This window comes from Eudoraea sp. (genome assembly GCF_039969275.1).
Taxonomy (GTDB): Bacteria; Bacteroidota; Bacteroidia; order Flavobacteriales; family Flavobacteriaceae; genus Eudoraea.
In genome coordinates this window covers 461,372-519,042 of record NZ_JBDVOC010000010.1, presented here as the reverse complement: position 1 = coordinate 519,042, position 57,671 = coordinate 461,372, and the positions used below count along the sequence as shown (strand labels likewise).

The 57,671-nt window shown below is 38.5% G+C and carries 48 protein-coding genes and 2 tRNA genes (2 of these 50 running past the window's edge); 25 read left to right on the top strand and 25 right to left on the bottom strand.

Going from position 1 to position 57,671, the window contains the following annotated elements; genetic code table 11:
* A protein-coding gene (asnB, locus tag ABJH90_RS10170) for an asparagine synthase B (RefSeq protein ID WP_348138953.1) crosses the window boundary here: on the top strand, positions 1–1,141 show its 3' portion. 527 nt of this gene lie to the left of the window's left edge; 1,141 of the gene's 1,668 nt are visible here — the last part of the coding sequence; the start codon falls outside the window, past its left edge; the stop codon is at positions 1,139–1,141.
* A gap of 157 nt (positions 1,142–1,298) precedes the next feature.
* Here asnB and ABJH90_RS10165 read toward each other — a convergent pair whose 3' ends face one another.
* Positions 1,299–2,756 carry an SLC13 family permease gene (locus tag ABJH90_RS10165; protein WP_348138951.1) on the bottom strand — a complete coding sequence of 486 codons (1,458 nt, stop codon included), beginning with the start codon at positions 2,754–2,756 and terminating at the stop codon, positions 1,299–1,301.
* 226 nt (positions 2,757–2,982) lie between these two features.
* Here ABJH90_RS10165 and gyrB point away from each other — a divergent pair, with 226 nt between their 5' ends.
* Positions 2,983–4,923: a DNA topoisomerase (ATP-hydrolyzing) subunit B gene (gene gyrB, locus ABJH90_RS10160; protein WP_348138949.1), complete on the top strand. Its 1,941-nt coding sequence runs from the start codon at positions 2,983–2,985 to the stop codon at positions 4,921–4,923.
* 168 nt (positions 4,924–5,091) lie between these two features.
* On the opposite strand, the gene ABJH90_RS10155 is transcribed toward gyrB, so the two are convergent.
* Entirely contained in the window at positions 5,092–5,463 is a 372-nt protein-coding gene (locus ABJH90_RS10155; RefSeq protein ID WP_348138947.1) for a hypothetical protein, read from the bottom strand.
* A gap of 255 nt (positions 5,464–5,718) precedes the next feature.
* Here ABJH90_RS10155 and ABJH90_RS10150 point away from each other — a divergent pair, with 255 nt between their 5' ends.
* A complete protein-coding gene (locus ABJH90_RS10150) occupies positions 5,719–6,645 on the top strand; it encodes a malate dehydrogenase (protein ID WP_348138945.1) in 927 nt (308 codons plus the stop codon).
* Between the two features lie 288 nt (positions 6,646–6,933).
* A complete protein-coding gene (secDF, locus tag ABJH90_RS10145) occupies positions 6,934–9,894 on the top strand; it encodes a protein translocase subunit SecDF (RefSeq protein ID WP_348138943.1) in 2,961 nt (986 codons plus the stop codon).
* A gap of 135 nt (positions 9,895–10,029) precedes the next feature.
* Here secDF and ABJH90_RS10140 read toward each other — a convergent pair whose 3' ends face one another.
* The 3 genes from ABJH90_RS10140 to ABJH90_RS10130 form a co-directional block, all read right to left on the bottom strand.
* Positions 10,030–10,221 carry a cold-shock protein gene (locus ABJH90_RS10140; protein WP_019668364.1) on the bottom strand — a complete coding sequence of 64 codons (192 nt, stop codon included), beginning with the start codon at positions 10,219–10,221 and terminating at the stop codon, positions 10,030–10,032.
* 89 nt (positions 10,222–10,310) lie between these two features.
* The gene (locus ABJH90_RS10135; RefSeq protein WP_348138941.1) at positions 10,311–12,317 is read right to left on the bottom strand and encodes a serine hydrolase; all 2,007 of its coding nucleotides are present in this window, start codon (positions 12,315–12,317) and stop codon (positions 10,311–10,313) included.
* Between the two features lie 76 nt (positions 12,318–12,393).
* The gene (locus ABJH90_RS10130) at positions 12,394–13,638 is read right to left on the bottom strand and encodes an ATP-binding cassette domain-containing protein (protein ID WP_348138939.1); all 1,245 of its coding nucleotides are present in this window, start codon (positions 13,636–13,638) and stop codon (positions 12,394–12,396) included.
* A gap of 255 nt (positions 13,639–13,893) precedes the next feature.
* Between ABJH90_RS10130 and ABJH90_RS10125 the strand changes: the two genes are divergently transcribed.
* On the top strand, positions 13,894–14,100 hold the full coding sequence (locus ABJH90_RS10125; RefSeq protein WP_348138937.1) for a DUF2892 domain-containing protein: 207 nt from the start codon (positions 13,894–13,896) through the stop codon (positions 14,098–14,100).
* A gap of 241 nt (positions 14,101–14,341) precedes the next feature.
* Positions 14,342–17,467 carry a cytochrome c biogenesis protein CcsA gene (gene ccsA, locus ABJH90_RS10120; protein WP_348319601.1) on the top strand — a complete coding sequence of 1,042 codons (3,126 nt, stop codon included), beginning with the start codon at positions 14,342–14,344 and terminating at the stop codon, positions 17,465–17,467.
* A gap of 10 nt (positions 17,468–17,477) precedes the next feature.
* Here ccsA and ABJH90_RS10115 read toward each other — a convergent pair whose 3' ends face one another.
* The 12 genes from ABJH90_RS10115 to folE all read right to left on the bottom strand — a co-directional run bounded on the left by ABJH90_RS10115 (position 17,478) and on the right by folE (position 29,841).
* On the bottom strand, positions 17,478–18,281 hold the full coding sequence (locus ABJH90_RS10115) for a hypothetical protein (RefSeq protein ID WP_348138933.1): 804 nt from the start codon (positions 18,279–18,281) through the stop codon (positions 17,478–17,480).
* Positions 18,278–19,876, bottom strand: a complete 1,599-nt coding sequence (locus ABJH90_RS10110; protein ID WP_348138931.1) for a hypothetical protein — start codon at positions 19,874–19,876, stop codon at positions 18,278–18,280. Before ABJH90_RS10110 ends, ABJH90_RS10115 begins: the two co-directional genes overlap by 4 nt.
* A gap of 9 nt (positions 19,877–19,885) precedes the next feature.
* Positions 19,886–21,115: a cytochrome c3 family protein gene (locus ABJH90_RS10105; protein ID WP_348138929.1), complete on the bottom strand. Its 1,230-nt coding sequence runs from the start codon at positions 21,113–21,115 to the stop codon at positions 19,886–19,888.
* On the bottom strand, positions 21,094–22,926 hold the full coding sequence (locus ABJH90_RS10100) for a cytochrome c3 family protein (protein ID WP_348138927.1): 1,833 nt from the start codon (positions 22,924–22,926) through the stop codon (positions 21,094–21,096). The genes ABJH90_RS10105 and ABJH90_RS10100 overlap by 22 nt, the downstream gene beginning before the upstream one ends.
* A 5-nt stretch (positions 22,927–22,931) precedes the next feature.
* Positions 22,932–24,272 (bottom strand): NAD(P)-binding domain-containing protein, encoded by a 1,341-nt coding sequence (locus tag ABJH90_RS10095; RefSeq protein ID WP_348138925.1) that lies wholly within the window; start codon positions 24,270–24,272, stop codon positions 22,932–22,934.
* The gene (locus ABJH90_RS10090) at positions 24,272–25,099 is read right to left on the bottom strand and encodes a hypothetical protein (RefSeq protein WP_348319598.1); all 828 of its coding nucleotides are present in this window, start codon (positions 25,097–25,099) and stop codon (positions 24,272–24,274) included. Before ABJH90_RS10090 ends, ABJH90_RS10095 begins: the two co-directional genes overlap by 1 nt.
* A 79-nt stretch (positions 25,100–25,178) precedes the next feature.
* Complete coding sequence (locus ABJH90_RS10085; protein ID WP_348138921.1) at positions 25,179–25,706, bottom strand: GNAT family N-acetyltransferase; 528 nt, start codon at positions 25,704–25,706, stop codon at positions 25,179–25,181.
* 10 nt (positions 25,707–25,716) lie between these two features.
* Positions 25,717–26,208, bottom strand: a complete 492-nt coding sequence (locus tag ABJH90_RS10080; protein ID WP_348138919.1) for a DUF192 domain-containing protein — start codon at positions 26,206–26,208, stop codon at positions 25,717–25,719.
* A 26-nt stretch (positions 26,209–26,234) separates the two neighbouring features.
* Entirely contained in the window at positions 26,235–27,197 is a 963-nt protein-coding gene (gene lgt, locus ABJH90_RS10075) for a prolipoprotein diacylglyceryl transferase (RefSeq protein WP_348138917.1), read from the bottom strand.
* 141 nt (positions 27,198–27,338) lie between these two features.
* Positions 27,339–27,560 carry a membrane protein insertion efficiency factor YidD gene (yidD, locus tag ABJH90_RS10070; protein WP_348138915.1) on the bottom strand — a complete coding sequence of 74 codons (222 nt, stop codon included), beginning with the start codon at positions 27,558–27,560 and terminating at the stop codon, positions 27,339–27,341.
* Positions 27,561–27,663: 103 nt separating this feature from the next.
* Positions 27,664–29,145 (bottom strand): cysteine--tRNA ligase, encoded by a 1,482-nt coding sequence (gene cysS, locus ABJH90_RS10065; protein WP_348138913.1) that lies wholly within the window; start codon positions 29,143–29,145, stop codon positions 27,664–27,666.
* Between the two features lie 15 nt (positions 29,146–29,160).
* Positions 29,161–29,841, bottom strand: coding sequence for a GTP cyclohydrolase I FolE (gene folE / locus ABJH90_RS10060; protein ID WP_348138911.1), 681 nt, complete (start codon positions 29,839–29,841; stop codon positions 29,161–29,163).
* 137 nt (positions 29,842–29,978) lie between these two features.
* On the opposite strand from folE, the gene ABJH90_RS10055 reads away from it, so the two are divergent.
* Positions 29,979–31,784 carry a T9SS type B sorting domain-containing protein gene (locus tag ABJH90_RS10055; protein WP_348138909.1) on the top strand — a complete coding sequence of 602 codons (1,806 nt, stop codon included), beginning with the start codon at positions 29,979–29,981 and terminating at the stop codon, positions 31,782–31,784.
* 125 nt (positions 31,785–31,909) lie between these two features.
* A complete protein-coding gene (locus ABJH90_RS10050) occupies positions 31,910–33,337 on the top strand; it encodes a T9SS type B sorting domain-containing protein (RefSeq protein ID WP_348138907.1) in 1,428 nt (475 codons plus the stop codon).
* A gap of 46 nt (positions 33,338–33,383) precedes the next feature.
* Here ABJH90_RS10050 and ABJH90_RS10045 read toward each other — a convergent pair whose 3' ends face one another.
* Both ABJH90_RS10045 and ABJH90_RS10040 read right to left on the bottom strand, forming a co-directional pair.
* A complete protein-coding gene (locus ABJH90_RS10045; protein WP_348138905.1) occupies positions 33,384–34,898 on the bottom strand; it encodes an outer membrane protein transport protein in 1,515 nt (504 codons plus the stop codon).
* 33 nt (positions 34,899–34,931) lie between these two features.
* Positions 34,932–36,218 (bottom strand): hypothetical protein, encoded by a 1,287-nt coding sequence (locus ABJH90_RS10040; protein ID WP_348138903.1) that lies wholly within the window; start codon positions 36,216–36,218, stop codon positions 34,932–34,934.
* Positions 36,219–36,347: 129 nt separating this feature from the next.
* On the opposite strand from ABJH90_RS10040, the gene proS reads away from it, so the two are divergent.
* The 4 genes from proS (at position 36,348) to rpsT (ending at position 38,427) form a co-directional block, all read left to right on the top strand.
* Positions 36,348–37,823, top strand: a complete 1,476-nt coding sequence (proS, locus tag ABJH90_RS10035; RefSeq protein ID WP_348138901.1) for a proline--tRNA ligase — start codon at positions 36,348–36,350, stop codon at positions 37,821–37,823.
* 80 nt (positions 37,824–37,903) lie between these two features.
* A tRNA-Glu gene (locus ABJH90_RS10030) sits at positions 37,904–37,975 on the top strand.
* Between the two features lie 89 nt (positions 37,976–38,064).
* Positions 38,065–38,136, top strand: a tRNA-Glu gene (locus tag ABJH90_RS10025).
* Between the two features lie 39 nt (positions 38,137–38,175).
* The gene (gene rpsT / locus ABJH90_RS10020; protein ID WP_348138899.1) at positions 38,176–38,427 is read left to right on the top strand and encodes a 30S ribosomal protein S20; all 252 of its coding nucleotides are present in this window, start codon (positions 38,176–38,178) and stop codon (positions 38,425–38,427) included.
* A 234-nt stretch (positions 38,428–38,661) separates the two neighbouring features.
* Here the strand turns inward: rpsT and ABJH90_RS10015 are convergent, their stop codons facing one another.
* Both ABJH90_RS10015 and rho read right to left on the bottom strand, forming a co-directional pair.
* Positions 38,662–39,264 (bottom strand): short chain dehydrogenase, encoded by a 603-nt coding sequence (locus tag ABJH90_RS10015; RefSeq protein WP_348138897.1) that lies wholly within the window; start codon positions 39,262–39,264, stop codon positions 38,662–38,664.
* 240 nt (positions 39,265–39,504) lie between these two features.
* On the bottom strand, positions 39,505–41,100 hold the full coding sequence (rho, locus tag ABJH90_RS10010; RefSeq protein WP_348138896.1) for a transcription termination factor Rho: 1,596 nt from the start codon (positions 41,098–41,100) through the stop codon (positions 39,505–39,507).
* A gap of 328 nt (positions 41,101–41,428) precedes the next feature.
* Between rho and ABJH90_RS10005 the strand changes: the two genes are divergently transcribed.
* Entirely contained in the window at positions 41,429–41,839 is a 411-nt protein-coding gene (locus tag ABJH90_RS10005) for a DUF4293 domain-containing protein (RefSeq protein ID WP_348138894.1), read from the top strand.
* Between the two features lie 208 nt (positions 41,840–42,047).
* Here the strand turns inward: ABJH90_RS10005 and ABJH90_RS10000 are convergent, their stop codons facing one another.
* On the bottom strand, positions 42,048–42,542 hold the full coding sequence (locus ABJH90_RS10000) for a metallophosphoesterase family protein (protein WP_348138892.1): 495 nt from the start codon (positions 42,540–42,542) through the stop codon (positions 42,048–42,050).
* Positions 42,543–42,695: 153 nt separating this feature from the next.
* Here ABJH90_RS10000 and truA point away from each other — a divergent pair, with 153 nt between their 5' ends.
* Both truA and ABJH90_RS09990 read left to right on the top strand, forming a co-directional pair.
* Positions 42,696–43,448: a tRNA pseudouridine(38-40) synthase TruA gene (truA, locus tag ABJH90_RS09995; RefSeq protein ID WP_348138890.1), complete on the top strand. Its 753-nt coding sequence runs from the start codon at positions 42,696–42,698 to the stop codon at positions 43,446–43,448.
* Positions 43,441–45,207 (top strand): ABC transporter ATP-binding protein, encoded by a 1,767-nt coding sequence (locus ABJH90_RS09990; protein ID WP_348138888.1) that lies wholly within the window; start codon positions 43,441–43,443, stop codon positions 45,205–45,207. The genes truA and ABJH90_RS09990 overlap by 8 nt, the downstream gene beginning before the upstream one ends.
* A gap of 11 nt (positions 45,208–45,218) precedes the next feature.
* Here the strand turns inward: ABJH90_RS09990 and ABJH90_RS09985 are convergent, their stop codons facing one another.
* The 3 genes from ABJH90_RS09985 to folP are packed head-to-tail and all read right to left on the bottom strand — an operon-like array spanning position 45,219 to position 47,668.
* The gene (locus ABJH90_RS09985) at positions 45,219–46,001 is read right to left on the bottom strand and encodes a DUF3667 domain-containing protein (RefSeq protein WP_348138886.1); all 783 of its coding nucleotides are present in this window, start codon (positions 45,999–46,001) and stop codon (positions 45,219–45,221) included.
* Between the two features lie 2 nt (positions 46,002–46,003).
* Complete coding sequence (gene cdaA, locus ABJH90_RS09980; protein WP_348138884.1) at positions 46,004–46,789, bottom strand: diadenylate cyclase CdaA; 786 nt, start codon at positions 46,787–46,789, stop codon at positions 46,004–46,006.
* 45 nt (positions 46,790–46,834) lie between these two features.
* Positions 46,835–47,668: a dihydropteroate synthase gene (gene folP / locus ABJH90_RS09975; RefSeq protein WP_348138882.1), complete on the bottom strand. Its 834-nt coding sequence runs from the start codon at positions 47,666–47,668 to the stop codon at positions 46,835–46,837.
* A gap of 113 nt (positions 47,669–47,781) precedes the next feature.
* On the opposite strand from folP, the gene ABJH90_RS09970 reads away from it, so the two are divergent.
* The 10 genes from ABJH90_RS09970 to ABJH90_RS09925 all read left to right on the top strand — a co-directional run.
* On the top strand, positions 47,782–48,324 hold the full coding sequence (locus ABJH90_RS09970) for a DUF1599 domain-containing protein (protein ID WP_348138880.1): 543 nt from the start codon (positions 47,782–47,784) through the stop codon (positions 48,322–48,324).
* 19 nt (positions 48,325–48,343) lie between these two features.
* On the top strand, positions 48,344–49,441 hold the full coding sequence (locus ABJH90_RS09965) for a BT_3928 family protein (protein WP_348138878.1): 1,098 nt from the start codon (positions 48,344–48,346) through the stop codon (positions 49,439–49,441).
* Between the two features lie 67 nt (positions 49,442–49,508).
* Positions 49,509–50,258 (top strand): triose-phosphate isomerase, encoded by a 750-nt coding sequence (gene tpiA / locus ABJH90_RS09960; protein WP_348138877.1) that lies wholly within the window; start codon positions 49,509–49,511, stop codon positions 50,256–50,258.
* A 6-nt stretch (positions 50,259–50,264) separates the two neighbouring features.
* Positions 50,265–51,098, top strand: a complete 834-nt coding sequence (gene prmA, locus ABJH90_RS09955) for a 50S ribosomal protein L11 methyltransferase (protein WP_348138876.1) — start codon at positions 50,265–50,267, stop codon at positions 51,096–51,098.
* 21 nt (positions 51,099–51,119) lie between these two features.
* Positions 51,120–51,395: an ATP-dependent Clp protease adaptor ClpS gene (locus ABJH90_RS09950; protein WP_348138875.1), complete on the top strand. Its 276-nt coding sequence runs from the start codon at positions 51,120–51,122 to the stop codon at positions 51,393–51,395.
* A 354-nt stretch (positions 51,396–51,749) separates the two neighbouring features.
* The gene (locus ABJH90_RS09945) at positions 51,750–52,076 is read left to right on the top strand and encodes a hypothetical protein (protein ID WP_348138874.1); all 327 of its coding nucleotides are present in this window, start codon (positions 51,750–51,752) and stop codon (positions 52,074–52,076) included.
* Between the two features lie 54 nt (positions 52,077–52,130).
* Positions 52,131–53,672, top strand: coding sequence for a sugar porter family MFS transporter (locus tag ABJH90_RS09940; RefSeq protein WP_348138873.1), 1,542 nt, complete (start codon positions 52,131–52,133; stop codon positions 53,670–53,672).
* An 8-nt stretch (positions 53,673–53,680) separates the two neighbouring features.
* Positions 53,681–55,000, top strand: a complete 1,320-nt coding sequence (locus ABJH90_RS09935) for a glycoside hydrolase family 2 TIM barrel-domain containing protein (RefSeq protein ID WP_348138872.1) — start codon at positions 53,681–53,683, stop codon at positions 54,998–55,000.
* Positions 55,001–55,018: 18 nt separating this feature from the next.
* Positions 55,019–55,456, top strand: coding sequence for a thioesterase family protein (locus ABJH90_RS09930; protein ID WP_348138871.1), 438 nt, complete (start codon positions 55,019–55,021; stop codon positions 55,454–55,456).
* Between the two features lie 109 nt (positions 55,457–55,565).
* Positions 55,566–57,671, top strand: partial view of a hypothetical protein gene (locus ABJH90_RS09925; RefSeq protein ID WP_348138870.1) — the 5' portion only. The gene runs 1,356 nt beyond the window's last position; the window shows 2,106 of its 3,462 coding nt (coding positions 1–2,106); it begins with the start codon at positions 55,566–55,568; the stop codon falls past the right edge of the window.

Genomic DNA, 57,671 nt, shown 5'->3' with positions numbered 1-57,671 from the left:
ACCAGGACATTATTTGCATAGTAGTGACGGGGAACTAAAGAGATGGTATAAAAGGGATTGGATGGATTACGAAGCTGTAAAGGAAAACCAAACAAGTATCGATGAAATAAGGGATGCCCTGGATGCGGCAGTGCACAGGCAATTAATGTCTGATGTGCCTTATGGGGTTCTTCTATCAGGAGGTCTTGATTCTTCCATTACCTCTGCTATAGCCAAAAAGTATTCTCAAAAGCGAATAGAGTCTGATGATGCCAAGGATGCCTGGTGGCCGCAATTGCATTCATTTTCTGTAGGATTAGAAGGATCGCCGGATCTCGCAGCCGCTCAAATAGTAGCAGACCATATAGGCACTATCCACCATGAAATTAAGTTTACTATCCAGGAAGGCCTTGATGCTATTAAGGATGTAATTTATAACCTGGAAACCTATGATATTACTACCATCAGGGCATCAACACCTATGTACCTGATGGCCAGGGTAATAAAATCTATGGGCATTAAAATGGTCCTTTCAGGTGAAGGTGCTGATGAACTATTTGGTGGCTACCTGTATTTTCACAAGGCACCCAGTCCTATGGATTTCCATGAAGAGACTGTTAGGAAATTAAGCAAGTTACATATGTATGATTGCTTAAGGGCAAATAAATCTTTAGCAGCCTGGGGAATTGAAGGCAGGGTTCCTTTTCTGGATAAAGAATTTATAGATGTGGCTATGCGGATTAATCCAAAAGACAAGATGATAAATGGGGAACGAATGGAAAAATGGGTGGTGCGTAAAGCATTTGAATCTGTATTGCCGGAAAGTGTGGCCTGGAGGCAAAAAGAACAATTTTCTGATGGGGTTGGGTATAGCTGGATAGATACATTGAAGGAAGTTGTGAATAAGGAAGTATCTGACGAACAATTGGCTAATGCAAAATTCAGATACCCTATTCAAACTCCTACCACAAAGGAAGAATTTTATTATAGGTCTATATTTGAGGGGCATTTCCCAAGTGATGCTGCTGCATGGTCCGTGCCACAGGAGGCATCGGTAGCCTGTAGTACTAAAATTGCATTGGAGTGGGATGAGGCCTTTAAAAACATGAATGATCCTTCAGGACGTGCTGTTGCCAATGTTCATGATGATGCTTATGAATAGTAAATACTTTATTTCAGAAATACTGAAATTCTGTTCACAAAACCTTCTTTTTTATAAGAAGTAGCTATTGAATTATTAATTAGTCAGAAGGAAGCACCAATATTTTGGGGCTTCTTTTGCATGCTTCATGCCTTCTTCTCATCATGAACTTCTGTAATTACATGATCATTTGGTACAAAGCGGCTATGGCAAAAACACAAGTCGTGATGATAATGGGCCCTAATAATCCAAAGATGGTGCCTCCATACCGGAAGTCTTTTTGTTCGAGTTTGCCCGTACTATATGCAATAGCATTGGGAGGAGTAGATATGGGCAAGTATAAGGCCGCGGAGGCGCTCAAACCGATTACAAAGGGTAAAATAGCTGGATTTTCAAAGGTAAGAATAAGACTTATTGGAATAAGAATTGTTGCCGTGGCTGTATTACTCATGATATTCGACAAGATAACTGTGAGGAAGGCAAAACTAATTACAATCATATAGAAGTTTAAATTGGTTTGATCTAGCTGTTCGATATAATAACTAGCCAGTCCCGTATCCTGAATTGCGAGCCCAAGTGTTAGACCTCCTGCTACAAGCATAAGCGTGTCCCAGGGTAGTTTGCGTACGTCCTCTCCGGAAATAATACCTGTCATGGTCAATAAAATAATAGGCACAAAGGACACCATAGCCGCAGGAATGCCATGTACTTTTTCTGTGAGCCATAAGAGAAGTGTGAGACCCAACACTGAAAGGACCACTTTTTTTTTGATTTTTTCGAAGCGGTATTTGGGGTCATTAGGATCCAAAGTTTCCTTCTTTATATCAATATGCATTTTCTGTTGTTTGGGAATATATTTTTTAGTTAGAGCAAACCAAAACATAAAAGTCAGAATGATGGCGATCGGAAATCCTACAATCATCCATTCCAGGAAACCTACGGGAATTCCGTGATTATTCAATGCTTCCACGGCTATTGCGTTTGGTGGTGAGCCAATTAAAGTACCCATGCCGCCAATTGAAGCAGCACCGGATATTCCGATAAGAATTGCCTTGGCAAAGGGAGAGTCTTTGTCAAGTGTATTTATAAACGGTAGTACAGAAGCTATCATCATGGCCGTGGTAGCTGTATTAGACATGATCATTGAGAATAAGGCGGTAGTAAGCATAAGTCCAAGCAGTATATATTTTGGAGAGGTTCCAAACCTTGAAACGGAAATCCTGAAGACTTCACGGTCTAATTTTGTCTTACTCATTGCTTCAGCAATAAAAAATCCTCCCAACATCAGCCATATGACGCTACTCGACCAGGAATTCACATACTGAATCATGTGGCCCTGGACATTCTCCGGATCAACCTTACCATAATAGTTGGCCATGCCATAGATTAAACCGCCAAAGACAAGCAATCCGACCGCAAAGGGTGGTATGGCCTCTGTAACCCAAAGACCGACTGCCAGGAAAAGTATGAACAGCACAAATAATTGGGCTTCATTGAGCGAGGGTTCATACAAAAAATAGGTAAGAGTTCCTGCGGCTATAATACTTAACAAGAAGTAGATTATTTTACTCTGAATATCTACTACTCTTTGAATTTCAGAAAGAATTTTGATCGAGGCGGTTCTGGAATCGGCCATTTTTTTAATGTAAAGTTTCCGCGCAAAAGTACGCCATTTGCTGACTAAGATAACTAACAAAAGTCATGTTTAATCAATTTTCATAGACTTCCTTAAAGGAAGCATAAATTGTTGTTAAATTGTTGATAACTTAAGGGCTTCGTATATGCACAAACACTATATTCTATAGGGTATTACCTATATTTGTAAGATTGCAAAAAATTAAATAATATACTTAAATTATTGTATGAGCGAAGAAGCTAAGAAAAAAGAATATTCCGCTGACAGTATTCAGGCATTAGAAGGTATTGAGCATGTGCGTATGAGGCCTTCCATGTATATTGGAGATATAGGTGTCCGGGGATTACATCATTTGGTTTATGAAGTGGTGGATAATTCAATTGATGAAGCAATGGGAGGATATTGCGACGCTATTGAAGTCATTATAAACGAAGATAATTCAATAACTACTAAAGATAATGGTCGGGGAATACCAGTTGATATTCACAAGAAAGAAGGTATATCGGCACTTGAAGTGGTAATGACCAAAATTGGAGCAGGGGGTAAATTTGATAAAGATTCTTATAAGGTTTCAGGTGGTTTACACGGCGTAGGTGTTTCTGTTGTAAATGCACTTTCCGATCACTTAAAGGCATCTGTTCACAGAAATGGTAAAGTATGGGAACAGGAATATGAAAGGGGTAAATCACTTTATCCTGTTAAAAGCGTTGGAGAATCCAGTGAAACAGGAACTATAGTAACTTTTCACCCGGATGCCGACATTTTTACACAAACTATAGAATACAGTTACGAAACCCTGTCTAATAGGATGAGGGAACTTTCTTATTTGAATAAAGGAGTGACTATAAGTATTTCAGACAGGCGCCAGAAAGACGAAGAAGGTAATTTTGTATCTGACACATTTTATTCAGATCAGGGGTTAAAAGAATTTGTACGTTTTTTAGATAGCAACAGGGAACCCTTGATTAATGATGTCATCTCTATGGAGGGCGAAAAAAACGGGATTCCGGTTGAGGTGGCTATGATTTATAACAATAGCTATACTGAAAATTTACACTCCTATGTAAACAATATTAATACTCATGAGGGTGGAACACATCTTTCGGGATTCAGGAGGGGGCTTACCACAACTTTAAAGAAATATGCCGATAGTTCCGGGATGTTGGATAAGGTGAAATTTGAGGTTGCCGGGGATGATTTCAGAGAAGGTCTTACGGCGATTATTTCGGTAAAAGTGGGAGAACCTCAGTTTGAGGGACAAACCAAGACAAAACTAGGAAACAGGGAAGTTTCTTCGGCTGTGAGCCAGGCGGTATCAGAGATGCTCACCAATTATCTGGAGGAACATCCTGATGATGCCAAAATTATTGTGCAAAAGGTGATTCTGGCCGCTCAGGCGCGCCATGCAGCTGCTAAGGCACGGGAAATGGTACAACGGAAAACGGTAATGAGTATCGGAGGGTTACCGGGAAAATTGTCTGACTGTTCAGAACAGGATCCAGCTCTATGTGAAGTTTTTCTTGTTGAGGGAGATTCCGCAGGCGGAACTGCAAAACAAGGCCGAGACAGGAATTTTCAGGCAATATTACCTTTACGTGGTAAAATATTGAACGTAGAAAAAGCCATGCAACATAAGGTGTTTGAAAATGAAGAAATAAAAAACATTTACACAGCATTGGGTGTAACTATAGGTACTGAAGAAGACAGTAAAGCCTTGAATCTCGAAAAATTGCGTTATCATAAAGTTGTGATCATGTGTGATGCGGATGTAGATGGAAGTCATATAGAAACATTAATACTAACTTTTTTCTTTCGCTATATGCGAGAACTAATAGAAGGAGGTCATGTTTATATTGCAACTCCCCCTCTTTATCTCGTTAAAAAAGGGAGTAAAAAGCGTTATGCCTGGTCTGATAAGGAGCGAGATGGGATTGTTGAAAGTTTTGGAGGTAGCGCCGCAATTCAACGCTACAAAGGTTTAGGTGAAATGAATGCAGAACAACTTTGGGATACCACTATGAACCCATCGTTCAGGACTTTACGACAGATTACAATTGATAACGCCACCGAATCTGACAGAGTATTCTCTATGTTAATGGGAGACGAAGTTCCTCCAAGAAGGGAATTTATTGAGAAAAATGCTGTTTATGCAAATATTGACGTGTAACTAGTATTAAATGAAAGTAAAAATCCCGATGTGAAAGCTTCGGGATTTTTTTATTGAGATTAAGTTATAAGTTTCGATTTTATTTGCCGGAGCTATTATTCCTTAATTAAAAAAGCAGCCTTTTAAAAAGACTGCTTTTCGTAACTATATGGAAAAAAAATTGGGGAATTACTCTCGTTTTGCCAGGGTTTCACCTTTTACATCCTCCAGCAACATACCTTCCGGAGTTTCTTTCATGCTTACAACATCTTTAATCATGTCTGTTCCCGGATAAGAAATAGTGTATACACCTTTATCCGCTACCCAGCTAAAATCAGTTTTGAAGTCAACCTGAGACCCGTTGTATTTTTGGTACCTTCCTAAATATACGTCGTTGAATATCCATTCCTGGCGAACTGTTTGTTTATTAGTTTCGCTGGTATTAATAACATCCACCCTGTACCAAATACCGATGACCGGATCATTATTTTCTGGGATTCTGGAACAGTTACTGGCTAACACAATAGCAACTATCGCCATAAAGGAGAAAAGCTTTTTCAATTCTAGTAGGTTTTAGATTTGGGATCTATTAGTATTTCTAACGCCAATACTAAAACAGGTATTGTTAAAAATCGATGTAATACATAAGAATTGGAGTTTCTTCGTTGAATTGCATTTTATTTTAACATATTAATAAAACAATGCATAAACAAATCAAAACTTCAAGGGAAAATATATGTTGATAATGGGTTCTTAAATCTGTTAAATTTCTGTAATTTTACCAGTCTTATAAATCACTTTAAAATATAGTATATCATGAAAGTTACAGTAGTTGGAGCGGGTGCAGTTGGTGCTAGTTGTGCCGAGTATATCGCAATTAAAAATTTTGCTTCGGAAGTTGTTTTGCTGGATATTAAAGAAGGTTATGCTGAAGGAAAGGCTATGGACCTTATGCAAACGGCTTCTTTGAACGGTTTTGACACCACCATAACGGGCACTACAGGAGATTATTCAAGAACCGCTGATAGCGATATTGCTGTAATCACGTCGGGGATTCCCAGAAAACCAGGCATGACTCGAGAGGAGCTGATTGGTATAAATGCAGGGATAGTGAAAACTGTGGCTTCAAATCTTTTAGAGCATTCACCAAATGTAACTTTGATTGTGGTAAGTAATCCGATGGATACGATGACCTATTTGGTACATAAGACCACAAATCTTCCCAAGAATAAAATTATTGGTATGGGAGGAGCATTAGATAGTGCAAGATTTAAATATCGTTTGGCTGAGGCTCTTGATGCTCCTATCTCAGATATTGATGGAATGGTAATTGGTGGGCATAGCGATACTGGTATGGTACCGCTTGCCAGTCAGGCTGCAAGAAATAGCGTAAAGGTTTCTGAATTTTTATCGGAGGGCCGCCTTCAACAGGTAGTGGAAGACACAAAAGTGGGTGGTGCTACACTTACTAAACTTCTTGGCACAAGTGCCTGGTATGCTCCTGGTGCCGCAGTTTCAGCATTGGTACAGGCCATTGCCTGTGATCAAAAGAAGATGTTTCCTTGTTCTACTTTCCTTGAAGGGGAATATGGCTTAAACGATATCTGTATTGGTGTTCCTGTATTACTCGGCAAAAACGGAATTGAAGATATTGTAGAGATTTCCCTGAGTGATGCCGAAAAAGCTAAAATGCAGGAGAGCGCTGTAGGGGTTAGAAATACTAATGGTTTGCTGGACGTGTAGTATAAACCATTTTTTGATTTATAAGAAGCATCACTCGTGTGATGCTTCTTTTTTTAGAATGAGTTTAGTCTGTATAAAGATTGTTTCCATTATACCAGGGCTCTGGCAATTTTTAGGAACTGATTGTTTTATAGCTGTAAATTGAAAATATTGCTAAATAAAGCTTTAAGTACAAAGGTCTCAACAGTCCTTTGATCTATACAAATAACATAAATAAATTGTCAGTTCTTAAGGGAAATGATATATTTGCACGCTGTTTACAAATTCCATCAAAAAATCAATTAAACCATGCAGAATAAAGGACTTATAAAGCTATTTGCTTTCTTGTTCGGACTGGTAAGTATCTATCAACTTTCCTACACATTCATTACCGCTAAGGTAGAAAAAGATGCAACATTATTTGCAACATCTGCTGTTTCACCCTCTGAGGAGGATTATGTGGCCAAAAGAGAAGCGGTTGAAGCTTCTTATTTAGATTCCATTGGAGGTAATCCTATTTTGGGATATACCAGTTATGACGATGCAAAGAAAAAGGAACTAAATAAAGGCCTGGATCTTAAAGGGGGTATAAATGTTACGCTTCAGATATCGGTAAAAGATATTCTTAAAGGCCTGGCGGATAATACCAAAAATCCAATCTTTAACAAAGCATTAGCGGATGCCGACGTGGCTTCTAAAGACAGTGACGAAACCTATATTGATCTGTTTTTCGAAGCATTTGATAATATAAAGGGAGATGCTAAATTGGCTTCTCCTGATATTTTTGCAAATAAAGGTCTTAGTGATGAGATCAATTTTCAAATGACAGATAATGAGGTAATGCCTATTATCCGGCGAAAAATTGATGAATCTGTAGTATCGGCCTTCGAAGTATTACGTGAGCGTATTGATGGTTTTGGAGTTACGCAACCCAACATTCAGCGTGAAGGCAATTCCGGAAGGATTTTGGTTGAATTACCGGGAGCAAGAGATATCGCAAGAGCCCAGGACCTTCTGTCAAGTACCGCACAATTGGAGTTTTGGGAAACCTATGAACCAGGAAATCAAAGCCTTATAAACTTCTTTATTCAGGCCAATGACCGCCTTAAAACCCTCGTAGAAGACTCGGAAGAAGATGTAGTTGATAAGGAAGAATCTGAGATAGATTCTTTACTCTCAGACGTAACCCAGGATTCTTTGGATCTGGCCACTGAGAGTAATCCATTATTTGAAAAGTTACAGTTAAACGGACCTGGTTTTGCTGTTGGTATAGCGGCAATAAAAGATACCGCAGAAATAGGATCATACCTTCGTATGCCGGAAGTCAGACGTTTATTAGCTGCAGAAGTACAATTCACAAAATTTTTATGGGAGCGGCCTACTAAGGATTCCGAAGTGGCATCCTTATATGCCTTAAAATCTAACAGGGATAATACCCCTAGAATTAGTGGTGATGTGGTTAGTGATGCCAGGGACCAATTTGACCAGTTTAACAGGCCAGCTGTAGGCATGGACATGAACGTAAAAGGTGCTAAGCTTTGGGAAAAACTAACCAGTGAGGCTAACCTTAATAATACAGGTATAGCAATTGTCCTCGATAATAAAGTATATACTGCGCCAGGGGTTTCTCAGGTAGGAGGAATATCAGGAGGCAGTTCTGAAATTACCGGAACTTTTACAGTAAATGAAACCAAAGATATTGCCAATGTGCTGAGGGCTGGTAAATTACCCGCTTCCGCAGAGATCATTGATTCTTTTGTTGTTGGTCCTTCCCTGGGACAGGAAGCCATAGATAGTGGCTTTATGTCCTTTCTGATTGCTATGGTTTTTGTTTTAATATGGATGATCTTCTATTATGGTAAAGCAGGAATCTTTGCCGATATAGCTTTAACTTTCAACATTGTCCTAATTTTTGGTGTATTATCCAGTTTGGGTGCTGTACTTACATTACCCGGAATTGCCGGTATTGTATTAACTATAGGTATGTCTGTTGATGCTAATGTTCTGATCTTTGAAAGGATTAAGGAGGAATTGGCTAAAGGTAAAGGGAAAGGGCAAGCTATCTCTGATGGTTTTGCAAATGCATTATCATCCATTCTGGATGCAAACGTAACAACAGGCCTTACTGCAATTATATTATTGATTTTTGGTAGTGGCCCTATTAAAGGTTTTGCTACTACCTTAATTATTGGTATTCTAACCTCTTTGTTTACAGCTATTTTTGTTACGAGATTATTGATAGAATGGTATATTTCTGGCAAAGGAAGAACTCTGGATTTTTCAACTCCTCTTACTAAAAATCTGTTTAAGAATTTAAATATCGATTTCTTAAGCAAGCGTAAAATTGCTTATGTTCTTTCAACTATTTTGATAGCTATTGGACTTTTCTCCTTATTTACTCAGGGCTTGGACGAGGGTGTAGATTTTGTTGGAGGTCGTAACTATCAGATTCGTTTTGTAAATCCGGTTAATCCTTCAGAAATAACGAATGAGTTATCCGAAACCTTGGGAAGTGCCAGCGCCAAAACATTTGGCGATGCTAACCAAATTATGGTTACAACCAAGTATAAGGTAGATGTTCAAGGTACAGAAGTGGATGATGAAATATTAGGAATATTATATACCTCACTTCAAAAATACTTACCGGATGGAGCCACATATCAGGATTTTATCCCCGGTGGAACTAATGGAGATATTGGGGTACTTAAGTACCGGAAGGTTGGACCAACAATTGCAGATGATATTAAGAAAAATGCGCTTTGGGCTATTTTTGGATCATTAGCAGTAGTCTTTCTGTATATTTTACTGCGTTTTCGTAAATGGCAGTATTCATTGGGCGCCGTTGCAGCGGTATTCCATGATGTATTGATTGTATTAGGCATCTTCTCGCTAACCAGTAAAATAATGCCTTTTAGCATGGAAATAGATCAGGCGTTTATAGCGGCCATTTTAACGGTTATTGGTTATTCCCTGAATGATACTGTGGTCGTTTTCGACCGTATCAGGGAGATGGTTACCGAACATGGCTGGAAAGGCGGTAAAAATATCAATAAGGCATTAAACAGCACGTTAAGCAGAACACTTAATACCTCCCTTACGACACTTGTTGTACTATTGTCCATTTTTATTTTTGGAGGGGAATCTTTGAGAGGATTTATGTTCGCCATGATAATTGGTGTAATAGTAGGTACCTATTCTTCACTATTTATAGCAACACCAGTGATGTATGATACCAGTCGTCGTGAGATAATGGGAAAGAAGAAGGAATAAGGTTTTTTGAAAATTATATTTTAAGCCGCAGAACTTGTTAATAAGCTTTGCGGCTTTTTTAGTGTTTTTATAGATAAAAAAAAGCCTGTCGTTTAAGACAGGCTTTTTTAAGATAAATTCTTTAAATCTTAAGGATTAAACTACCTCAACATTTACTGCGTTTAAACCTTTAGGGCTTTCTTCTAGATCGTAGCTAACTTTATCTCCCTCTGAAATCTCTTCTGTTAATCCACTTGCATGGACAAAAACGTCTTTGTCTCCTTCATCCGGAGTGATAAATCCAAAACCTTTGGCGTTGTTGAAAAATTTTACTGTACCGTTACTCATGATTATATATTAAATTAGCCGCAAAGGTAGGTTAATATCCTTTAAATTAAGTATATAAGCCAATAATTTTGCGTCCAGTCATCGTTTTTTCACTTTTCTTTAAGAAATAACAGATTCCTAACCCTTCCAGATGATACTTTACAGCCACTTATTTTATCATCTGCATCCCTAATAAATTCAATCCTGTTAAAAAACCATTCACCGCCAGAAAACATATCTTTTTTAAGAGGGTCCAGTGCAATGTCACTATGCCTGCTATGTCTGGCAATCAATTTATCGCCTTCTATCATGAATTCGTATTCTGTAGATAGTTCCTCACTGTAAAATCTCCCGGTAAATAATGATAAATCAACAGACGATTTATCAAATGCTATGATTCTTGGTGCATTCATAATCTGGCCCCCTTGTTCCAGCTTAAAACTTTCTGCTTTTTCATCCTCAGTGGGAATAAACGTAATTTCAGCTTCCACTTCTGCAATTTTAAACTTAGTTTGGGATAAAGCGATTAAGGTTACTTTTTGTTGTCCGGTTGCCTGCGCTAATAATTGACCACTGTTTTCAGTGATGCTTATAATAAATCCTGGTTGTAATTCATAGTCACCCAGATAGGATTTTTTGGTTTTTTGATCTATGGTAATTTTATTATTTCCATTACCTGAGGCTGCCACATCATTCTTTGGCTTTGTTTTTATAAGATCTCTCAAATAAATGTCCGTTATTTTATGCGCCATTGATCCTGATCCAAAAGAAGCATCATTACTGAATACTATCACTGAAAAATTTTGATCGGGAAAACGAGTCAGGTATGACCGGTAACCCGCATCTGCCCCGCCATGTTGTATCTCATTCAATTCTTTATACTTTCCTACAAATTGGCCAAGTGCTCCTCCAATTTTCTTACCATTATTCAGAACTGCAGGCGTATTCATTTCGGTAAACAATTCAGGACTCCCAATTTTTGGCGATGAAAAGTTTAGCGCCCACAGACTTAGATCTTCAACGGTAGTGAATAGACTGGTCGCTCCCACATTAGCATAGCTCAACACACTTTTTTTATAGCCGGTACTGTCTGAATAATAGGAATACGCCCTGTTTTTTACAATTTTTTCATGATCATCGTAAAATAGCGTATTTGCCATACCCAGAGGTTTAAAAATTCGCTCATCTGTAAAAACGGCGAAGGATACACCAGAAACTCTTGCAACCACTTCGGCCAACAAAGTAAATCCGGTATTGCAATACATATATTCCTCACCGGGATCAAAATTAAGCGCCTGTTGTTTACTTATTAATTTAAGTACATGTTCCTTTGTGATAACATCATCGAGCCGCCAACCCGCCATGGCTAATAAATTCCATTGATCCCTTAAACCGCTGGTGTGACTTGCTAAATGCCTCAGAGTAATGGTCTTACCAAAATCCGGGACTTCCGGGATATACTCTCTTATATCATCATCGAGTGTCAATTTTCCTTCACTTTCTAATAATAATATGGAGAAAACCGTAAACTGCTTGGACACAGAGGCAATATGAAATATTGTTGAAGGCACTATTGGTATATCATATTCCAAATTTGACATCCCGTACCCTTTTTTATAGACAATTGTGCCATTTTTGACTACGGCAACCGCTGCTCCAGGTGTTTCCTTGTTGTCCCAGACTGTAAACAATTCATCAACCTGTCCATTTAAGGTAACCGCCCTGGGTTTTATTTTTTCAAGGGATATTTCATATTTACCATTAGGTTGATTCTCATCCAACGGATAAACTTCCACAACATATTCGCCATCAATGGTGGAAGTTAATGTTATGTATTCATATCCGTTTTTACCATTGGGGCTATCAAAGTCCTTAATTTTATTGCCTCTTACATCATAAGTAGTTATTTTTAGATCAACACCTCGTTGCATCAACTTAAAAAAGGCAAACTGATCCTTGGCCATCACTACCTTATATTGATGTGTTTCTTTAGGTAATATTTCGGCAATAATTGGACTTCCTTCACTTAACTCCCCTTTTAGAAATTGTGCATTTAATGATACTGACAGAAAAATAATAAAAAGGGTAACCTTCGATTTAACTACGCAATAATTCATATTTTAATTTTTCTTGTTGAGTTGGTACATATTTAAAACGACTTTACGTCTAATTTGTAACTCGGTTACTTAATTTTTATTTACCCATTACATTACCAACAGATCCCTCAGGGGTCAATTCTAATTGATATACAAAATGTGGTTTTAATTCCGGTTCCTTCCTATGCGAGACAAAAATTATTGTTGTCTGACTTTCTGCCGCCATTTTATTTACAAGGGCAACTACAAGAGCCGCACTTGCATCATCTAAGCCGGCAGTTGGTTCATCCAGGATTAACAGAAGTGGATGTTTAATCATTGCCCTCACGCACATGATAAGTCGTTGTTGGCCCAGACTTAGGTCGTGAAAATAACAGTCTTTTTTGTCTTCCATATCTAATAAAGCCAGCCATTCCCCGGCTACCCTTAGTTGAGCTTGACTGGGCTTCACATACAATCCAATGGAATCTAAAAGTCCTGAAATTAGCATATTTTCCAGGCTGTGATAGCCCCTGAACCGGTCTACCATGGCAGGGGTAAAATAGCCTATATTTTTTTTGATATCCCAAACACTTTCACCACTCCCTTTCTTCGTTCCAAACAGGAATATATCCTGCCCGTAAGCTTTGGGGTTATCACCTGTAATCATGGAAAGAAGTGTTGTTTTACCACTACCATTTTTACCGGCCAGCTCCCAAAATTCTTCGGTTCGGATGTTCCAGTTAATATTTTTGAGAATTGGTTTCTCTTCATAGTGTACGGAGACATTTTTAAATCTAATTAAATAGTCATGAGAATATTTAAACTTAATTAATGGTTGAGGAACAACTCTTTGAAAAGCCTTACTTTTTTTGGGTTCTATTAATGCCAGGTCTTCCAGGATAAACAATTCATTTAATTCCATTCGGCAATAATGAGTAACAAAAGGAAGCAGGTCAGCGGATCTACTGATTAATTGAATTATTATAACGTGATCCGATATGTTAGCAAGAACTGCTTTCAGATGACTTTGCGATTCCCTGTCAAGGTTATCAAACGGGTTGTCTAGCAGTAGAAAGCCGGGTTCTGTTTTCAAAATATAATTTAAAAGTACTTTTTTGCGCTCCCCACTGCTCATAGATAGAAGGCTTTGGGAAGTAGAAGAAGTAAGTAGCTTTAGATCATGCCTTACTTCTTCTTCAATAAAGTTGTCCAGGGCGAGTTTAGAGAATAATGCCCCTTTCAACCCTTTTAATGACTCAAAGCCAACAGGAGGATTAGCTTCTTCCAACAATTGTTTTATAAGGCCTAGTTTATTGGATTGATTATTTATAAAAACAGCAAAGTGTTGTTTTTTGGTCATAATATCCTGAATACGCGTTTTGAACAAATATAGCAGATAGCCATTTAATGTTCGATGACTTCATATTTAATAATTAAATTAAATCAGCTAAAGAATTTTACTTAATATTTTATATATTTAGAATCCCCCTTGATGTTTATTATCTACTATGAGTAAAAAGGCAATAAAGCTAATACAGGCTTGTACAATTTGTTTGGGTTTAATAACAGGGCTGGTTTTCTTCCTGGACTTTATATTTAACTAAAATTAAATACTATGAAAAAGAACATGGGATCTACTGATCGTGTAATACGATTTATTGTTGCGGCAATTTTCTTTGTACTCTATTTTACAGGTACGGTTACTGGGACCTGGGGAATAGTTTTATTAGTAGTAGCAGGCGTATTTATCCTAACTAGTTTAGTTAGCTTTTGTCCGCTATATGCTCCTTTCGGATTAAGTACATGTCCAAAGAAGGACTAGTTTGCATAAATGACTTTTGAAGAATTTAAATTTGGGAATAACTTTGTTGTGACCTCTTAAAATATTAGTGAACTGCATCAAAAAATTAGACTTGGTTCAACGGATCATTATTGTGATTTACGAACTTCAGAAGATTTTAAACTAATTTAATTTTAACCATTCTCTCATACTGTATAAAAAAACCATTCGTTTGATGTTAATGGAAAACTGCTAACTTTGAAAAATATATCATTAAATGAACATGAAATTATTTTTCTCCCAAGTCTTTAAAACATTATCACCTTTCTTCAATACAAGAGCCGCCGGACTGTATTTTCTGCTATTTGCAGGGGCAATTGGAACAGCTACTTTTATTGAAAATGATTTTGGAACTTCCGCGGCACAAAAAGTGGTTTATAAGGCCTGGTGGTTTGAGTTGCTGCTTATTCTGTTTTGTATCACCATCATAGTGAATATCATAAAATTCAGGATGGTGCAACAAAAGAAATGGCCTCTGCTTTTATTTCATTCGGCGATCATAATTATTATTATTGGTGCTGGGGTTACAAGATATCTGGGTTTTGAAGGTATTATGCACATCCGGGAAAACGACAGTGCAAATAGTTTTATTTCTTCCAACCCTTATCTAAAGTTTAAGGTCAATGCGAATAATCAGACTTATGATTTTAATGAGCCGGTTTTGTTTGCTTCATTAGGTAATAATGCCTGGCAGGAATCCTACCTCATTGGCTCAGATTTAATCAATATAAGAGTTAAGGAGTTTATTCCTAATCCAAAAAAGAACTTATCAGAGTCTATTGATGGCATTCCAACTTTGCAACTTGTAATTGGAGGTCTTCGTGGGAGGGAAGAGTATTATATAAGCCTGGGCGAAACGAAACGCATTGGCAATGTGATTTATAATTTTAAAGACACCCCATTTCCCGATGCTTTTAATATTGCGGTTCGAAATGAATCTCTCGTGTTTACAAGCAGTAAAGTACTTACACAAACTGTAATGGCTACCCAGGAAAAGGATACTATTTATCCATCGGATACGGATTCCCCACTCAAATTAAGGGCTTTGTATACAGATGGAGTCAATAGTGTTGTTTTTTCCGATTACAATAAAAAAGGGTCGGTGCAAATTGAATCTGAAGACCCTAAAGTTAAGAATGAAAGCCTAACCGCACTTTTAATGGAGGTCTCAGTTAACGGAGAATCAAAGGATACCTATGTATTTAGTAGCAGGGGAAATGAAGGTAGACCTGAATTACTGGCTTTTGAGGATTTGAAATTGTCCATTTCTTATGGGGCAAAAGAAATTAAGGTCCCTTTTTATATAAAGTTGAACAAGTTTATACTAGACAAATACCCGGGTACCAATAGTGCTTCATCTTATGCCAGTGAAGTTACCCTTGTGGATGAAAAGGAAAATGTAAAAATGGATTATCGAATCTATATGAATAATATCCTGAATTATAAGGGATATCGGTTTTTTCAGTCCTCGTTTGACAAGGATGAGAGAGGTACTTATTTAAGTGTCAACAGCGATTTTTGGGGCACCTTAATATCTTATATTGGATATGCCCTGCTCACTTTGGGTATGCTTCTTACCTTGTTCAGTAAAAAAACAAGATTTCACCAACTCACTCAAAAAATTAAAAAATTACGCGCGAAAGGATTAATAGCTCTACTCCTGATCCTTTTATCTGCCAATACACTAGAGGCTCAATCTAACCCAATAAATACTTATGTTGAGCATGCTGTTAATATTGATCATGCCGATAAGTTCAGTAAACTGGTAGTTCAGGATTTTAAGGGACGAATGAAACCAGTGCACACTCTTTCAAGGGAATTGATGCGAAAATTGGCACGTAAGGAAAGCTTATTTGGCTTAACGGCAGACCAGATATTACTGAGCATGTTTGTAAATAAACAGGAATGGTATGCCGCTGGCGTTATTAAGTTAGGAAAGCATAAGGACATTCATGAAAAACTGGGTGTTCCGGGAGACTACGCTTCCTATGCCGATTTTTTCTCGACTAATGGCAATTATATATTGCAGGAAGAGGTAAGAAGAGTATATGGCCTTGAACCTATTGACAGAGGTGTCTTTGAAAAGGAATTGATAAAAATTGACGAGAGATTGAATATTTTGAGCATGATCTTCTCGGGCACCTTACTCAAAATAATTCCTACCCCTAACGATCCAAGTAATACCTGGGTTGCAAACAGCGGACATGCCCATGTTGAGAATGATGGTCATAACCATTCAGAAATAGCAGACAATTTTTTTAAGAACTATACGAACACCCTGAAGGAAGCTATCAGTACAGGTAATTACTTGCAAGCAGACCGGCTTGTAGAAGAATTAAAAACGTACCAAATTAAAAATGGAGGTTCCATAATGCCTTCAGAATCAAAGATCAATGCTGAAATATTATTAAATCAACTAAATGTCTTTACCCGTTTGGCAATATTTTACATCTTCCTTGGTATAGCTTTATTGTTCTTTTTATTTTACTCGGTTTTCAAACCCAATGCAAGTCTGAAAAAAGTATATCTGGTTTTATTTTCATTAGTAGTTTTTGGTTTTGTATTACACACTATAGGACTTGGTTTGCGTTGGTATGTTTCCGGGAGGGCCCCATGGAGTAATGGCTATGAATCCATGATCTATATTGCCTGGACCTCAACATTGGCCGGGATACTATTTACAAGAAAATCATTTGGTGGCCTAGCGGCAACCATGGTTTTGGCAGCCACAATTCTTTTTGTTTCTACCTTAAGTTTCCTTGATCCTGAGATTACTCCTCTGGTTCCTGTTCTAAAATCGTACTGGCTCACCATTCATGTATCACTGGAAGCAGGTAGTTATGGATTTTTAATGTTAGGGGCAATTATTGGCCTCATTAATCTAATACTAATGATTTTCCTTACGAAATCTAACAAAACAAGAATAAAAAGAATTGTTCAGGAAATGTCGTATATCAGTGAATTAACCTTAATTGGAGGTTTGTTTATGGTAAGTGTTGGCACCTATTTAGGCGGCGTTTGGGCCAATGAGTCCTGGGGCCGGTATTGGGGCTGGGATGCCAAGGAAACCTGGGCGCTGGTCACCATTTTAGTGTATGCCTTTATTTTACACATGCGTCTCATTCCCAAGCTAACGGGGCTCTTTGCTTATAATGTGGCTACCACCTTTGGGCTGGGCTCAGTTATTATGACCTACTATGGTGTAAACTATTATCTGTCGGGGCTGCATTCCTACGCTACCGGAGATCCTGTACCAGTGCCCAATTGGGTTTATATGGTAGTTATATCAATTATTATAATTAGTGCACTCGCATATTATAAAAAGAGGAAATATTCTGTTATTTCTTGATTCCGGATAATTACTGCACCAGAGTGCCATTTTCAAGAATCAGATCATATTTATAACCAGCTCCGAAATCGCGATTAAGACTAACAACAGCGCGGATTGTAATCAGTTTACCCTCCGGAACAAAAGTGTTTGAGGTAATAACCATATCAAAGTCATCTTTACTCCCATCCTGTAGATGAATCCAGTTGCGATCCATGATATTGGGATTTACTTTTACGCATTTACCACTAAGCTGAACAGTATGACCCTCATACTTCTTGGGATCACTTACCAGCTCTGAAATTTTAATTGTTCCCTTATGAACAACGGTTTTTTCGGTATGGGTAGGGATGTCTTCTTTGACCACTATTTCTTTTTTGGCATTACTGCCAGAATTAGCAGAAGCAGTTATATGTTTGGAATGATCTTCTGAAACAAGATTTGATATAAGATAAATCTCATCGAAAATACGGTTGTACTCTTTGCTCTCAAAATTTGTTTTAAGCAGACCACCTCTGTAAAAATATATTTCACCTTTATTTATTTCCGCTTTTCTGGTGGCTATCCAAAATTCTTTTTCCCCTTCTTTAACCCTGAGATAGACATATCTGGCTGTGGGAAGTACCTCTTCTACCACAACTTTATGCAACTCATTGCCAACTTCGGCTGTTGGGTTTGGAATTACGCGCGTTGCGGGATCTGGCGTAAAAATGCCATTGCTCTCAGTATTTCCATTATCTGAGGTTGGAGTAATTACCTTTGGACCGTTGTTACAGGCAGTTATGCATGCTAATAAGATAATGATGAAAGAGTAGGAATTAAATTTTTGTGTCATCGCCTGTTTTTTTTGGTATTAAATCTTTGGACTAGTCTTGCGTATATTCTATAATTATTTTCAATTTCAGAAATGGCCATCTCACCTGAAATACTAAATAATAAATTCCTGCTAATGTTATAGGATAGATTTGTGCCTATATAGTGCTGCAGATATGGATCCGTCATACTGTAATAGTTATAATCTACAAATCTATAATAAAAGTCGGCATACAATTTGTTTTTAACAAGATCCCTTGAATATCTTATAGAGCCAATATTGCTTAGCAGATAGTTAGATTCATTTCTGTTATAAGACAGAGATAATCTGCCTTCAATACTTGGGATACGCGTCCAGGTGACATATCCATGTAGGTTATTTGATTTGTTTTGTTCATCGCTTCTAAACCGTCGGGCATAACTAAAACCAGCCGAGATGTATTTAAATGGTCTGATATTCAATCTTGCTCTTAAGCCTTGGCGGGCCAGATCGTCATCTAGGAGCCTGTCAATTTCGGATTGAAAAGTCTGGTAGTAGAGAATACGTTTTCGGGAGTCATAAGAAAGCATCAGATTAACCTTTCTGCTTATTCTATAGCGTGCAGATATGTATAAGTTGGTAAGCCTGATGTCATTAGCAGTCACTCCGTCTACTTTGCTGTACAAATCCAGTTCCAGTGAAGAGAAAAGATAAAGGTTTTTAAAAATAGTGCTGTTATGTTGAAAATAGGCAAATCGACGATCTGTTTCCCCCGCATTTTGTTGTTCCACAAATCCCAGGGTTGTCTGGGAATAAAACTTTTTGGCATCCGTCATCACCCCGGCATAACCTCCGTATTGTAGTAAATCTGCATTAAATCCATAATCAAAGGTATCCGGACGAAAACCACCTATTGCGCCAACATAAAATTTACCAAAATATTTTTCAAGCTGCAGCCCGTCAATCGCTCCCAGAGAGGAGATTTTCGGGTTTATGTTTCTTCCTGCGATTACAGAAAAAGAAGGTAAAGCATCATAACGTACAGACAAATTATATACCCTAAAAAAATTGTTCTTCAGAAGTGAGGTGCTATCTGCCTGTTCAAAAATATACCGGTAATTTAAATAGGTGTTAAAAGAGAATTTAGAATTGTTTATATGTGAGGCATTAAGGGCGAGACGTGTCATTACCCTCGTCCTGTTTTCCCTTTGACTATTAATGTTACTATAGCCCGAAAGCGATACAGATCCGTTAATGTTCTCAGTATACATAGATTCTATGGTTTCTTCCACAACTGGTGCGGCCAGTAATAATTCCGTCGGCGATTCCTGTTTAGTTTCGGATTCTGTTTTTACCATGTAGTTAAATAGAACTTCATCTCCCTTTTGTATTTCACAATCGTTGATAATTGAACATACACAGGATGTAGAAGACTTACTTTTGACCACTAAACAAGCGCTATCAGTACCACCTAAGTTTAAGGAGTCGCCCACCTTAATAAAAGATGTGTCATCAAATTTCACATAGATGTTATTGGTGGTAACAAACGAGACCTGCCCATGGAGGATGTTGTCCTGTCCAAACGCATTTGAGGTTAAGGCCATAAAGGCAATTATGAAATGTAATTTAAATTTCATTTATCCTTGTCAATCGCCATCGGGGTGGCATTCTAAACATGCGGAACTCAGATATTCGTACCCATTTTCTTCACTGTGTTTATCATCCATTTCAGGCTGCAAATGACAGGTGAAACATGTAAAATCGGCATAGTTAGAGGGGTTCGCATGGCATTCCACACAATCGTTCCAGGTTTCACCCTGGCGGTGTTTTCCAGTATAAATAGGGAAATATTGGTCGTGGTCAAATTCTGCTGGTGTCCAACCGGGATTGGTGGTATGGCAGGCCACGCAATCTGTTGGGAAATTTGCCGCTAAATGATTGGGATTATTCGTCTGATCGTAATCCGTCTGATGACATGCAACACATTCCGGAGAGGCATCTGAATAATTGTCTGTTGTATGGCACTCTGTGCAATCCTGAATATTATGACCCTGGGTTAGTGGGAAAAAGTCATGGTTAATAATCGCAGGCATCCAACCGGGGCTTGTGGTATGACAGGCAACACAATCTGTTGAAAAACCAGAAGTAGCATGATTAGGATCCATTGTGCCGGTATAATCTTCCTGGTGGCAGGTAACACATTCCGGTGAGGCATCTGAATAGTTGCCTGTTGTATGACATTGTGCACAATCTTGTATGTCGTGCCCTTCGGTTAATGGAAAAAAGTCGTGGTTTATGCTTTCTGAATCCCAGCCAAATCCAAGCGGATTATGACATTCAACACAATCTGTTGAAAAGCCTGCTTGTTGGTGATTTGGGTTTTGAGTAGCGGCATAATCATCCTGATGACAGTTTATACATTCATTTCCCAAAGGGTCAATTCTAAGATTACTACTATCTGTGTTATGGCACTCAATACAACTAAGATTACTATGAACTCCAATAAGAGGAAAACCATTTGCTTCATGAAGTTCGGGAATAATGTCTACCAGCCAGGTCTCCGAAGTATGACATCTCACGCAATCATTCCCCACAGATTGGCTGTGAATATCGGCATGACAGGAAGCACAGTCCATAGGCGCCTGGTCAAAAACCATGGTGCTATGGCATAGTTTACAATCCACATTTGCATGTGTTCCCTCTAATTGAAAATCGGTTTTACTATGATCAAATTGAATGGTTTGGTAGTTGATATACCAACCTCCCGGATGATGACATTTAACACAGTCCATATCCAGATCATCACCATGAGGTGACTGGGCTAAAAGTGGAAAGCAGCCCAATAACAGGAGTATTAGAGATGACAGTCTATACATTTAAATTTACCCAGTTTGTATATTACCTCTGTTTCTCCATTTTCAGAAGCAACTTCATGACAAACACTACATGCTATTTTTGCATGTTCCCCTTCCAGTGGAAAGGCCGTACGGTTGTGGTTAAACCTTTTTGGAAACCAACTATCCGTTATGTGACACCTTGCGCAATCTGTTACTCCCTCAATGGCAAATGTATCGTCATGGACATTCTCATGACAAGTTATACACTGCCCCCCTAATTTCTTAAACGTTTGTTTAAAGGTAGTATTGTTGTCAGACATAACAAAATGACATTCCCTACAATCTACCTCAGTATGTTTCCCATCTAAGGGCCAATCTGTTTGGCTATGATCAAAATTGATCAGGGTCCAGGCTTCATTGATATGACATGTTTTACATTCATTATTGGGGTAGTATTTTTCACTGATAAAGCCCTTATGGATATCCTGATGGCAATCTATGCAGTCTGTACCGAGATTTCTAAAGCTCCATCTGTCTTCCTTTTCGCTCACATGGCAGGCAAAACATGGAGTTGCATTATGTGCCCCTTCTAAAGGAAAGGATGTAGTTTGGTGTTGTTCCAGCGTATAAAGGCTGTAATCAAATCCATTTTCCAACGAATGACATTCCACACAATCCGGAGAAACATCATTTTCCTTGAATTCTCCCCTGTGGTAATCATCATGACAATTTTTACAGGCCGCAAAGTCTATTGGAGTAGAAAATCTTTTTTCATGACATTGCCTGCAATCCACTTCAACATGTTTTCCTTCAAGAGGATAATCGGTGACGGTATGGTCAAAGAAATCCATAGATCTTAGGGATAAAAAACTGGTTTCCCTATGGCATTTTACACATTCGTTCCCATATTCCCCATTATGTATATCCGTATGGCAGCTTACACAACTGTTTTCACTGATCCTGCTTTTATCCTGAAAAACGGTCAGGGGATTACTGGTTTCTGCATGACATGCAAAGCAATCTGTAGTTTGGTGACTCCCTTTTAGTGTAAAATTGGTCGAATTATGATCAAAATTTTCTAAACCTGCAAAAGCTGTAAAGGAAGCCTCCGTATGGCATTGTGAACACTGTCCCGGTAATTGTTCATTATGAGGGTCTTCATGGCACGAAATACAATCGTTAAAAGGAATGTCTTTAAATATTTGAAAATCCTTACCATTTCTTGTTGTTATCTGGTGGCATTCAATGCAATCCACATTCAAATGCTCTCCTTCTAGTTTATAATCGGCTGTATCGTGGTCAAAATTTGAAGCGGGTTTAAAAGCTTCCATAGTATGACAAGCCATACAATCATTGGTAAGGGTTTTTTGGTGAACATCATCATGACAGGAAAGACAGGTTTCATCTAAGCCAAGAAATGTATTTTTTCGCTTTTTTAGTTCTCTATCCTGGACATTTTCGGTAACATGACACTTTCTGCAATCCACTTCCTCGTGCTTACCCTCCAATTCATAACCGGTAAGGTCATGGTTAAAGGCATCTTCATCAAAACGGATCATATCAAATTTACGACCATGATGATCACTATGGCATTCAAAACAATCCTTTTTCACTACACTGGAATTGGCGTGATATCCGTCTTTTTTATTGATTAACGATTGTATTTCCTTATGGCATTCCAGGCATTTCCTGTCAGATACTTTGGCTCCGAGATCATGGCACAGGGTACAATTACTCATCCCTTCAAGATCTGCATGAGATTGAGATAAATCACCGGGGGATATTTGGCCATAACCCATGGTCAGGCTAAAAATAAAAAGGTAAATGGTATGTTTAAAACTGTTATTCAATCCATTTATTTATAAGATTTCAGGACATGACCAAAACGTTTGGTTATCTCTATCCCTGCATTTTGTAAAAAACTGGTAGGTAATTCCCCACCTGCAAAAATATATACAAGATCATTTTCAATTTCTGTGGCTTCGTTTCCTTCAATGCTCATCAATACACTTTTTGCATTAATAGACACCAGATTAGAATTATATATGACTCTGATAGATTTATCAGCTATGGCCTGCTCAATTTTTTCTCTGTTTTTGGGTTTTAGCCTGGAGAATTTATCCTTTCTATAGGAAAGTATAACCTGATTATTATTTTGTAGTAATAGAAGTGCAGATTCAATAGCTGAATCGCCTCCGCCCACAACAATGATTTTCTTCTCCTCTATTTGTTCAGGTTCAAGCAATCTGTAGGCTACATTCTGTGAATCTTCACCCGGAATACCAAGTTTTCTGGGTGTTCCTCTTCGACCTATAGATAATAGTACCTGATTACAAATAAATTCACTGCCGGCATTAGTAACTATTTTAAAAGTTTTGCCTTCTATAGGAGTAATACTTTCAACCTTAGTGTTTTCAACAATTTCCAAATTTTGTTCAGAAATTACTTTCTTCCATAATTGAAGCAATTCATCCTTGGAGGTGTCATGTAATTTAGCCTTCCCGTAAAGCGGCAAATCCATGGGTGAAGTCATTACAATTTTTGCCCTTGGAAATGTGTAGACTGTTCCCCCGAGGGAATCTTGTTCTAATGTTATACTGGATAATCCTTGCTTTTTAGCTTCAAGGGTTGCGGAAATCCCCGCGGGGCCGGCACCTATTATTACTACATCTAAAACATTTTCTTTAGATGGTTTTTTCTGCTTTGCAATATTTTCCATCGCCTGCTGTCCCTGTTCTACGCTATTCTTAATCAATCCCATTCCCCCTAATTCTCCGGCTATATACATACCTTTGATATTAGTCTCGTAGTCTTCACTGACGTGAGGAAGATCCACACCTCTGGATTCTGTTCCTATGCGCAACGATATGGCTTCAACGGGGCATGCGTGAAAGCAGGCACCATGTCCAACACAATTAGAAGTGTTAATTACGGTTGCAATCCCATTAGTTATTCCTATTATGTCTTTTTCGGGGCATGCGGTGATGCAGGCACCACTGCCAATACATGCTATAAGATCAATATGAGGATGCAGGGAGATGGGTTCAAATAACCCCTCTTCCTTGGCAACAGTAACTTTTTTTACTGTCTCAAGCGACTTTTTACTTTTTCTTCTCAGATAGAAAAATACAGTGAAAGCACATAAAAGAAGCACTATACCATATACAATTATCTGTTCTAATAACACTGCATCCATCAGAAAATCCATTTATAACCAAAGGCAAGTGTAACCGCCACATGAATGACCACAATAATGAGCATAATTAAAGCAAAGGGCATATGTGCCACATGCCAATATTTAAAAAGTTTTTGCATCATTTGCAATCTGCCTATTTTATTTGAAAGTACTATTTCCTTTTTTACCATTTGTAATATTGCATTCCTGTCCTTTTTAGGGAGGTCCTTGCGGCCCAGCACTTTTTTTAAATACCCCAGTTTTTTCCTGTTGTCAATTGTGTTTTCTTTACTCATCAAATCAGTAACAATAGTAATAGTATTGGACTCCAGATTAAATCGCTGATGTAGCACTACGGCCAAATCTGTTTTCATATGCTGAAGTTCGTTCATGCTCAATTCCCGGCCTTCAATTGTTCTCGGTATCTGGTTGTAGATAAATCTTCCAATTACCCCACTAAGGACCACTGCCACCATGCTCCAAAAGGCAACTGATACAATGCCACCAAACTTAAATGCGGTGTGGAAGAGCACCAGAATAGGCCCAAGGGTGCACAGGAAAATATGAAATTCAAGTAGGTATTTAAGTCTTATTTGTTTTGCTAAAAAATTATAGCGTTTCCTGGCAATATATATGACTACTCCAAAGAGGATCATGAATGTACCAATAATTCCCAAACCTTGTCCATATATGCCACTTGGTTTAAACCAATTATGTCTTGGGTGATAAAACCGCTCTTCCAGTGAAGTACCATAGTAGGTGTAACCTGTATAAATTAAATACAGGGTAACTACCAAAACTATTAGAGCCATAGTAGTGATGTAGGCTATGTGAACGGACTTTTTCAAATCTATATCAGTTAATCCTGTGAGCGATCTACTTAGTAACGACCGAATAAAAGATAAATTGGATGGTTTTGGTCAAAAATCAGGATTCCTTAGAAAATACCCTGAAAATATGAACAGGAATGCCCTTATACGTAGTTGTTTTATCTAAGTGCATCCCATTATTAAGAGCTACTTTTTGTGACCCAATATTGTCTATATGTATGATGGAGATTATGGATTCTGCCAGTTGGTGTTTCAGGGCATAAGCCTTACACTTTTTGGCCGCTTCAGTGGCGTACCCTTTTCTCCAGTATTCAGGTAAGATAGAATAGCCTATCTCCAGTTCCTGAATCTCGTCCACAGTTTGAATCAGGAGGCCGCACATGCCTATAAGTTTCCCGCTATCTTTGCTAATTAAGGCATTAAGACCCCCAAGATTATTTTCATATCTGGTAAATACTTTCGTAAACCAATTCTGGCAAGCTACCTCCGGTTCAAAGATCTCTCCTGCAAAATATCGTGAACTTAAGGGTTCCTGGTGAAATGGTAACCAGGCATTAAAATCCGTCTTCGATACTTTACGGAAAATAAGCCTATTACTTTCCTCCCCTTCAAGAAGTAAGTTCATTTTCTACTTTTTACATCCTTATAAACGCGATGCGATCGCCAACTTCCAAAGAATATTGTTTTCGCTGCCCGGCATTTAGTTCCAGGACATATTGCACCGGGACTTCGGACGATAGGCCTGTCTCATCCATTGGTTGTGCATTTTCCTTATAACTTGCAATCCTAAGCCCCTCATCTATAAAAATAAGGTCGAGCGGTATTTTTGTGTTTTTCATATAAAATGAATGATAAAGCACGTCTGGAAAGATAAAAAACATCCCCTGATCCAATTCCATGGATTCGCGATACATAAGGCCCGTCTGGGTCTCATAATCAGATTCCGCGATTTCGATATTGTATTTTACGATAACAGAGTCTGACTGTTCCTTATAGATAGTGAGTTCGCCTTCTTTTGTAAATGTTATAGCCTCAGTTTTGACTACCTTTTTCCGTTCTTCCTTACAGCCACTAAGAGTTAACAGGGCCAAAATCAGGAAAATACTATAAAATTTTAGTGTTCTCATCTTACCATATTTTTACTTGATATTCACTAGGCAGTAACACTTTTTCTTCTGAACATAAAATAGAATCCAACAAGAATAAAAGGAATACTTAACCACTGGCCTGTTGATAATAACCCTAATGATTCTTCGAATCCACCCTGACTTTTCTTTACAAATTCTACAAAGAACCTTATGGTCCAAAGGAGTACCAGGAATAAACCAAATAAAAATCCGGGCTGATTCTTTTTGTCGGTCTTCCAGTAGAAGTAATACAGAATCAGAAAAACAAATATATATGCGACACCTTCATATAACTGAGCAGGATGTCTAAAAGGAATAGCACTGAAATAGTCCGCAAATTTTGGATTATTTTCCAATGCAGCATAGGCCGCATTAACAGACTTTTCTTTGGTAATCTGCAATGCAGATGCAGCTGGCATATCATCTGAATCGCGCACAAATTTAGTCGCAAAAGCAAAGTTTGCATCTGTTATTTTACCGTTTATCTCCGAGTTAAAAAAATTGCCTAATCTTACGAAAAATGCCCCAATAGCAACAGTAATGACAACCCTGTCTAAAACCCAAAGTATTTTAAGGTCCTTGTATTTTCTGCTTAAAAGATACATGCCGATAATAATACCAATAGCGGCGCCATGGCTTGCCAGACCGGTAAAACCGGTAAACTCATAACCATTAATAATGCCGAATAATGTACTTCCGGCACGTTCTTTTATCGGAAGCAGAATCTCTACAAGATGATTTTTGTAATAGGGCCAGTCATAAAAAAAGACATGTCCCAGGCGTGCACCAAGCATTGTTGACAGTACAGTGTAAATAAAAAGGGAATCTAGTTGTTCGAGGGATTTTTTTTCGTTTAAAAAAATCTTTTTCATAATATACCAACCCAGCGCAAAGGCTACTATCCAGGAAAGATTGTAGTATTTAATTTGCAATACACCAATTTTGAAAAGGGTATCATCCGGATTCCATATAAAACCTAAAAAATACATAGTCAATTTATTAAGCGGCTAAGATAAGAAAATTGAACTGAGGCCAAAGCCAAATAATAGCTTAACTTTTATGCACTTTTGAGTGCTATTAAGTCGATTTAAGATCTAAATAAAATTATTATTATATCTGAGATTAACAGGTCAGGGTACAGGATCATAACCTTTTCCACCCCATGGATTACAGCTGAAAATACGTTTTAAGGCTAACCAACCTCCTTTAAAAAGGCCATGTTTTTGTAGAGCCTCAAGCGTATATTGAGAGCATGTTGGGCTATATCGGCAAGTGGCAGGGGTCAAAGGTGAAATAACCACCTGGTAGAACCTGACAAGAAGTACAAAGGGGGCAATTAGAATTTTTTTCAACTTGAGAAATATTATTTAAATACTAATTTATAGTCGTAATTAGTTATTAGAATTACATGAAAGTCAACCTGAAAGAAATTTACCCAATGGATACCGCAATTTATCAGGAGACCTTGAAGGTTGTGCCCTCTTTGCTGTCTTTTAACTGAATGCCGAGGGCTGCCAACTGGTCCCTTATTTTATCAGATGTGCCAAAATCTTTATTGGCACGAGCTTCGTTCCGCAATTGAATAAGTAGTTCCACGACACCCGATAACTTTTCAGAATCCCTTCCGCTATCATTTTTATTTTCCAGGCCAAGAACATCAAATGCAAAACTATTCATGGTCTCGATAAGAATTTTTTTATCATCTGCAGAAAGCTGTTCTTTTCCTTCTTTTATAAGGTTGATATGTTTAACACCTTCGAAAAGGTTTGCTATTAGAATTGGGGTGTTAAAATCGTCATTCATTGCATCATAACACTTTTGCCTCCAATCCTTAATATCGAAATCTGAATTGGCACCGGTATTTAATCCGTCCAGACCAGTAATCGCATCCATAAGCCTTTGATACCCCTTTTCTGAAGCGAGCAGGGCATCGTTGCTTAAATCCAGAATACTTGTATAATGTGCCTGCATCATAAAAAAGCGTACTACAGAAGGAGAAAATCCTTTGCTAAGTATACTATTATTACCGCTAAAGATCTCATTCGGGAGAATGTTATTCCCGGTAGATTTTGCCATTTTTTTACCATTTAGGGTAAGCATATTGGCATGCAACCAATATTTAACAGGAGAATGACCATTTCCCGCCTCAGCCTGTGCAATTTCACATTCGTGATGAGGAAATTTCAGATCCATTCCACCTCCGTGTATGTCAAAATTTTCACCAAGATATTTTGTACTCATTGCTGTGCATTCAAGATGCCATCCCGGAAACCCATCTCCCCATGGGGAAGGCCATCGCATGATATGTTGTGGTTCGGCTTTTTTCCACAAAGCAAAATCCTGAGGGCTTTTCTTATCGTCCTGAGCTGCAAGTTCCCTTGTATTTGAGATCATGTCTTCCAGCTTTCTGCCACTCAGTTTGCCATATTCATAGTCTTCATTAAACTTCTTAACATCAAAGTAGACAGAATCATTAATTTCATAGGCATAACCTTTTTCAAGGATATCCTTAATGATTTCTATTTGCTCTATAATATGCCCCGTTGCTGTTGGCTCAATACTAGGAGGTAAAAAGTTAAATTTCTGAAGGATATTGTGAAAATCTACGGTATAGCGTTGTACCACCTCCATGGGTTCTATTTGTTCTAACCGTGCCTTTTTGGAAATTTTGTCTTCCCCTTCATCAGCATCGTCTTCCAAATGACCTGCATCTGTAATATTCCTTACATACCGAACCTTGTACCCCAAATGCCTGAGGTAACGGAAGATCATATCAAACGACATAAAAGTTCGGCAGTTTCCCAGATGTACATTGCTGTATACCGTGGGACCACATACATACATACCTACATGCCCTTCGTTAATTGGTTCGAATAGTTCTTTGGTACTGGAAAGGGAATTATAGACTTTAAGGTGTTGGGTTTTATACAATTGCATTGTTGCTATATACAATTAGAAATTGGTCTCCAGGTTTATATAGTCCAAAAACTCACGTCTGATGGCTTCTTCTTTAAATTTGCCACCGTATTCTGCAGTTACTGTACTACTATCTACATCGCGTATTCCACGTGAATTTACACACAAATGTTTGGCGTCTATAACGCAGGCAACATCTTTGGTGCCTAATACTGCCTGAAGTTCTTTTACAATTTGAATATTCAGCCGTTCCTGTACCTGAGGTCTCTTGGCATAATAATCAACGACCCTGTTCATCTTGGAAAGGCCAACTACCGTTCCATTTGAAATATATGCTATATGTGCTTTACCAACAATGGGAAGAAGATGGTGCTCACAGGTAGAATAAACAGTTATATTTTTTTCTACCAACATTTCACCATATTTGTACTTATTCTCAAACGTAGAAGATTTCGGTTTTTTCTTTGGCTGTAACCCACCGAAGAGTTCCTTTACATACATTTTTGCTACCCTGTCTGGTGTGCCACTTAGACTATCGTCCTCCAGGTCGAGGCCTAGCGTAAGCATAATTTCCCTGACATTTTCGCGAATGCGTTCAATTTTTTCTTCCTCGCTTAAAACAAATGCATCTTTTCTCATTGGGGTTTGTTCAGACGAGGATACATGATCGTTTCCTAAGTCTTCAAAATGTTCTTCCAATGTTCTGTCTAATTTCATCCGGATACCTCTTTTTCGAAAGGCAAAGATATACATAATATGGCACTTTATACTCCGTTTAGGGCGATACACAACATAAATTAGTGTTAAGCAGAAGTACAGGGTATTTTTATAAATTCCAAATCCTATGCCTGTTTATGAAGGGTAAAAGCTTAATATTCTGGTTTTTAACAATTCTTGGGACCACTTCACTTATGGCCCAGGTAGCAGCTGATTGCAGTAATGCCGTTCCCATATGCAATAATACTCCGGTTAATGGGGGTACGCAGGGATATGGCATCGACGATTTCAACGGAGCTACAACGAGCGGTTGCCTCGAACAAACTATAACCGGATCCATAGAATCTAATTCTGCATGGTATCGTTTTCGAACGGGAGCATCCGGACAGTTAGGATTCAATATAGGTTTTGATGCCTCGGAGGATTGGGATTTTGCCTTATACCGGGCAAGTGACTGCAATAATTTGGGAGACCCTATCCGTTGTAACTTTTTTGATAACAGTGATGAGGAAACATTTATGGGAGTAGGGGAAGACCCAACCGGAAACACAAGTACCGTACTTTATGAAGATTGGTTAGACGTAATGCCGGGTGAGGATTACTATCTGATGATAAATAACTTTAGTAACAATAATTCGGGATTTTCAATTCAATTTTCGGGAGCTATTTTTACAACCAACCCTTTTGATGCACTGGATTGTTCCATTATAAATAATCTCCTTGGACCACCTCTGGCCGCATGTGACAATGAAAATATTATTCTGGATGGAACCACATCTAACGCTTTAAGTTATACCTGGTATAGCGATACGGGATCAGGTTTTCAACTAATAGCGGGTGAAACCGGCCCAACGCTACATGTAAAGGTATCTGCCATGTACAGGGTTGAAGTGATTACTACGACCATGACCAATATAATAAGCGATGTTCAGGTGGCCTTTAATGCATCACCTATAACATATGCTGTCTCAGATGAAATAGTTTGTTCAGATTCTATAGAATTTGATTTAACTCAAAAGGATAGTCAGGCCTTAGGTACCCAGGACCCTACCGCTTTTATGGTTACGTACCATAGTTCACTTAATGATGCCATTCTTGGTATAAATTCATTAGTGTCGCCATATCCTCTAAATACAGGAATTGAAACTATTTTTGTACGTAACACCTCAAGGGAAAACCCTAGATGCTATGACGCTTCTGAACAGTTTCAGCTAAGTGTTGTGGAAACACCGGTTTTGAACTTTTCTGCCGAGATTTTTATTTGTGAAGATTCAGCAGGGGTAATCATTGGTGAAACAACACCTAATGCCCAATATACTTATTCCTGGGATACAGGAGAATCAACTCCAAGTATCAATGTTACACAGGCAGGGAGTTATACCTTAACAGTTAGCAATAGTCAATGGGGACAATCCTGTTCAACATCCAGCTTAATAACAGTAGTTGTTTCTGAAACTCCGGAAATAACGGATGTTATTATTGATGACCTTCAAAACAATAATACGGTAGAAGTTATCACGGATGTGATAGGTAGCTTTGAATACCAAATAGACAATGAAGCATTTCAGCCCAGCAATATCTTCACTAATGTCCCGCCTGGAGTGCATACCGTTACAATTAATGATCTTAACGGTTGTGGTTCGGTAACTGAAAGTATTATTGTAGTAGGATACCTTAGTTTTTTTACACCTAATGGTGATGGAACTAATGATTATTGGCATATTTTGGGAATTTCCAACCTGGAAAATCCTATGGTTTATGTATATGATAGATACGGCAAGCTCTTAAAACAGATGGATGACAGTAGCCTGGGCTGGGACGGCACTTTTAATGGCCGGGAATTGCCATCTACAGATTATTGGTTTAAACTCACATATACAGATTTACAAGGCCAGCTTGTTGAGGCCAGGTATATAAATAATCATTTTGCATTAAAAAGATAAAAACCTGCATTTTTAACGGCTTGTCGTTTACCGATAAAGTGCAGAAAAACTTCGGCGAGATATACTAAATTTTAGCCCTTGGAGTTATAGTATAGATTATTAGTATAATGTTAGCCCCTTAATCTATGCGAACACTCGTTAGCTCCCTGTGCTGCACGCTCCTTTTCTGTATTGGAGTTATGGCACAGAACTCTGCAGATTGCCGAAGTGCCATCCCAGTTTGTGCCGATGCGCCAATTCTATCATTCACTGATGGCCTTGGTGATGTTGATGATTTTGATCCTGATGTAATCAGGCAAACTGGTTGTTTGGAAAAAGGGAGTGTTGGTTCTGCAAATATTGAAAACAATACGTCATGGTATGTCTTCAGGGCAGGGACAGACGGTCAGATTGGTTTTGATATAGAGGCATTACCAGCTTTAGGTACCACGATAACCTCAGAATATGATTTTGCATTATACGGACCAGACACAGATTGTGCCGATATAAGCAATGGAACGGCACAACCCATTAGATGTAATTACGAAGTAAATAGCACAAACTTTACCGGGGTAGGGGTTAATCCGGAAAATGGTCAGGAAGGAGAACCACCTTTAACAGCAAACCAAAATACTTATGATGAATGGATAGATGTTACAGCTGGCGAAATCTATTACCTTCTGATCAACAATTTCAATACTAACTTTGATGGAAATCCTGAGCCTTTTTCATTGACCTTTACCGGTAGTTCTGTGGATGCAGATCAGAATACAGCACTTGACTGTACACTTAGGGATGAATTTTTAGGATTAGATATTATTGCCTGCGAAGGTGATCCTGATATTACTTTAACGGCTTTAAATTCACCTGCCGGACCAGATATTGCCACCGTCACCTGGACAGTGGATTACGATGATGACGGAACTATAGATGCAACCCTTGCGGGCTCGGGACCACTTGGTGCAGAGTTAATAGTAAGCAGCCCAACCTCAGGGAGGTACTTTGTCTCAATATTTACTACACTTGCAACTACAATAACAGATGACATTTTAATTACATTTTATGGAATTCCGGTTTTGCTGCCAGACCCTGATGGGATAGTTATTTTGGACGACTTATCCGATAGCAATAATGTAGAGTTTTTTGTAGATGGTGATGGCGATTATGAATACGCTATAAACGGAGGTGAATTTCAGGATGAATCTGTATTTATGGATATACCACCAGGATTGAATTCCGTTATAATTAATGACAAGAATGGATGTGGAACAACAGAACCAATTGAATTTTTAGTAGTAGGATACCCTAAGTTTTTTACACCTAATGGCGATGGTATTCACGATGCATGGAATATCCTGGGAATTGAGACACTTACAGATCCGGTAGTCTTTATATTTGATCGCTATGGTAAATTATTAAAACAACTGGATGAAACTACCATAGGGTGGGACGGGACTTTTAACGGAAGGCCCATGCCCTCATCTGATTATTGGTTTCGCCTTGAGTATGAGCGTGATGAAGACGGTGTGCAGGTGGCCAATACCATACGGACTCACTTTTCACTTGTGAGATAAAAAAATCCCTGAAATACTTCAGGGATTTTTTCTTTATTATTTGAGTTTAGAAATTAATAGTATATCCGAAGCTATAATTATTCATAACGGCATTTAAGCTTGCCGGCGTTGTTATACCCACATCAACAAGTTGAACATTACCATCTCTTTCAGACCTGCTATACGTAAAGTCTAATCTGCTGCCTCCAAAGTTATAACCTATACCGGCCGAAAAACCATTTAAATCACTTATGGTAATGCTATTTGCATAAGGACTTTGCTCATAGCGATAACCTCCGCGAAGACTTAGTTGTTGAATTCGGTATTCCCCTCCAACTCTAAAAGTAGATACCGCCCTAAGTTCTCTGCTAATCTCCGAATTAACTGTAGAAAAACTGGAATCTGATGTAGGTCGCAATTCTGCATTGGACATATCCTGATAACTGTAATCAAAACTTAAAAGGCCATTGGGACCAAAGACAAGAGCCATACTTCCATTAAACTTTCCTGGAGTCTTTACTTTATACACTGGAAAAAGATTGACAATGTTGAAATCTATAAATCTTATATCCGGATTTTTAACCGGAGAATCCGAATTGATTCTTTGTGCAAAATCATCCCTTAAATCATACCAGGTAGCGGATTGATAAGTTGCTCCCAGTCTTACATATTTATTCAATTTTGCAATGAGCCCCAGGTTGAATGAAAATGCCTGACCTCTTGAAACAAGCAGGTTGTCAAAATTAATAAATTGAATTTCTGAAGCTGCATTATAACCGCTCTCGCTCAATTGAGTGTATTTCTCATAATATATGCTGTGAAAATTCAATGAAGCACCCATATACAGAAAATCCTTGTATTGCGAGCCAAAATTCATGGTGAACTTGCTGTTATAACCTCTAGTCGACTGTAAAAATTCCTGATTTACGGTGTTGTAATCAGCGTTAGAAATATATTGGGTGTTGTTGTCATCATCAAAATCTACCGGATCAATTACCCCGGCCTGAAAACCTAAAAATGCCTGCTGTGGTCCAAAACCAAGACTACTCCCTATATCCAGATAGGCTTCTTCAATCAATTCCCCATCCTGAACACGTAACGGACCTAACGGCTGACCCTGTGCAAAAGCAAGAAAGTAATTGTCTATACCTTCATTACCATTCCCAGAGGCAAAAAACTGATTGTTAAAATTCTGTACCAGATCGTAGTTAAAAGCTAGTGAGTATTTCCTCCAATCAGAATTTTTATCGTAATTTTTAAATACCATAACACCCCCTATCTGATTAATTTTAAATGAATTAAGTCGGGTATTACTGGTTCTCCCAAAATAGGTTGCATCGTTATTGCGATTGTAGTTTGTTCCGGTCATCGTGAACTGACTATTATTGAAAACCGCTGAGCCTGCAGGGTTGATATTTAATGCGGAAAGATCACCGCCGAGAGCTCCAAAAGCTCCACTTAAACCCTGAAAGCGAGTTGTTCCATGAGTGTTTTCAATACTGTATCTGAGTACATCCTCAATATTTTGAGCATTTACAGCCGCACATATCAATACCAGGATGAAAAATATTTGTCTTTTCATTTTATAAGAATTTAATACTACTGATTTTTGGAATTATTGTCTGCCGCCCCTGCTTCCTGAAGATCTTGAAGATCCTCCAGAACTTCTCATACCACCTGAACTTCTAGAGCCACCACCTGAACTTCGCATGCTACCAGAAGATCTTGAAGACCCGCCTGAACTTCTCATGCTGCCAGAAGATCTTGAAGATCCTCCTGAACTTCTATAACTACCTGAGCTTCTGGAACTCCTGGACCCTGAACTTCTATAGCTACCTGAGCTTCTGGACCCCGAAGTTCTTCCGGAACTATAACCTGAGGTTCTTGGCCTGGAAGATGATGACCTGGAATACCCGGAACTTCTTTGAGTAGAACTTCCGTAAGCCCTTCTTGCCGTATTTGAACTACTGGTAGTCCCTCTGCTATATGTGTTGTTGCCTTGAGAATTTCTTCTGTAAGTATTGCTGTTTCGTGAGCTACTTGAATATCCCGGAACAGAACGTGTGCTTCTGCTGGTTCTGTAAGCCCTGTTTCTATTTATGGCAGCAGCGCTAACCGTTCTTCTTGCAGTTGTGCCAGATCTATATGCTCCGGAACTTCGTGCTGAGGAAGAAGTTCTGGCTGTGCCAGATCTTCCAACATTGGACCTGGAACTGGAAGCTGTTCTTCCATTTCCTGATGTTGCACTCGATCTTCCTCTGCCTGATGTGAGATTAGATCTACCTCTTAATGAATTTGAAGTTAAAGCATTATTATAATTATTGCCGTAATAACCCCTTCTGCCACTAGTGTATGAAGCTCTTCCATAACCATAGTAAGGATAACCCCAGCCATAACCTGGATAGCCCCAGCCCCAGCCCCAGCCGGCACCCCAGCCCCAGCCATAACCTGGATAGCCCCAACCATAACCACCCCAGCCCCAGCCAATGCCTATACCTATACCAACACCACCCCAACCATAACCATAGTTACCGTAATTGTTGATGACAACATCAGATTGATTGTCACCCCATCCGGCGTATCCGGCATAGTCATTGTAACCTTCGTAGTAATTTGCTTCCGGTACAACCGCAAGACTATCGTTTACGACGTCTCCACCATAATAATCATCTACATCAGTAAAGACTTCATCCTCCATGAATTCATCTATCTGATCTGCTTTCTGACCAAAATAGTCTCCGTAAATACCATCACCCTGCTGCTGTTTAGGCTGTTGTTTTTGCTTTGTATAGACCTTTTGGGTCCCTTCAGCATAGATACCATCATTATCATAATAGGAAGCTTCCTGATAGGAACCACATGAAACCAATAATATACCAGCAACAAAGAGCGTTGTGGTCATTATTAATTTAGGGAGGGGTAGAGATTGCATCATCGCTTTAAATTTATATTGTTGAACATTCTAAAAATAGTTAGTTTTACCGAACTATTTTGATAATAAGATCACAAGATTTGTGCCAAAGTATATTTGATGGGAAAAAATTTAACTAAAAGAAGCGAGGATTATTCCAAATGGTATAATGAACTCGTGATCAAGGCTGATATGGCCGAAAATTCAGGGGTTAGGGGCTGTATGGTGATAAAACCTTATGGTTTTGCCATATGGGAAAAAATACAGGCAGGCCTGGACAAGATGTTCAAGGATACGGGGCATCAGAATGCCTATTTTCCATTGTTTATTCCAAAATCATATCTGAATAAAGAAGCCAGCCATGTTGAAGGCTTTGCAAAGGAATGCGCTGTAGTCACCCATTACAGGCTAAAAAATGCTGAGGACGGCAGTGGTCTTGTAGTAGACGAAGACGCTAAACTGGAAGAAGAACTTATTGTAAGGCCAACTTCTGAGACTATTATCTGGGACACATTTAGAAAGTGGATTCAGTCCTACAGAGATCTTCCGCTCCTAATTAACCAATGGGCGAATGTGGTGCGATGGGAAATGAGAACACGCTTGTTCCTTCGCACGACTGAATTCCTCTGGCAGGAAGGCCACACGGCTCATGAGACTGAACAGGAGGCGATAGAAGAGTCCGAATTGATCCTGAATGTTTATGCAGATTTTGCTGAAAATCATATGGCCGTCCCGGTGATCAAGGGAACAAAAACAGAAAGTGAGCGTTTTGCAGGAGCTATAGAAACCTATTGCATAGAAGCCCTAATGCAGGATGGAAAGGCCTTGCAGGCAGGGACATCACATTTTTTAGGTCAGAATTTTGCCAAGGCATTTGATGTAAAATTTGCGAGTAAAGAAGGAAAACAGGAATACGTATGGGCTACCTCCTGGGGTGTTTCTACCCGCCTGATGGGTGCTCTTATTATGACACATAGTGATGATAATGGCCTTGTTTTACCTCCTAAACTGGCCCCTATACAGGTGGTTATAGTACCCATATATAAAGGTTTAGAACAATTAGATTCGATTTCTGAAAGGGTAAACCCTTTGGTAAAAGAATTGCAAAATAAAGGGATATCAGTTAAATATGACAAGCGCGATACCCATAAACCCGGATTTAAGTTTAATGAATATGAATTAAAAGGTGTCCCCGTCAGAATTGCTATCGGGCAGCGCGATATGGCAAATGGGACTTATGAATTGGCGCGCAGGGATACACTGGAAAAACAAATTGTGAAAGCTGATGAGGTAGTTGCGAAAATTGAATTTTTACTCGAGGACATACAGCGAAATATTTTTGAAAAAGCCCGAAATTACAGAGAGGAACACATTACCGAAGTTGATGGGTATGAAGAATTTAAAAAGGTCTTGGATCAGAAAGGAGGCTTCATTTCAGCGCATTGGGACGGTACTGCCGCTACAGAGGATAAGATAAAAGACGAAACAAAAGCAACAATTAGATGTATTCCATTAGACGCCAGTGAGGAGGCTGGTAGTTGCATGGTTACCGGAAAACCTTCTTCAAAAAGGGTGCTCTTTGCCAAGGCCTATTAAGTGTAGTCAAAAAAATATATAATGGAGTTGGTATAGTAAAAAATAATTGTATTTTTGCATCCGCATTTATGCGATCTAAAGGCCCGTTCGTCTAGGGGTTAGGACGCCAGGTTTTCATCCTGGTAACAGGGGTTCGATTCCCCTACGGGCTACAAAGAATACTGAAATATTGAAATGTGGTTAATGAGGATAGTTGAAAAACACAGAACTCATTTATTACATAAACGTTTAAAAAAATAATGGCCCGTTCGTCTAGGGGTTAGGACGCCAGGTTTTCATCCTGGTAACAGGGGTTCGATTCCCCTACGGGCTACAAAAAAACAAAGCCCGAATAAATAAAATTTAAAAAAAGATGGCAAATCACAAGTCGGCATTAAAGAGAATCAGAAGAAACGAAGTTGTGCGATTACGTAACAGATATCAGCACAAAACCACAAGAAACGCAATTAAAAAATTGAGGAGTGAAACCGACAAAAAGGCTGCGGAAGCTCTTTTACCAACTGTGGTAAGCATGATAGATAAGCTTGCTAAACGCAATATTATACATGCAAATAAAGCGGCTAATTTAAAAAGTAAACTTACAAAGCATATTGCTGCAATATAAGTTTTGATATAATTTACTAAAGCCCTTGCCTAACGGTTAGGGCTTTTTTTATGTTTAATAGAGCTTATATAAATGTATAATTGTTTTTTTCGCTGCTATTAAAGTAGTTCTGGGGAATACTGCCATTTGTGTTGGCAGGTAAATTTCATTTTAAAATTTTAATTAGCCCTAAACTTCTTTTAGGAATAACATTGTATAAGATTCAAGCGAAGTTCTCTATAACAAAATATGGGCTTAATCGTAAATACGAATTATCTCACCATTAGCCTTCCCTTCCACACTTCTAATATATCCCCTTAACATTTTATCCATTGGTATGGGGTTATGGCCAGGGAAATAATCCCCGTATTTATCTAAGGCGTCTTCAACGACGCCAGAGGAAACCGCATTCACTCGAATTCCCTTGTCAAGTTCAAGGACAACTGACTTGACAAAACTATGGATAGCCCCGTTAACCATAGCCGCACTAGTAGTCATTATTACGGGATCGTCTGCAAGTATACCTGTTGTTAAGGTTATGGAACCATTAGGGTTGAGGTATTTTTTCCCTATTCGCACCAGATTTACCTGTCCCATTAACTTACTTCGTATTCCAATATAATAGTCATCTTCAGAAAGATCATTAAATGGAGCCCACTTAGCTTCACCGGCAGTACAAATTATGGCATCTAATGCCCCAATTTTTTTAAAAAGTGCTTCAATTGATTCACTATTTGATATATCCACTAGCTGATCCCCGCTGCTTCTCCCGGCTATTAGAACTTCGTGTTTTATGGAAAAGTAAGAACTAACTTTGCTTCCAATGGTTCCTTTACCTCCAATAATCAAAACTTTCATAATTGTCTTATTTTATAAATAGTTTTCGCCTCCTCATTATTGTAAATCCGAAAGCAAAATAGTCATACATTATGATAATTAAAAGCGGATGGACAATTCTTACTCAAAGAATAGTCAAATAGTGTTGTTAATATCATACTGTTTTAATACCGGTGTAACCCATTAGGTGTAATACTTATTACAAATAAAAAATCCCAATGACAACTTATCATTGGGATTTTCTCTAATCAGGGAACATTTTTACTGACTCATAGTCATCAAAAACTCCTCATTATTTTTCGTCTGTTTTATACGCTGTTCCATAAATTCCATGGCCTCAACCGGATTCATATCGGCAAGATACTTACGCATAATCCACATACGTTGAATTGTATTTTCATCTAATAGTAGATCATCCCTTCTTGTTGAAGAAGATATAAGGTCTATGGCCGGGAAAATTCTACGGTTACTTATTCGTCTGTCTAATTGTAATTCCATATTACCGGTACCTTTGAATTCCTCAAAAATAACCTCATCCATCTTAGATCCTGTTTCCGTAAGGGCTGTAGCAATGATAGATAAAGAACCACCGTTTTCAATATTACGTGCTGCTCCAAAAAAGCGTTTAGGTTTATGGAGAGCATTAGCATCTACTCCACCACTTAGCACTTTACCGGAAGCAGGTTGAACGGTATTGTAAGCTCTCGCAAGACGCGTAATAGAATCTAAAAGTATTACCACATCATGTCCGCATTCTACCAGCCTTTTTGCCTTTTCCAATACTATATTGGCCACACGAACATGTTCAGTGGCTTCCTTGTCAAAAGTAGAGGCAACAACTTCACCGCTTACATTACGCTGCATATCTGTTACTTCTTCCGGACGTTCATCTATCAGAAGAATAATCTGATAAACTTCAGGATGATTCGCTGCAATCGCATTCGCAATATCTTTCAATAGCATGGTTTTCCCGGTTTTTGGCTGGGAAACGATCATTCCACGTTGTCCTTTTCCAATAGGAGAAAACAAGTCAATAATTCTTGTAGAAAGATTGCTTTGGCGTTCTGCCAGCTTAAATTTTTCCTGTGGGAACAATGGAGTCAGGTGCTCAAAAGAAACTCTGTCTCTTACAACCTGAGGGTCCATTCCATTTATTTTATTCACCTTTATTAAGGGAAAATATTTTTCTCCTTCTTTAGGCGGACGTACATTACCTAAAACCGTATCTCCAGTTTTAAGACCAAATAGCCTTATTTGCGATTGGGATACATAGATATCATCTGGAGAAGAGAGGTAATTGTAATCTGAAGATCTAAGAAATCCATACCCATCCTGCATGATATCAAGAACGCCTTCGCTTTCAATAATACTGTCAAATTCGTATTCAGGTTGCTTGTATTTATTTTTTAGGTCCTTATCAAAATTACTGGTCTTGCCATCCTGCCCGTTCTTATGATGCTGAATCTTTTTGTGTTGCTGGCCCTTCTTGTGTTGAGGGTTACTTTTAGGATGTTCTTTATTGCCCTGATATGAAGGGCTCTTTTGCTGTGAAACTTCTTGTTTTGGTTCATGTTTAGCCACCTTCTCTGCAGAAGGGTGGTTTTTCTGAGGAGCAGTCTTAAAACTTTCCTTAGGAACATGAGGTCTGTGTGGTTTTTCCGGTGCTTTTTCCGGTGCTTTTTCCTTTACCGCCACTGTCGTAGCCTGTACAGCTTTTGGATTACTGGCCTGTAGATCAAGGATTTGGTAAACCAAATCCAGTTTTTTTAAGGTCTTGTATTTGGGGACGCTTAAATCTTTAGCAATATCCTGAAGCTCAGGCAGCTTTTTTGCTTTTAAATCTGAAATCTCAAACATTGAGTATAAAATATATTATAGTATATAAAAATTGGAGTATATTGTTTTTTTTGGGTATTACATGGGATTGAGACCCCAATAGGTAAGTGTTATAACGTATAACGACACAATATTACAAATTATTTTATACAAATCATCTCATATTACTTATTAATTTAATTCTTCCTCTTTGGAAGTAGCATATGATTTACATAAATAGATTGTCTCTAACCCGCTTAGTCATAGCTGATACGATGATCTTACACTAATAGGAAGCTATTTTTATTTTAAATTTTATGGTAATGTTTTAAAAGACATGTACTTTTGCATTTCTATTTTTAGATACACTATGATTCAACGCATACAAACCGTTTATATAATTTTGGTGGCTCTCTTTACCGGAGCCTTACCTTTTTATTTAAGCCTTTGGACTGGCACTGAAGGAAATACGGTTTTTGCGATTGATATTACTTGGGTTGCGGTTATTTTTGCTGCTTCTTCCGCCTTGGCGCTTATCACTATTTTTTTATTTAAGAATCGAAAAAATCAATTTGTTTTTAACAGGTTGAATATAATATTAAATCTTTTTTTACTGGGATTTTTCGTTTACCGATCGCTAAACTTATCCGGAGAGACCTCGGTCTCTGAGAAGGGTATTGGGATGCTGATTCCTGTATTTTCTATCGTTTTTTTAGTCCTGGCCAACAAGGCTATAAAAAAGGATGAAGATCTTGTAAAATCTGTTGATCGCTTACGTTAAACCTAACATCTTAGTAGTATTAGTGCGTAACCCTGAAGTAAGTTTATCTCTACTTCAGGGTTTTACGTTATAAATAAAGGCTTTTTGGCGCTTCCTCCTTCGCCTCAATAAATTTAGGCTTCGTAGCACCGGGCTATTCGCTATATCTTTTTTGCATTTCTTTCAATTGTGCTCAAGATGATAGCAAAAAAGGATGCCGCTCCTATCCCTAGCGCTTTCCTAATTCTATTACTTCCAGGTTCTTAATTTCTTCTCCATCTATATCAAACCGCAGCATGGTTCTGATCTGATGAAATCCGTTTTTTCCACAAGAACCAGGATTCATATGCAAAAGATTTAGCTTTTTGTCCCACATTACCTTAAGAATATGGGAATGTCCTGAGATAAATAGTTTAGGCGGATTCTGTTTTATTTCTTCCCTGATTCTCCTATCGTATCTATTAGGATAACCCCCAATATGAGTCATCCAAACGGCCACGTTCTCACATTTAAACCGATTGTCCAACGGAAATTCTTTTTGTAATTTATAATCATCAATATTGCCATAAACGGCCCGAACTGGTTTTAATGCAGCCAGAGCATCGGTAACATTAAAAGAGCCAATATCTCCCGCATGCCATATTTCATCGGCCTGTTTGGCATACTTAAGGATAGTTTCATCTATATAGCCATGGGTATCGGATAGAAGTAAGATGTGGGTCATTTATTTTAGTAAGAATTTAAAACCGTATACAAGTGTCAAATAGCTCCATTCAACATCAATAAAGATTTTGTTCAGATTTAGGCAAACCAGAAGGTCCTTATTTCTAACGGCTAACTTCGTTATCTTTGCCTTTCACAAAAATAGAATAATAGCTTGAGATATTTTGTCGCTTTTTCATACTTCGGACAAGCCTACCACGGATGGCAGCGACAGCCAAACGCTTCTTCTGTTCAACAGTTAATGGAAGAATCATTAAGTACATTACTGAAATCACCGATAAGCCTTGTTGGTGCAGGCAGAACAGATGCCGGAGTCCACGCAAAAAGTATATATGCACATTTTGATTTTCATGAAATAAATAATTTAACAAACCTCACTTATAGGTTAAATGCCTTTTTACCGGAGGATATTGCAATCCAAAAGATTAGTGTAGTCCCGGATGATGCACATGCTCGTTTTGATGCTGTACAACGAACCTATGAGTATTGGATAGTACAAGAAAAGAACCCATTTTATAAGGATACTGCGCATTATATAAAACACACATTGGATATTCCATCAATGAATAAAGCAGCCGACTTTTTGTTGGAGTATGATGACTTTGAATGCTTTTCTAAATCAAATACAGATGTTAAAACTTATCGGTGCAAGATTAAATCTGCGACCTGGAATTTAATAGGAGACAAACTTGTTTTTACAATTACAGCAAACCGTTTTCTGAGGAATATGGTCCGCGCCATAGTGGGAACCTTTCTGGATGTGGGTCTTGGAAAAATGTCTCCGGAAGATGTTAAGACTATTATAAAAAGCAAGGATCGAAGTGCCGCCGGTGCTTCCGTCCCGGCAAAAGGCTTATATTTGACTAAAGTTTTATACCCTTCAACCATTCTGGATTTTAATGGATAAAGACACCGGAAAAGCATTTGATTTTAGACTATTCAAACGAGTATTCGCTTATACCCAACCCTATAAACTTACGTTTTATGGTGTGGCCTTAGCTGCAATTTTTATTTCAGGTTTTGCAGTATTAACTCCGCTTATAGTCGGTGAAATTATTGATGGGGCCGTTAAACAAGGTGATGCTGAAAAGCTTTTAGTTCTTATCCTCGCAATGGCCGCCGTACTTTTAGGGCAGGTTATCAGCCAGCTATGTTTTAGTTATTATGCCAATTGGCTTGGCGAATCGGTAATCAGAGATATCCGGATTTTCCTTTTCAAAAAAATGATTGGGTTTAAAATGAAGTATTTCGATAATTCTTCAATTGGATTGCTCGTTACCCGGGCTGTAGCAGATTTGCAGCGTATAGGTGAAATTTTTAGTCAGGGTTTTTTTATTATCGTATCCGATCTTCTTAAAATGATGGTTGTGGCCATAGTCATGTTGATAATCAATTGGAAATTGGCACTTATTGTGTTCGCTGTTCTACCCGTAATTTTATATGCTACCCGACTATTCCAAAGGGCAATGAAGAAGGCTTTTATAGATGTAAGGGCTGAGGTTTCCAATCTGAATTCCTTTGTGCAGGAGCGCATAACCGGAATGAAGATCGTGCAGCTGTTTACACGAGAAAAAATAGAAAGTGATAAGTTTAGGGAAATAAATAAAAAGCATATGAATGCCTGGCTTAAAACGGTCTGGTACAATTCTTTCTTCTTCCCAATTGCAGATATCGTTTCATCAATTACCATAGGTTTAATCGTTTGGTATGGAGGTCTCCAGAACGTTACTAATATTGAAGTAGACGAATACGGGACAATTTTTGCCTTTATTCTGTTGTCAGGGATGTTATTTCAGCCTCTCAGGCAGATTGCGGATAAATTTAATACGCTTCAAATGGGGATGGTAGCAGCAAATAGGGTTTTTAAAATTTTGGATACAGATAGTCATATTGAAGACTTTGGAACTGTTGAAAAAGATCATGTACTCGGAAATATTAAATTTTCAGGTGTTCGTTTCGGCTACCTTGAGGATGAAGAAATACTACACGGGATCTCCTTTGATGTAAAAGTGGGACAGACCGTGGCCATAGTAGGGGCAACGGGAGCAGGGAAATCAACTATTATAAATCTCTTAAATCGTTTTTATGAGATTAATTCAGGTGAAATCCTGGTAGACGGGACTAATATTACTAACTATAAGTTAGCTTCCCTGCGCAGAAACATAGCAGTTGTATTGCAGGATGTCTTTCTTTTTGCAGATACCATAGCCAATAATATATCCCTCAGGGATAAATCAATTTCTTTAGAGAACATTGAAGAAGCTGCAAAGCAAATAGGTGTTCATGAGTTTATCAATAGTTTACCTGGTGGATACCAATACAATGTAAAAGAAAGAGGAGCCATGCTTTCCAGCGGGCAACGACAACTAATTGCTTTTTTGCGGGCTTATGTGAGTAATCCCAGCATATTGGTTCTGGATGAAGCTACTTCCTCCGTGGACACCTATTCTGAGCAGCTGATCCAAAAAGCTACAGAAAAAATCACTTCTGGCAGGACTTCTATAATTATTGCTCACCGACTTGCCACCGTAAAGAAGGCCGATAAAATTCTGGTCATGGATGCAGGTAAAATTCTAGAGAGCGGAACACACAAGGAGTTACTCAAAAAAGGAGGCTATTACAATAAACTCTATAAGGCCCAGTTTATGGCTGAGGAAGTGGCTTAGTATCTTTTTTATTAATTCTTCACTGGTTTAAAGTCTTCCAAAGTGATTGTTCCTGTTGCGAAAAGTAGTACATAAAAGGCTATAATTAATCCTATATACCCAATCATTGCCAAAACAAGGAACAGACAAGCTCTAAGTATGAATTGACCTGTTGAGAATTTATTTATCCTCTGTATGACATATATAGTGTATGCCAACATTAGAGGAAGCATAATTGTAGACATGATTATAAAATCTTGAGGGATAAAGATTAACACAATCAGGCTAATAGGGAAAGATACGATACTCCATTGCGCCAGACTATACAGCATAACTACCAGGTATTCAGAGAATAAATAGCCTCGTTTATTAAAAGTCAACCAACCGGCGAATCCAAAGATTGGTATAAATAATATAAATACTAAAGACTGGAAGTCTCCCAAAATGGGCATTATTTTTTTATAGAATTCAGGATTTACTCCTTGGTTAAAGACATCCATGTCCATTTCTACCACAAAAACTTTTTGCAGTATAAAATAAAGAAGACCGGAAAGGGTTAGTGCAATACCTAAATAACCTATTGGATTTAGGTACCTTCTTCGAATCCCGGAAATATAACCATCAATAACAACTTCTGGCTTGGTAAACAAATGCTTAAAAGTTCTATAGAAAGTATTATCAAGATCAAAAGACTGCTCAATAACATCATGGGACAGGTTTTTAAAACTTAACCTGTTGCGTATAACTTTGGCGCCACAATTGGGACAATAATCAAAATCTGTTCGTTGTTGTGTACCACAATTTTTACACTCCATATTTAAAGCATATCTACCTTTATCTTGTTAGCCAGGTCGGATAAATCCTTAAAAGGAACAAATTCACCATTGTTTATATAAGAGATAGAACCGGTTTCTTCGCTAACAACCAGTGCAAGCGCATCTGTTCGTTCCGTAATACCCACAGCCGCCCTGTGCCTTAATCCAAAACGCAAGGGGATATTGCGCTCATTAGATAGAGGCAGTATAACCCTGGTAGCCATAATATTATTATTTTCAATAATAGCCGCCCCATCATGTAATGGACTATTCTTATAAAAAATACTTTCTATGATGGGTTGATTAATTTCGACATTCATACTATCTCCCGACGATTTTACAAAATCCAGAGAATTACTTCGTTTTATAACCAAAATGGCACCGGTTCTGCTTCTGCTCATTTTGTCACAAGCCTTGAGAATAGCATCAACATCCAGTTTAGAAGCAATACCTTCCTGTCTTAAAAATTTAAATCGTTTTACAAAATTCCGTTTATTGGCAAAATTGGTAGAACCAATCATAAGCAGGAATTTCCTTATTTCCTGCTGGAAAACAACAATTAAAGCAATTAAACCAACCGACATAAAACCTCCAACCATACTACTGATCATTTTCATATCCAGTAATTGGGTTAATTTCCAAAACCCCCACACAATAACAATTCCAATAAAAATATTGATAGCAACAGTACCTCGTACCAGTTTGTAGATGTAATAGAGCAGTATAGCCACAAGGAGGATGTCTATAATGTCCGTGATCTTTAAATCCAGAAAGTTAAAAAAGTCCAATCCTTGTAGTTTTTGTAAAATTAGAAAAAATAGGTAAACAAAAAATTAATCTTCAATTTCGTTTACCGCTTGCATTAATTCAATGCATTCCACTGCTTCTTTAACGTCGTGTACCCTTAAAATATTGGCGCCATTGGTTAATGCAAAGGTGTTTAGGGCAGTGGTTCCATTCAACGCCTGCTCGGCATTAATACCTAAGGTCTTATAGATCATAGACTTTCTGCTTAGACCTACAAGAATTGGAAGTTTAAAAGTTTTAAAGAGATTCAGATGATGTAACAAAGAAAAACTTTGAGCAGGAGTCTTGGCAAACCCAAAACCAGGATCCAGGATTATGTCATTAATACCGAAAGATGTGGCAAGAGCTACTTTTTCCGAAAAATAATAAAGGACATCTTCTAACAGCTTGCTGTATTTGGTTTGCTTTGCCATGTTTTGTGGTGTTCCTTTCATGTGCATCATTATATAAGGCACTTTAAAATCGGATATGATTTGCATCATTTTACGATCCATATTTCCGGCAGATATATCATTGATCATTGCAGCACCATTTTCAAGACAATGCCTGGCCACCTCGCTTCTGAAAGTATCTATAGATAAATTGATATCAGGAAAATTATTAGTAAGCAGATCAACAACGGGCAAGATCCTTTTCAATTCTTCTTTTTCAGAAATATCAGTCGCACCCGGTCTGGAGCTATAGGCTCCCAGGTCCACAAAAGTGGCTCCCTCATTAAGTATTTTTTCTGCTTGTTTCAAAATAGAGACTTCATCCTTATATTTTCCTCCATCATAAAAAGAGTCTGGGGTAACATTTAATATGCCCATAACTTTAGGCTTCTTTAAATCTATCAACCTGCCCTTACAATTTATTGTCATAGGATTTTTTTAAACCATTTGGAGTATAAATTATTTTGAAGACCAAGATTAAACTCCGAACTTTGATGTTTCCATTATTTTGAGCGAAATTTACGCAAATTAGAACAATTTACATGCAGCAAACCTCGGAACAATACGATGGCATCATAACTACTTGTCGGGACTTATTTTCAAAAAAAATGAAAGATTACGGAAGTGCCTGGCGAATTTTAAGACTACCTTCTTTAACAGATCAAATTTATATTAAGGCACAGCGCATAAGAAGTTTACAGGAAAACGAGGTCCGAAAAGTAGACGAAGGGGAAAAATCTGAATTTATTGGTATTATCAATTACGCCATTATGGCGCTCATACAACTGGAGAAAGGCGTTGCCCAGGAACCCGATCTTGCTCCTGCAGAGGCCCTTGGTTTGTACAATAAACATGTTGAGATTACCAAATTACTCATGGAAAAGAAGAACCATGATTACGGGGAGGCATGGCGAGATATGAGGATAAGTTCGTTAACAGATCTGATTATTCAAAAATTATTGAGGGTTAAGCAAATTGAAGATAATAAAGGAAAAACATTAGTTAGTGAAGGTATTGAGGCAAACTATCAGGATATCATAAATTATTCAGTTTTTGCCATGATTCATATGAATGAATCCACCTGATAAATATTCAATAAATAGTATGAAACATTTAGTAGGCTTTTCCAGGGTATTTGTTGGAATACTATTTATTATCAGTGGTTTTATAAAGCTTAATGATCCTGTAGGCTTTTCGTTCAAATTGGAAGAATACTTTAGCCAGGGAGTTCTCGACTTACCATTTTTAATGCCCTATGCTCTTGCGATATCAATCTTTGTAGTCATTTTCGAAGTTGTTTTGGGGGTATTCCTCTTGATAGGCTATCGTAAGAATTTTACCATATGGAGCCTGTTAATAATGATCCTGTTTTTTACTTTTCTTACCTTTTATTCCGCTTATTTTAATAAGGTAACAGATTGCGGATGCTTTGGAGACGCCATTAAATTAACACCATGGGAGTCATTTACCAAAGATATAGTCCTTCTGGTACTAATCTTAATTTTATACTTCGGCAGTCGATATATTAAGCCATTTTTTAGCCAGGGGGTCAGACAAATTATTGCTTTGGTATCAGTAGTTATTTGTATTATATATGGAAACTATGTACTTAATCATCTACCTGTAATAGACTTCAGGCCTTATAAGATTGGGGCCAATATAGAAGATGGGATGGCATATCCTGAAGATGCACCGAAACCCATTTATGAATATTCCTGGAAATTTAATAGTAAAGGAGAAGAAAAAGTAATCGTAACCAATGGGGAATACCCCGATGTTGACGGGGAATTTATTGGAGTGGAGACTAAAGAAATACAGAAGGGATATGAACCTCCTATCCACGATTTTACTATTGAACAGGAAGGGGAGGATTTTACCGCTTTGTTGATGCAGGAAGCTAAACTGCTTACGGTGGTTGCTTTTGACCTGGCTAAAAGCGAATATGACGCCTTTGAAAAAGTAAAGGATATTACCGATAGAGCCATTAACCAGGGTTATAAAGTTATAGGAATGTCGGCTTCCAATGAAGAATGGACCAACAAGCTAATTGAAGAATACCAACTGGGATTTGAATTTTATTTTACAGATGAAACAACCTTAAAAACCATTGTCCGATCTAATCCCGGTCTTTTAATTCTGGAAAGCGGGACAATTACCCAAAAGGTCCATTATAATGATATTGAGGATTTGAAAATTGAATAAGTCTTTACTAAACTGTGATGACATTAAAAATAAAACAACACCTATTGTAAACATAAAAGAACTAAAAATGAGAAGTAAAATAGTTGCCGGAAACTGGAAAATGAATAAGAACTTAAATGAAACTAAGGCCTTATTAGAAGAATTATCAGGTAAATTACCAAAAACAGAGGCAGAAGTCATTGTAGCTCCCACTTTTGTTAACCTGGCAGATACAGCCCGTACCCTGGAATCATCAGAGATAAAAGTCGCGGCCCAGAATATGCATTTCGCGAAAAGCGGGGCCTATACAGGGGAAATTTCTGCCGATATGCTTTTAAATATTAATGTGGATACTGTAATTATAGGACATTCAGAGCGGAGGGCATATTTTGGAGAAACAGATGATCTTTTAGCTAAAAAAGTGAAGGCTGCTTTGGAAAACAATATGCGCGTCATATTTTGTTTTGGAGAAGAATTGGAAGAGAGAAAGGCTGGCAATCATTTCAAGGTAGTGGAATCTCAGCTCAAGAACGGTCTTTTTGACTTACCAGCAGATGCCTGGCAACATATAGTACTGGCTTATGAACCTGTTTGGGCTATTGGCACCGGTGAGACAGCTTCTCCGGAACAGGCTCAGGAAATGCACGCCTTTATCCGTAAGACGATAACGGAAGCTTATAATACTTCAATCGCTGATGAAGTATCCATTTTATATGGCGGCAGCGTAAAACCTTCAAATGCTAATGAGATCTTTTCAAAACCCGATGTGGATGGGGGACTAATAGGCGGAGCTGCTTTGAAGGCAGATGATTTTGTAGCCATTATTGAGGCTATCTGAACGTTTATGCAAGAACTCTTTCTGGAATATCGATTTTCGATAGATCCCTTACAACCTGCTGTGGACATTTTAATAGCCGAGCTGGCCGCACTGGGTTTTGACAGTTTTTTGGAAACCCGGGATGGTTTGCTGGCTTATGTCAAAAAGGAGTTATGGAACCCGTCGGACTTACGAAATGTCCACATCCTTGCCAATGAAGATTTTGATATTGATTATGAAATATCTGAAATAGAACAGGAAAACTGGAATGCAAAATGGGAAGAGAATTTTGATCCCATAAATGTAGATAATCAATGCGTTGTACGTGCTCCCTTTCATGATGAGCAGGATGTTGCCTTTGATATAGTTATAACTCCTAAAATGAGTTTTGGTACCGGGCATCATGAAACTACACATATGATGCTTCAATTAGTGTTGACATTAGATTTCAAAGATAAATCTGTATTGGATATGGGCTGTGGAACCGGTGTTCTGGCCATTCTGGCTGCTATGAAAGGGGCCAGGTCTGTAGATGCAATTGATATAGATAACTGGAGTTATCTGAATGCAATGGAAAATGTGTCTGCTAATAAATGTGAACAGATTAATGTGTTTGAAGGTGACGCGAATTTATTGACAGATCAAAATTACGATATCATCTTAGCGAATATTAACCGCAATATTTTGCTTTCAGATATTTCTGTTTATGCAGGGCACCTTAAAAAAGGGGGAGCATTGCTTTTAAGTGGCTTTTACAAAGAAGATATTGCCCTTATTTCAAAAGAATGTTTGGCCCATGGATTTTCATTTCAAGATAATGTTGAAAAAAACAACTGGGTTGCGGCAAAATATGTATTTTAGTTCATACAAAAACCTATCTGTATGAGTACTAAGGAAAAAGTCTCCGAAGAACTACTTTTGGATGAGGAGACGGTGAAACAAAATGAAATAGTGCTGTTCAATGATGAAGTAAATACTTTTGAACACGTTATTTACACTTTAATTGATGTGTGTGAACATACCGCAGAACAGGCAGAACAATGTTCATTAATAGTTCATTACAAAGGCAAATGCACGGTCAAAACAGGGGAATATAAGGACTTAGAACCTCGTTGCAGCAAATTATTGCAGGCAGGCTTGAGTGCTGAGATTGTTTGAGAGAACAGAATGGGAGGATTTTAATAAGATACTAATCTGTTCTTACCTTTTAGAGAAGAGCTCTTCCATACCTGATTTTTTCTTTCCTAAAAATGTCACCTTTCTCATTTAAAATGAAGTGTGAATTTGTGTTTGATTTTTATGTAATTCAGAAAATTTGAACTATTCAGCATTCGATATACAATAATGGCTAAAAACTGTTTATTTATTTTTAATTTGTGATAATAGGGCTGGTCCGTTTTTCCTGCCCTTTTTTTTTATTACTTTGAAAGCTGAAAATTTTTATAAAGCTTCGGGGCCAAAATTTGTGGTCTATTGGAACCTTTTACATTTTAAAACTAATTGTCAGATACTATGAAACGTGGCGTTAATACCTCTTTAAAAGGAAGCATTGGGTTTTTTATTGGATTGTTACTCTTCACAAGCTGTTCTCCTGAAAAGAAGAAGGAAGTTGAAGCCTCAAAACCCGAAACAGAACCCCTTGTTACAATGGTTAAAATAAAAAAAACAGAAGTTTTTACCACAGCGCATAAAACAGATCTAAAACTTTCTGAGATCGGGGCATTGACATTCAATGAATTTAAACAACCCTTAGAATATGGTATTACTATGAGTTCAAAAATGGCAAAAATTGAAATCCCCGCACATGGGATACAAACCATTGTAATGTCTGAAGAGTAATTATTTTATAAGAAATACCAAAACAAAAATATAACCAAACCAAGAACTAATAACATGGAAGAATCAGATAAAGTTTTAAAAATGAATAAATCCTATACCATTCTCATTAGCCTTATCGTGGCTTTGGGAGGGTTTTTATTGGGGTTTGACAGTGCTGTAATTTCAGGTGCGGTCAAGGGGATCACTATCTATTTTGAAATGACAGAATGGATGCTCGGATTTTCCGTGGGCTGCGTTGTTTTTGGTGCCATGGCAGGAAATTTAATGGCCGGGCCCCTGAGCGATAAGTTCGGCCGGAAAAATGTCCTGATTTTTGTAGCTGCACTTTTTACAATCTCTGCTTCCTGGTCTGCCATGGCAACCGGTTATACAGAATTTATAATTGCCCGGATTATTGGGGGCATTGGTATTGGGGGCGCCATCCTTATTGCACCCATCTATATTGCGGAAATAGCACCTCCCAAACTCAGAGGTAGTCTGGTGTCATTCAACCAATTGAATATAGTTATCGGGATATCCGTTGCCTATTTCTCTAATTACTTTCTCGTAGATATGGGTGAAAATAGTTGGAGATATATGTTGGGGGTTGAAGCTATCCCGGCGGCCATTTATTTTTTAGCTCTTTTTACGGTACCAAAAAGCCCACGTTGGTTAATTACCAAATTAAACCAGGTTGAACCGGCAAGAAAGATCCTTGCGAAAATAGGCGGGGAGGAATATGCCGACGTAACCATAGCTGAGATTCAACGCGGCGTAGCCATGTTGGAAGAAAAAGGCAAACTATCCGATCTTTTTACATACAGGAACCGGACCATCATGATTATTGCCATTGGGATTGCCTTTTTTCAGCAAATTACCGGTATAAATGCGGTATTCTATTACGCACCAACCATTTTTGAACAAGCGGGAGGAAGCACAGACTCTTCCTTTTTACAAGCCATTGTCGTAGGGCTTACCAATCTGGTATTTACCCTGGTTGCCATATGGCTGATAGACAGGCTGGGACGTAAACCTCTTTTGTTAATAGGCACTACTTTTATGACTATAGCCCTTTTAATGGCGGCCTTTGCATTTAATAATGCTTCCTATGATTTTAATGAAAAAACACTGGCTAAAGTGGGCAACACCGAGATAAGAACTGCTTTAACAGATTTAAATGGCAAATCTTTCGATGGTCAGGCTGCCCTGTTTGAGGAGGTAGAACCTATGATGAATAAAGACCTGTTCCTCAAGTTTAAACGAAATGAAATCACCAATTTTATTCAGGTTAATGCAACCTTGGTGCTTATAGCCATCCTCTTGTATGTGGCAGCATTTGCCATCTCACTGGGCCCGGTTATGTGGACGCTGATTTCAGAAATATTCCCGACCAAAGTAAAAGGAATAGCCATTTCTGTAGTGGGCTTCTTTAACTCCCTGGTTAGCTTTTCGGTTACCCAGGTATTCCCCTGGGAACTATCCAATCTGGGACCAACAGCTACGTTTGCCATTTACGCCTTATTGTCATTCTGTGCGATCTTCTTTGTGTACAAATTTGTTATCGAAACAAAAGGTAAAACCTTAGAAGAAGTCCAGGAAGTATTAATTAGAAAATAGATTTTAAAATGAAAATTATTGTAAGTATCGTTTGTTTATCTCTGCTATTATCCTGCAAGGATAAATCAGAAAAAAAAGAGGTTGAGATAGTTTCAAATTCAGTTGAATTACCGGCCAAAGTAGTCGTAAATAAGGAGGCTGGTAAATATATTCTAAGGGTTAATAATGAACCGTTTTATATTAAGGGGGCAGGCCTGGAATTTGGTAATGTGCCTGCACTTGCAAGCCATAATGCAAATTCGTTCCGAACCTGGCGAACTGAAAATGGTCGGAAATCCGGAAAAGAAGTGTTGGATGAAGCCCATGAAAATGGGGTCATGGTAACTATGGGGATAGAAGTTGGCAGGGAAAGACATGGTTTTGATTATGATAATCCGGAAGCAGTAAACAAACAGTTGCAAGACATAAAGGAGCAGGTAATGGCATTAAAAGACCATCCGGCCCTCTTAATATGGGGTATAGGAAATGAGTTAAACCTCCATTATGAGAATCCGAAAGTTTGGGATGCCGTGAATGAAATATCAAAAATGATCCATGAAGTAGATCCAAATCACCTTACCACCACTAGTCTGGCGGGCATTGGTGAAAAGGAAGTAAAGTATATCAAGGAGCGCTGTTCCGATCTGGATATTTTGTCTGTTCAAATGTATGGCGATTTGCCCCAGGTACCGCGATTAATACGAGAATATGGCTGGGAAGGTCCCTATATGGTAACAGAGTGGGGGGCAACCGGGCATTGGGAAGTACCTAAAACTTCCTGGGAAGCACCCATAGAGCAAAACAGTACCGTAAAGGCAAACAATTATTTGCAGCGCCATGAGAAAGGCATTGCTTCAGATACCACACAGTGCATAGGGTCTTATGTTTTTCTTTGGGGTAACAAACAGGAAAGAACGCCCACCTGGTATGGGATATTTCTGGAAGACGGACAAGAAACAGAATCTGTAGATGTCATGCATTATATCTGGAATGGTCAATGGCCGGAAAACAGGACACCCGTTATAGAAAACTACACCCTGGACGGAAAGGTTGCCTTAGACAATGTTTATTTAGAAGAAGACGGAGAATATAGTGCCACCATAGAAATCATGGATTATGAGGATGATCCCTTAACCTATAGCTGGGAAATATTACCCGAAAGTACAGACCTGCAGGATGGAGGAGATGAGGAATCAAGGCCGGAAGCCATAGAAGGACTTGTGGTCTCACAGGAAGAAGGAACAGTAGTATTTAAGGCTCCGGGGAAAGGGCCTTACCGCTTGTTCGTTTATGTGAAAGATGCTCAAAATCATTCGGCAACAGCCAATATCCCTTTTATGGTTAAATAAGATTAAATAATTGATGGCTTGATAGAGAATACATCAGATAGTTATGTAACACTTGAACTTCCTGTACAATGGGGGAATATGGATGCTGCACAACACGTGAACAACACGGTTTACCTGCGTTGGATGGAATCTGCAAGGATTGAGATGTTTAAAAAAATGCATGAAGGCGATTTCAAGTTTAGGAAAATAGTTCCTATTCTTGCCTGGCAGGATTGTAAATATATCTTTCCGGTGACCTATCCGGACACCGTTTTGATTACTTTGGATATAATTGAATTGATGGAAGATAGGGTGCTGTGTGAAGGGAAAATCTATAGCAAAAAACACGATCGGCTCGCAGCCATCTCCAAGAACTTGTTAATGGCTTATGACATGGAGGAATTAAAAAAACACCCTTTTCCTGAAGCCTGGAGAAAATCGTTCATCGATTATTACGGAGAATCCATTTTAAAGTAACTTATGCAGTAGTATTAATTTTCTAAAAAAACGATAAATACCAGAATAAAACCTCTTTAAGTCATTTACTTCTTAGGAGGTTTTTATTTTCAAATAAAAAGAATCAACTATGAATCCAGAGCAACAATACCTTGGAGAAGCCCCAGCTCATTTAGAAACCCACGAAGTAAAAGGGGAATATGTGAATTTTGAGAATGAGGACTATTACAAAATCTCCAACAGTAATAATTTAAGGCCCTTTTTTATGAGCCTGGTAAGTGATTCCAACCACTGGATGTTTATTTCAAGCAATGGGGCCCTAACCGCAGGAAGAAAGGATAGCGAATCTTCCCTTTTTCCGTATTACACAGATGATAAAATAACCGAATCCCTGGAGGTAACCGGCAGTAAGACGTTATTGCGGGTGCATTTGGGGAGCAAACCCTATTTATGGGAACCTTTTTCCGACAGGTATGAAGGCCTTTATACCATCAGCAGAAATCTTTACAAAAACAACACCGGCGATAAACTCATCTTTGAAGAGATCAATGAGGATCTGGGCCTCACCTTCAGATACCAATGGAACTCCAGTAATAAATTCGGATTCGTCAGAAAAGCCAGCCTCCTCAACAACACCAAAAAAGACATTAAGCTCACCCTTCTGGATGGTTTGCAGAATATCCTGCCCTATGGCGTAAATACCGACATACAAAATGGCCGTAGTAACCTGGTGGATGCCTATAAAAAGAGCGAATTAGAGGCCGATACCGGCCTGGGCATTTTTGCTCTGAGTGCTATAATTGTCGACAAAGCCGAGCCCAGCGAAGCCCTTAAGGCCACCATTGCCTGGTCTGTGGGCTTAGACAATCCAACATATCTGGTCTCCTCCTTACAGCTCAATGCCTTTAGACGGGGCAAGATTCTCAAAAACGAAACCGATATCAAGGCCGAAAAAGGCGCCTATTTTATTAGTGCGGATTTAAATTTGGCTGGGGAATCACAAAAACAATGGATGCTGGTTGCCAATGTAAACCAGGGTCCCGCCCAGGTGATTGACATTAAGGAACAATTAAAAAGCCCTAAGGACCTCGCTCAGGCAGTAGACCAGGATATAGCCCTGGGTACCCAAAATCTGATTGATTTGGCTGCCGCAGCAGACGGCTTGCAGGTAACTGAAGATAATCTGCGCACCGCCAGGCACTATTCCAACGTGCTGTACAACATCATGCGGGGTGGGATTTTTGATAAGAATTATGAGATTCAGAAGAAGGATTTCACGATCTATCTGCAGAAGGCCAACAAAAAAGTTTGGAAAGACAATGAAGCGGCAATAAGCGCCTTGCCTGCTGTCTTCTCCCTTAAAACCTTACACCAACTCGCTTTAGAGAACACAGATAACGACTTCAAAAGGTTGTGTTTTGAGTATATGCCCTTAAAATTTAGCCGCCGGCATGGAGACCCCAGCAGGCCCTGGAACAAGTTTTCCATTAATACCCAAAGTGAGGTAGATGGCTCTAATATTCTGGATTATCAGGGCAATTGGCGCGATATCTTCCAAAACTGGGAAGCCCTGGCACATTCCTACCCGGAATTTATAGACAGTATGATCCATAAATTCTTAAACGCCACCACCTTTGAAGGCTACAACCCCTACCGGGTGACCAAAGATGGGTTTGACTGGGAGATCATAGAACCAGACGATCCCTGGTCCTATATTGGTTATTGGGGCGATCATCAGATCATTTACCTTTTAAAATTTCTGGAGTTCATACAAGACTATTACCCAGCCAGACTGGAAAGCTATTTTAATCAGGACTTGTTTGTGTATGCGAATGTTCCCTATAAGATTAAAAGTTATGAGGACACCCTTAAAAACCCGAAGGATACGATTGATTTTGACCATGCACTGAGCGAAGAAATCTTTAAAAGAAAAGAAGATCTGGGTGCAGACGGCGCACTTTTGACGGATAAGAGCGGGGAGATCTACAGGGTAAACCTGCTCGAAAAAATGCTGGCAACCCTGCTGGCAAAATGCTCCAACTTTATTCCCGAAGCGGGGATTTGGCTGAATACACAAAGGCCGGAATGGAATGATGCCAATAATGCCCTGGTAGGGAATGGGGTTTCTATGGTAACCCTCTACTATATCAGAAGGTTTTTAAGTTTCTTTCAAAATACACTTACTAATGCCTCTTTTACCCAGCTGGCCTTGTCTGAGGAATTGATCACCTTTTTT

What these genes read in the sequence shown, in the direction of transcription:
- ABJH90_RS10165 (WP_348138951.1), bottom strand. Translation starts at nt 2,756, where the DNA reads ATGGCCGATTCCAGAACCGCCTCGATCAAAATTCTTTCTGAAATTCAA.
- gyrB (WP_348138949.1), top strand. Translation starts at nt 2,983, where the DNA reads ATGAGCGAAGAAGCTAAGAAAAAAGAATATTCCGCTGACAGTATTCAG.
- ABJH90_RS10150 (WP_348138945.1), top strand. Translation starts at nt 5,719, where the DNA reads ATGAAAGTTACAGTAGTTGGAGCGGGTGCAGTTGGTGCTAGTTGTGCC.
- secDF (WP_348138943.1), top strand. Translation starts at nt 6,934, where the DNA reads ATGCAGAATAAAGGACTTATAAAGCTATTTGCTTTCTTGTTCGGACTG.
- ABJH90_RS10140 (WP_019668364.1), bottom strand. Translation starts at nt 10,221, where the DNA reads ATGAGTAACGGTACAGTAAAATTTTTCAACAACGCCAAAGGTTTTGGA.
- ABJH90_RS10135 (WP_348138941.1), bottom strand. Translation starts at nt 12,317, where the DNA reads ATGAATTATTGCGTAGTTAAATCGAAGGTTACCCTTTTTATTATTTTT.
- ABJH90_RS10130 (WP_348138939.1), bottom strand. Translation starts at nt 13,638, where the DNA reads ATGACCAAAAAACAACACTTTGCTGTTTTTATAAATAATCAATCCAAT.
- ABJH90_RS10125 (WP_348138937.1), top strand. Translation starts at nt 13,894, where the DNA reads ATGAAAAAGAACATGGGATCTACTGATCGTGTAATACGATTTATTGTT.
- ccsA (WP_348319601.1), top strand. Translation starts at nt 14,342, where the DNA reads ATGAAATTATTTTTCTCCCAAGTCTTTAAAACATTATCACCTTTCTTC.
- ABJH90_RS10115 (WP_348138933.1), bottom strand. Translation starts at nt 18,281, where the DNA reads ATGACACAAAAATTTAATTCCTACTCTTTCATCATTATCTTATTAGCA.
- ABJH90_RS10110 (WP_348138931.1), bottom strand. Translation starts at nt 19,876, where the DNA reads ATGAAATTTAAATTACATTTCATAATTGCCTTTATGGCCTTAACCTCA.
- ABJH90_RS10105 (WP_348138929.1), bottom strand. Translation starts at nt 21,115, where the DNA reads ATGTATAGACTGTCATCTCTAATACTCCTGTTATTGGGCTGCTTTCCA.
- ABJH90_RS10095 (WP_348138925.1), bottom strand. Translation starts at nt 24,272, where the DNA reads ATGGATGCAGTGTTATTAGAACAGATAATTGTATATGGTATAGTGCTT.
- ABJH90_RS10085 (WP_348138921.1), bottom strand. Translation starts at nt 25,706, where the DNA reads ATGAACTTACTTCTTGAAGGGGAGGAAAGTAATAGGCTTATTTTCCGT.
- ABJH90_RS10080 (WP_348138919.1), bottom strand. Translation starts at nt 26,208, where the DNA reads ATGAGAACACTAAAATTTTATAGTATTTTCCTGATTTTGGCCCTGTTA.
- lgt (WP_348138917.1), bottom strand. Translation starts at nt 27,197, where the DNA reads ATGTATTTTTTAGGTTTTATATGGAATCCGGATGATACCCTTTTCAAA.
- cysS (WP_348138913.1), bottom strand. Translation starts at nt 29,145, where the DNA reads ATGCAATTGTATAAAACCCAACACCTTAAAGTCTATAATTCCCTTTCC.
- folE (WP_348138911.1), bottom strand. Translation starts at nt 29,841, where the DNA reads ATGAAATTAGACAGAACATTGGAAGAACATTTTGAAGACTTAGGAAAC.
- ABJH90_RS10055 (WP_348138909.1), top strand. Translation starts at nt 29,979, where the DNA reads ATGAAGGGTAAAAGCTTAATATTCTGGTTTTTAACAATTCTTGGGACC.
- ABJH90_RS10050 (WP_348138907.1), top strand. Translation starts at nt 31,910, where the DNA reads ATGCGAACACTCGTTAGCTCCCTGTGCTGCACGCTCCTTTTCTGTATT.
- ABJH90_RS10045 (WP_348138905.1), bottom strand. Translation starts at nt 34,898, where the DNA reads ATGAAAAGACAAATATTTTTCATCCTGGTATTGATATGTGCGGCTGTA.
- ABJH90_RS10040 (WP_348138903.1), bottom strand. Translation starts at nt 36,218, where the DNA reads ATGACCACAACGCTCTTTGTTGCTGGTATATTATTGGTTTCATGTGGT.
- proS (WP_348138901.1), top strand. Translation starts at nt 36,348, where the DNA reads ATGGGAAAAAATTTAACTAAAAGAAGCGAGGATTATTCCAAATGGTAT.
- rpsT (WP_348138899.1), top strand. Translation starts at nt 38,176, where the DNA reads ATGGCAAATCACAAGTCGGCATTAAAGAGAATCAGAAGAAACGAAGTT.
- ABJH90_RS10015 (WP_348138897.1), bottom strand. Translation starts at nt 39,264, where the DNA reads ATGAAAGTTTTGATTATTGGAGGTAAAGGAACCATTGGAAGCAAAGTT.
- rho (WP_348138896.1), bottom strand. Translation starts at nt 41,100, where the DNA reads ATGTTTGAGATTTCAGATTTAAAAGCAAAAAAGCTGCCTGAGCTTCAG.
- ABJH90_RS10005 (WP_348138894.1), top strand. Translation starts at nt 41,429, where the DNA reads ATGATTCAACGCATACAAACCGTTTATATAATTTTGGTGGCTCTCTTT.
- ABJH90_RS10000 (WP_348138892.1), bottom strand. Translation starts at nt 42,542, where the DNA reads ATGACCCACATCTTACTTCTATCCGATACCCATGGCTATATAGATGAA.
- ABJH90_RS09990 (WP_348138888.1), top strand. Translation starts at nt 43,441, where the DNA reads ATGGATAAAGACACCGGAAAAGCATTTGATTTTAGACTATTCAAACGA.
- ABJH90_RS09985 (WP_348138886.1), bottom strand. Translation starts at nt 46,001, where the DNA reads ATGGAGTGTAAAAATTGTGGTACACAACAACGAACAGATTTTGATTAT.
- folP (WP_348138882.1), bottom strand. Translation starts at nt 47,668, where the DNA reads ATGACAATAAATTGTAAGGGCAGGTTGATAGATTTAAAGAAGCCTAAA.
- ABJH90_RS09970 (WP_348138880.1), top strand. Translation starts at nt 47,782, where the DNA reads ATGCAGCAAACCTCGGAACAATACGATGGCATCATAACTACTTGTCGG.
- ABJH90_RS09965 (WP_348138878.1), top strand. Translation starts at nt 48,344, where the DNA reads ATGAAACATTTAGTAGGCTTTTCCAGGGTATTTGTTGGAATACTATTT.
- tpiA (WP_348138877.1), top strand. Translation starts at nt 49,509, where the DNA reads ATGAGAAGTAAAATAGTTGCCGGAAACTGGAAAATGAATAAGAACTTA.
- prmA (WP_348138876.1), top strand. Translation starts at nt 50,265, where the DNA reads ATGCAAGAACTCTTTCTGGAATATCGATTTTCGATAGATCCCTTACAA.
- ABJH90_RS09950 (WP_348138875.1), top strand. Translation starts at nt 51,120, where the DNA reads ATGAGTACTAAGGAAAAAGTCTCCGAAGAACTACTTTTGGATGAGGAG.
- ABJH90_RS09945 (WP_348138874.1), top strand. Translation starts at nt 51,750, where the DNA reads ATGAAACGTGGCGTTAATACCTCTTTAAAAGGAAGCATTGGGTTTTTT.
- ABJH90_RS09940 (WP_348138873.1), top strand. Translation starts at nt 52,131, where the DNA reads ATGGAAGAATCAGATAAAGTTTTAAAAATGAATAAATCCTATACCATT.
- ABJH90_RS09935 (WP_348138872.1), top strand. Translation starts at nt 53,681, where the DNA reads ATGAAAATTATTGTAAGTATCGTTTGTTTATCTCTGCTATTATCCTGC.